We start from the raw sequence: 57,671 nt of genomic DNA on the forward strand, positions 1-57,671 counted from the left end.
TTGGCTCCTCAACCTGTTTTGGCTGCTGCCGATTCTTACGTGAATAGGTATTTACAAGCCAGCGAACCTGTGGCTCTGGAGTTGGACTCTGAGGGACATACTCGCTTGTTTTCGGCTCAGGATTTGTCTGCGGGCAAGGTATTGTTCGAGCAAAATTGCTTGAATTGTCACGTCGGAGGAGCTAATTTGCCAGATCCGACGATATCTCTGTCTTTGGCTGACCTCAAAGGGGCAACGCCTCCCCGCAGCAACATCAATAGTCTGGTGGCGTATCTGAGAGAACCGATGACTTATGACGGTACTGAGGAGACTTTTTGGTGCCGCCAAGTGCCGGAAAGCTGGATGCCACAGGCTGAGATTGAAAATTTAGCGGCTTTTGTAATCCGGGCTGCTCAGAAAGCTCCGGGCTGGGGCGTGGAGAATTTTGAGAGTTGAACTGCCACTGCCAAAAAGTGGTAAATTACTCGGAAGAAGGCGATACGACTGCGCGATCGCGCCTGTTTTAACAGGTAAAATATCTAAAGAATCACCTTTTGCGTGTCCATTAGAGGAGAACTGCGTTGAAAAGACTCTTATCGATCGCCCTGTTAGCGATCGCAATTTTTACCGTCGGCTTTGGCCGCCCTGCTTTGGCAGGAGATGCCGCTAACGGAGCTAAAATCTTTAGCTCGAACTGTGCTGCTTGTCACATCGGTGGCGGCAACGTGGTTATGGCCATGAAAACCTTGAAAAAGGAAGCTCTTGAGAAGTACGGTATGAATTCTCTGGAAGCTATTACCACTCAGGTAGCTAAGGGCAAAAATGCTATGCCTGCTTTCGGCGCCAAGTTGAAGCCCGAACAAATTGAGGATGTAGCAACCTACGTGCTCTCCCAATCTGAGAAAGACTGGAAAGGCTAAACTGCCTCTTTGAAGTCTGGCAGCCTGGGCGGGTTTGATTTAATTTAAAACTTGTCCTCCCGATCGCACCCTCTCTCACCCTTTGGCGAATAAATATCGGTTTGCAGCGATCTTAACCAGTTGGGGAAAGCGCGCCAGAAATCGGATTTTTATTAGCTCAAGGGTGAGGGAGGGTAATTTTATTTTAGATTTTAGATTTTAGATTTTAGATTTTAGATTTTAGATTTTAGATTTTAGATTTTAGATTTTAGATTGCTAAATGCTGACTTTGTATCAACTGTCAAGCACCTTATATTAAGATTTATGTATGGAAGCGAGTCATAAATTGGGGTTGTGTGCTAGGATGTAAACCCTTTACTAGCAAAGCCTTGAAATCCAAATTAAAGTCGATCAGGGATCTGGAATCTACACCTGCCATGAACGTAAAAACATCAGCAAAAGTTAAAACTCAAGTTAAAACTCTCGGAGACGCTGCATCTGAGGCGATTGAGAAATATTTCCGCAAAAGTGTAGCGCACGAGGCTGAAGTTCTCAAAGACAAAGACGCCGAAGAACTTCACCAAATGCGCGTGGGATTGAGACGTTTGCGATCGGCTGTGACTGGTTTTGCTCCGGTTTTAGATTGGCCAAAAGAGGCTTCGGAAGGCAAAATTGGTAAGGTGGGGCGGATTCTGGGAACGCTCAGGGATTTGGATGTGATGCTCGAAAGTCTCCAAAACCGCTATTACCCGAATTTGCCGACTCAAGAACAGAAAGTTTTGGATAAAGCTTTGTTGACTTTGCTCAAACAGCGACACCGGGCTTTAAAAGAGGTGAGGGCGATTTTAGAGCACAAAAGCTACGAATCGCTGAAGCAGTCGATCGAGGATTGGCTGGAAAAACCGAAGTTTCAGGCGATCGAACATTTGCCAATTGCTGAGGTTTTGCCAGATTTACTGTTACCTCAAGTCAGTGAGTTTTTCCTGCATCCGGCTTGGCTGTTGGGCACGGAATATGAGGATGGCGAAGTTAAAGTTGGTGATGATTTGAATGCTGAGGCTGTCGAAGAGAAGTTAGCAGCCGAGGGAACTATTCTGCACGATTTGCGGAAGCAAGCTAAGCGAGTTCGCTATTTGATGAATCTGTTTGGGGATTTTTACAGCGAGACTTACGAAGTTTATGTCGAAGATGTGAAAGCTGTTCAGGAATGTTTGGGCGATATTCAAGACAGTGAAGTTTTAGGCGAGTTTCTGACAGATTTTGTCGATCGCGATCTGAAAAAAGAGTTGCCGAAGTTGGCTGGTTTGTTAGCCGAAAATCGCTATGCAGCTTGGCAAAAATGGCAGGTTTTGCAGCGCAGGTATTTGAATTCGGAAATTCGGCAAGGTTTGCGATCTGCTTTAATTCATCCTGTGGCTGAAGATGCTGCTAACGTGGAAGCGTCGCATTAATTTTAGTGAGTTTGCAGTTGCGCTTGGGCGCAACTGCAAGCAACAGATAAGTAGCTCGTTCTAATTAGGGCTTACTGAAAAAGTCTACACAGCGAATAAGCTCGCGCCACACAGCTTGAAAAATAATAGGTTCATCGCTTATTTCTCAAATTTACCCAGCAGCTTCCCACAAAAGTGCCAGGGTTTTGAACCTCGCTTATGGTATAATTTGCCATTGTTCGCTCAAAAAAAGATTAAAACCCTTCTCAGGCCTGCCTTCTGCTTTTATTCCGCAAGCCATAATGAAACGTAAAACGCTCTAGAGGAGCGTATGGCTACCCCCTGCTCTTAAAATTTTGATTGCCTATGTTAAAATTCTTTGGTGACAGGGAGGGTCCCCCCCTGTCAAGATTTCCGTTGAAAGTAAAAAATTAGTCAGATAAAAAACAATGAGCGGCCAACTTAACAAACCTCTGGAAATATGGATCAATGAAGATTTACTACTTCCTGGTGTACGCTCAGCCCCACTGCTAATGCACCTCAGTCCGCCGGACACTAATCGAGAGTTAGAGTTTTGGAATTTGCTCAGGGATAAATTGCCGGAGCTAGTCAAGATTCACCGATTTACAAACTTGGCAGATGCAGGCAAGATTGTGGTAACTCCACATTTTATTTCAAGTTATTATGGCCTTAAGAAGGAAGCTCAATTACATAAATTTCGGCGCCAAGTATTAAGCTCAAAACGGACTCTCGTCACCTTTGCAAACTGTTTGGAGTGTCAGCCTTATCCAGGAGAAATATTGTTTGCCTCGGCAACTTACCGTGATAAAAAAGAAAAATCAATACCCGCGCCCCCATGGATTTATGACCTGGGAGAGAAGGTAAATATACCAAAACCATCAATTCCTACTGTCGGTTTTGTGGGAAATGTTGAATATCCATCCCGACTAAACTCGCTGATATTACGTTATATCAAATTTTCTGATTCTATGGTTAACTGGATGGCATGCAACCTTTTTGTTAATCGTAATTTGAATTTGGGTCTGCGAAGGTTGATTGCACGATTAGTTAGAAAAAAAATAATTAATGAAGTGCGAAAAGCGAAAAATCTACAAACATCTTTGATAGAAAGAAAGGGAGATTTTTTTAGTCTTCCATTAGAAGAAAGAAACCGCCAAAGAGCCGAGTATATCCAAAATATCGAGAAGAATGCTTATATCTTGGCGATGAGGGGAGACGATAATGGCTGTTACCATCTCGGGGAGGTGATGTCAGCAGGGAGAATTCCGGTTTTCATTGATACCAATAAATCGTTACCGGAGTTGAGAGGCATGAAATGGGAAGATTTTTGCGTTATCGTTCCTTTTTCGGAAGTGCATCGGATTGGAGATTATATCCAAGCTTTTCACGATAAACTTTCGGATGACGATTTTGCTGAGGTTTGCCGCAAATCTCGCGCTGCTTTTGATCAGCTACTCCCTCACAATTTTGTGGGCAGCATTTTGGAAATAATTGCCAAAACTACCAACTAATGAGGTAGAAAAAAGGCTAGAGAATGGCGGCTAAGAATATAGGAGTTAATTTAAATCTCGGAGAAAAATACAGCAGTTATTAATCATTTGTCCGATTTCTCTCCGGTCTAAGTGTTAGAGTTTCCGAGTTATTTGTATTAGCGGTAGTTGATTAGAAGAAAAAGCGCTCGCTTTTTTATTAATAGAAAATCACGACTGCAACCACTTCATCAACTTATTCGTCGCAGTACCAAGAGACTCTCCGACTTGTTTCTTCAACCGCCAGCGCCCAAAGGCTTTTTCGTAATCTTCCCCTTCAGTTTGATAAACATTCCAAGCATTCAGCGACAATCCTAAGCCCCAGGTTAGTAAAATGAAAAGCGACCAAGAAAGCTCGTGCGCTCCTGCTAAATTAAACAAAACTAAGAAACTATTGATAATGCCGTACTTTGTTACATTTTTCTGCAATTTAGCGCGACGGTAAGAGTTAAAAACCTGTTTTTCTTGAAATTCTCCTCTAGTTGCTAACCATTGCTGTTCCGCCGCCACAATATCCTGTTCCGAAATGCCCAATTCCGCTGCAATCTCGAAAAGCTGCACTCTGGATAATTCCCCTTCATCCTGTCGCCGCGCGATCGCAAGCTGTAAAATACCCTGAGCATCCTCTGAACCGTAAATGTGATTTATTTGACTTTCATTTGTCGCCATAACAAGTTTCCTATAATTCCTGACATCCTTTCTATGATAGATATAGGCGCACGTAAACAGCAGGTAGTGACGTTGGCGGATTTCAACACCCGGACATTGGAGTGAGCGAGACTCCTCACTATGGTAGTGGAAATCGAAGAACCGATATATTACCTCAAATTGCAACTAATTAAATTCCCGAACATTGACTAAGTTTGCTATCTCGTTTCAACATAAATTGATAAAATATCCCAAACAAAATCACCGCAATCATTCCCACGACTAAAGAACCTTCACCCTCATGCCAATATTTAAACAAATCTAGGCGATTAGATGCAACTAACAAAGCCATTCCCGCCACTCGAAAAACATTAATAATAAAACCAAAAATGACAGCGACACCTATTACCAAAGCCTTATTTTGTTTAGTAGGAAACATCACCAAACAAACTACAGCTAAACCTAATAAGTAATTCATTGCCTCTATACCAGAACAACCCCCATTTACCAACACCCTTCCTGTCGGTAAAGCAACATAATTACCGTCACGTGTTACATCAAAACCGATATACCACAAAGAATAATAAGCAAATTTAGCAGTAAGCGAGGTAATAAAATCCACTAAAGGTAACGTAATGACACTGGGGATGCCATGAAAAAATAGTATTACCAATTCACGCCAATATAGTTTTAAGTTGCGAAAACCTACCGCAAGTAGGCTCAAACCTAAACCAGACAAAAAAGGTGCAAGTCTTAAAAAAGGAGCGAATTTACTTGAAACCACAGCACTTTGAAATAAAATAAAAGCTATTAATAGCGTTCCTGCTACTCTCGACAATAGGTCACTTTTTATCTCACTCTGTTTGAGAATATCCTGGTTGTCCCAAAGCAGGGAACCCACAGCGAACCAAAAAACTATACTCATCCAAAAATGAGCAATATCGTCCAGTTTCCACAGGAGTGTCATATTCACACTTACTAAAGCTGTGGCGATAATGATGAGCCAAAAAAGTTTTCTCTTGAACATGGTAGATATTAGTTATTAGTTGATTGATGAGAGCCATACTTGGGACAATTTTTGATTGTCAACCGTAGAATAAGGGTTTCCAGTCGATTCGGCAATCGAAGTACCAACGAAAAATGGATGGTTTCAGACTCCGAACTAAAAACAGTCCAGACTCTTGTTAGATCATATCATAAAAATAGTAGGGGAGGTGGACAACTTAGTAGCTTGAACTCCTCCTATGGAAAAGACTCGGATGATTTTAATGGCCGTAAATCTTTGAGATTATGTTAGTAGGCACTCTGGAATTTGATGGATGGTGAAACTCAGATGCAACTGAAATCTTGCACCATTATCAATAACACTTCTATGGGCGGGATCTCCTGCCCAACCCCTACTCCCCACAATAAAATGCAGTTGTTGTGGAACAGGGCGGAAAGCATGTTAAGCGAGAATGGTGCAACAGATGAGATGCAACGCATAGCTCAGCATTAGGACACCTAGTAAAAAGACTGCTACTCGAAATGATTGGTTGGGTGTCTAGCACTTGCTTACTCAGCCGCTGTAAGCAAAGACTAAAAAGGGAGTGAATCAACAATAATTAAAAATAAGTAGCCTCAATGAGGCTGGCATTTCTTGAGAGTAGACACAATTGGCACCGCGCCTGGTGTGACACTGAGGTTCGAGTAAATACGGCTGAGCGAGTTAGAGTTCGAGCAATGATCAATGGTGATTATCTCCTTTTAAAGAATCTCAGTGTCTTTAGATCGGAAATTATTAAGAAACAGCCTTACGGTAGTTCTTAAATACGCTGTCTAGGGGCGACTTGACGTTGAATACAACTACTCTGCGGTGCTGTAATTACGCCACCCATCTAGCGATGATTGGCCCTTGAACTGTGCCGCATCAATTCGGCTCAGTCCGTTGCGGAGATTGCTCGCCCTCTAAGAGATTTCAATGCCTAGTTGATACACTGGATTACCAGGACTCAATTATAGATCTTAATAACAGCCGTAGCGCTACAAATGTGTTTGAGATCGGCTTCCAAGTCCGGGTTTTTCACGGTGGCGCGCTATTAGATAATAAGAAACCTGGTTTCTTGGTGAAACCAGGTTTTTAGGTCTAACATAAAATAATCAGTTTGGCATCAAGCCAGGAGCAAAAAGCAGTGAAAATGATAGCCTATTCAGCTTTTTGAGCCTGAGCGCGTTGCTTTTTGAACATAGCACCAAAACCAACAGCGGCTCCAGCAGCAAGCATTGTTAAGGGTTCAGGAGTAGCTTCAGTGTTGCTAGTGCTGATGGTGCTGATGTAAGAATCGCTTTTACCACCTGGTAAGGCTTGAACGTGCAAACCTAATTTTAAGGCACCGGTATTCAAAGCGGAAACTACGTTAGCATAATTTCCAGTAAAGCTCACTCCGAAAGTTTCGGTACCTTGGACACCCCATTTATTAGCAGCACCAGTATCCCTTGTGAAGGCATAGTCTGTGGTGAAACCATTACCACCTTGAGGCAACTGATCGTTACCAGCACCACCACTAAAAGCTACGGTACCAATGTTACCAACGTTAGCCACGGCATTAGACAGATAGCCATTATCATCAAAGAGAACTTTACTGATAAACATATCAGAGGCAGCAGTATTTCCCGAGTTGGAGATGTTAAAAAGAACTGATGCACCTTGGTCAATTACGTCAAATGTAAAGGTGTTTTGATAGGCATCTCCCGGCGTATCGCCACCAACGATATTACCAAAGCTGAAGGCCGAGGCAGGTGCTGCGGATACTGCACTAAGAGTGGCGACACCGGCAACAGCTAAAATATATTTGACTAAGTTTAATTGGAATTTCATGGTTGACACCGTTATTTGTAAGTTGACTGGAAGTAGGTTTTTTCCCTTCACATATTCAATATAAACGGAAGCACAAGTTAATGCAACTAGGTTTGATAAAGATTCGATGAAGATTGAGAATACGCTGATGGGATTTAGCCTAAATGCCTAAAGTGATGACTTCTAGCTAGCTATTTCCTATGGCTTACATCAAAAAATATGGGTGCTGCCATCCGGATTTTAGTCGTGACTTTTCTCTCTTTTAAAAAGCTATAACTTAGATTCCTAAACAGGGGTGCGACACAGCATAATTACTGATAAAACTATTTTAAAGCTCTAAATTATGCCTTTAAAATTTTTGTTATCCGTTAATGTACGGTATCAAAGTTTAAGTGAGAGCTTGATTACTGGGTAAAAATAGGTAAAAACCGATGGTGACAGTTGAAGCTGCCGAATGTGGCTATAACTCAGGACAAAATCTGGGCTCATATTCCGTGCGTCGATTCTCGCTTTCGGATTCAGCAACAAGCGCCATTTAGACTTATATGTTGCACTATTACCAAGAACCTGCTCTGGGGCCCGTTTCACAAAGAATGAGTTTTCTTGGGGGGAGTAGGGGTTGGGCAGGAGATCCCGCCCAAAACAGGCTTATTGATTATGGTGCAACATTTCAGTTTAGAGAGGAATGGTTTCGGTGGTCGTTATTATCTGTGACGCCGGAAATTTAACCGACTAAAGGGAAGACTCGACTTTCTGGGACATAGTTTTCGGAACACGGTCAGGGCTGTTTCATTCTCAGGAAAACCAGCCTTTTGTACGGGTCGTGCCAAGAATGCCGACCCGACCCATCCAGAATTTGTTAGGCATTTGGTGGGATTGGGGCAGCCACGGGGGGCTGCCCCAACAAGAGAATGAAACAGCCCTGCGTCTACCGTAGAAGTCGCGCTGCTGGTTATCTAAAAATGTTGAGACTAATAATTCTATTTCTGGGTCTGCTTTCGCTAAAAATTGGTTAATATTATTTTTCCGAAAAAGCTCGATTCCAAGATTTAACGGGTGATAAGCAAGTAGAAAGAGTTTACGCAGTAAGGGTTTGAGTAGCTTGTTATCAAAAAAATGTGTGCGTGCGACGATCGCTAATTTTGAGGCTTTCTACAGGGTCGAATGAGGATCGTTCGTGTTCGCTACCATCAAAATAGTCAATAAACTTGTGATAATTACTACTCTCTAGAGGGAGGTTCAAGAGCCTAAACCCTCTAAATATCAAGGTTTTAGCGGGTTTCTCACTCCGTCAATTCCCAGATTCAGTTTGGCACTGTTTGGGGACAGCAGGAGGAACCGTCGCAGTCAGCAAAAATTTTCCCAGCCGTTGATCGAAGGTTCTCCGAGACGATCGACTCATTTGACATCTAAATTATCAGCGATCGTATGAAAACAGGATGATCAGCAACAACTCAGCTAAAACATCTCGCGCTAAACTGCTAGAGAACTGATATCATGTCCGATCGATTAACCATAATATCCCCGTCGGGGCGGGTTTTTGAGATTGTCAATTGATAATGCCGTACTTTGTTACTTTTTTCGGCAATTTGCGACGACGGTAAGAGTTAAAAACGTGTTTTTCTGGAAATTCTCCTCTAGTTGCTAACCATTGCTGTGCCGCCGCCACAATATCCTGTTCGGAAATGCCCAATTCCGCTGCTATCTCGAAAAGGTGCACTCTGGATAATTCCCCTTCATCCTGTCAGCGTGCGATCGCAAGCTGTAAAATACCTTGAGCATCCTCTCAACCGTAAACTAAACTTATTTGAGTTTCAGGAGTTGCCATAACGAGTTTCCGATAATTTCCGAAATTCTTTCTCTCACCGCAGTTAAACCGCAGGTAGGAATAGGTGGCGGATTTCAACACCCTTTCAAGAACAGGCAAGATGCCTGTTCCACAATAAGTAGACTCTTTTGTGGAACAGGCATCTTGCCTGTTCCCGATAAAGGTACAAAATACCCATAACTAACCCAAAGTATACATCCAGCCATCCCTGGCGCAAATCCTCACAATTCCGTCCCAAACTACAGGCGTCGCCTCAAATGACAAACCAGGCTTAAATCTCCCCGATTCTATTACTTTCAAACGGTAAAACTCCCCTTTAGCATTTTTCAAAGCATTCTGATCCCCCGACTTCGCTCGTTCCCAATTCAAATTGAACAAATAAACACCGTTGTATCCCGCACTGATCAGTTTATTGCCATCGGTAAAAATCGGAGTCGAAATTGAAGAACCAATCGCTTTTTTAAATACTATTACCGGAGTATCGTAAGACTGGTTTCGCCAAGGCACAGAACTTTTTTTACCTGTAATCATATCTTGGGAACCGATGTACAAATTGCCATCGATCGCATTTGTGGCAAACAGCGCCGGAAACTCCCCTGAATTGTACTCGTCATTCAACGCCACCGAGCCAATTATCCCGCCTTCCCAGCTAGACAGTCGGCGATTTCCCGTCGGCAAAAACCATTCAACACTGGCATTCGGTTCCTTGTTGGGATTCAGCTTCAGCACTCCACCGTTGCCCTGAATGTATTGTTTTTCAATGGCACAAAACAGTTTTCCTGATTTAGAAATTACAGCACTTCCATCCAAATCTGAACCAGTATAAAAATCCCAAACTATTTTTTTAGTTGCAATGCTAATACCGTAAATATGACCGGAACCAGCAGCTATAAAAATTCTATCTTTTAGCCTCGATGGCGATGATTCCGCTACCAAGTTACCGCCGTGTTTGCTGATATCTGCTGCTGCATAAAGCTGTACTTCCGACAATATATTTGGCTGCTTGATGCCTTGTTTGATTTTTGCCTGGCTTGTGGAACTATCGAGAAAATAGCCGATCGCATTTTCCCCAGCATTGAACAAAACGCCACCGCCGATGTCCAAAGCGCTGCTGTCATTATCTCGGCTGTAGCTGGGCGTTTTCCTGATGTCCAATTTCCAAAGTTCCTTGCCAGTTCTAAAAGATATTGCCCTAAAACTCGGCACGACACTTTTGCCACCACCGCCACTACGGCTGCCTTGCAAAATCACAATTCTGTTTTCGGCGCTCGCTTTTTCATCGATATAAATCGTTGATGAACCTTTGATTATATCATCAAATTTATAGCGCCAAACTTCTTTATTAGTAGCAATATCTATTTTTCGCAAATTGTGGTCATAAGCACCTATAATTAAATAAGTTTTTCCCCCGTCTCTGGTAATAGTCGGCTGTCCTGTCCAACCGGCACCGCTCCAAACTACAGACCGCCTTCCCAGAAAAGTCCGGCCGCTTCCTAGTTGAAATTTGTCGATTAACTTCAAGCTTTTCGGAACACCTCTGCCGTAGAACCGACGCTTGTCATTACCTAAAAATGTTGGGACTAATAATTCTATTTCTGGGTCTGCTTTTGCCAGAGAATTGTTAAGATTAGTTTCTAATAAAACTTGCTCCGACGATGATGCAGTTTGGTACAGTTTGAGAACAGCAGGAGGAACAGCAGCACTCAGCAAAAATTGTCCTAGCTGTTGATTGAAGGTTCTCCGAGATGATAAGCTCATATTATATCGAGATACTCAGCCATAATATTAAAACATAATTATCAGGTACAACTCAACTAAAACATCTCGCGCTAAACTGCTAGAGAAATGACAAGCTTACCCAGCACGACTTAAAGTGGATTTGATTATGGTCAACCGTCTTGCTCAATCCCAAAGCCTTTACCTGCGGAAACACGCCGAAAATCCGATCGACTGGTGGCCTTGGTGCGACGAAGCTTTGGAAGCGGCCCGAAGCGAAAATAAACCGATTTTCCTGTCAATTGGCTACTCTAGCTGCCACTGGTGTACGGTGATGGAAGGGGAAGCATTTTCCGATGGCGCGATCGCCCAATACATGAATTCGCATTTTATACCGATAAAAGTCGATCGCGAAGAACGCCCGGATATCGACAGCATTTATATGCAAACCTTGCAAATGATGACTGGTCAAGGCGGTTGGCCGCTCAACGTTTTTCTCACTCCAGACGAGCGAGTTCCCTTCTACGGAGGCACTTATTTCCCCGTAGAACCGCGCTACGGACGGCCGGGATTTTTAGAAGTTTTGCAAGCAATTCGCCGCTTTTACGACACAGAAAAAGGCAAAGTAGAAGCCTTCAAAGCAGAGATTTTAGGCAACCTCCAACAGACGGCAGCGCTGTCAGGAGTAACCGCCGAATTAAATCGCGAAGTCTTCCAAAAAGGCTTAGAACTCAACACCGGAATTATTGCGGGCAGCAACCCCGGCCCCAGTTTTCCGATGATACCTTATGCTGAGCTAGCACTGCGGGGAACCAGATTTAATTTTGAATCAAAATACGACAGCAAACAAGTCTGCACTCAACGCGGATTAGACTTAGCATTGGGAGGCATTTACGACCACGTAGGAGGCGGATTTCACCGCTATACAGTTGATGCGACTTGGACTGTGCCCCACTTTGAAAAAATGCTCTACGACAACGGTCAAATTGTTGAGTATTTAGCAAATTTGTGGAGCGCGGGAATACAAGAACCCGCTTTTGAAACTGCGATCGCGGGGACAGTAGAATGGTTGAAGCGAGAAATGATTGCGCCAACAGGCTATTTTTATGCTGCACAGGATGCGGACAGCTTTACCACTTCTGAAGAAGTTGAACCGGAAGAAGGAGCATTTTATGTCTGGACTTATGCCGAACTAGAACAACTATTAACTGCTGAGGAATTGGCAGAAATTAAAGCACAGTTTACTGTTAGTCGCAGCGGCAATTTTGAAGGCAAGAATGTATTACAGCGCCGCCATCCAGGAAAACTGAGCGACACGGTAGAAGCGGCTTTGGCTAAACTCTTTCAAGTTCGCTACGGTGGCAATCCCGATACTGTAAAAACCTTTCCGCCAGCCCGCAACAATCAAGAAGCTAAAAACGACAGTTGGTCGGGTAGAATTCCCGCAGTTACTGACACGAAAATGATTGCTGCTTGGAATAGCTTAATGATTTCGGGTTTAGCCCGCGCTGCGGCTGTTTTTGGAAATTTGGAATATCTGGAATTAGCTGTGACAACAGCTAATTTTATTTTAGATAATCAGTGGACGGATGGGCGGTTTCAGCGGTTGAATTATGACGGACAATCTGCTGTAACCGCGCAGTCGGAAGATTATGCTTTGTTTGTGAAAGCTTTGTTGGATTTGCATCAAGCGAGTTTGACTTTAGGCAACGGGGAAGAGGCAAAACAGTTGCCGAATTCTCAGTTTTGGTTGGAGAAAGCTGTGCAGGTGCAAGAAGAGTTTGATGAGTTTTTGTGGAGTGTGGAATTGGGAGGATATTACAATACTGCTAAGGATGCTAGCGGAGATTTGTTGGTGCGGGAACGTAGCTATATAGACAATGCAACTCCGGCGGCGAATGGAATTGCGATCGCCTCTTTGGTTCGTCTCGCACTGCTGGGGCAGAATTTGGAATATCTCGATCGCGCGGAGCAAGGTTTGCAAGCTTTCAGCAGTATTGTACAAGATTCTCCGCAAGCTTGTCCTAGTTTGCTTTCTGCTCTCGATTGGTATCAGCATTCTACCCTAATTCGCACGACTCCCGATCAAATTTCTGGCTTGATTTCCCAGTATTATCCGACTGCTGTCTGTCAGATTGAGGCTGATTTGCCTGAAGGTATTGTCGGGTTAGTTTGCGAATGTTTAACTTGCAAGGAACCTGCGAAAAGTCAAGAGCGACTCTTGGAGGAAATTGTGCAAAGTCAAACGCGAGTTTAGCACCAATACTGTCTATATTATTGAACCGCGAAGACGCCAAGAACGCGAAGGAAGAAGGAGGAAGCTGGAGGAAGAAGTAGATTATCTTCTAGCGGGAAGGAAGTACATCTTCAATCGGCTCCTCAATCTTCTAAAATCTCAACTAAGTTTTCCATTGTCACGTCGCTTGGACTTAGCTTTACTGGTTAGACGGTGCTTGACGACGGTAGCGATAGTTAGATGTCAAAAAATGCAAATACTTTCCGGCGGCACGGCAACTCGAACGCTGTCGCCGACTTGGTGTCGCTGCAAGTCATCTCTGTGCAAGTTTTGTCGGCGAAGGGCGATCGAACTTTTAGCAGTCAACCGCACCGTATAGCGCGTGTCAGTGCCAATATAAATAGCCTCTTCTACTATTCCCGGCCAGGTATTTTCAGCGTCATAATTAGCCGGGTAAATAGCAGCTTTTTCTGGCCGCAACACCAGGGTGACAACTTTCCCAGCGGGCATATCTTCGGCTGTCGCAACTAACACGGGCAACTGCTGGTCAACCAACACGATTATTTGACCGTTTTGCTTTTCTACAACTTGCCCGCTTAAAAAATTGCTATCGCCAATAAAATCAGCAACAAACCGCGTTTTAGGATATTCATAAATATCAACAGGCGTCCCGACTTGTTGCAGTTTTCCTCCATCCATTACTGCAATTCTGTCAGACATAGTTAGCGCTTCTTCTTGATCGTGAGTCACATAAATAAACGTAATTCCCAATTTACGCTGCATTTTTTTTAATTCTAATTGCATCTCTTTACGCAATTTTAAATCCAGCGCTCCTAGGGGTTCATCCAACAGCAAAACAGACGGCTGTTTGACTAATGCTCTTGCTAGCGCTACTCGCTGCTGCTGTCCCCCTGAGAGTTGGCGGGGATAGCGTTTTCCTACCTCGGTTAACTGTACTAATGCTAAGGCTTCAGCAACGCGATCGCGAATTGTTTTCTGAGGCCAATTCTCCATTTCCAACCCAAAAGCGGCATTTTGTGCTACTGTCATGTGCGGAAATAAAGCATAATTTTGAAATACCGTATTTACTGGGCGGTGAAACGGTGGGCGATTTTGCATCGGTTGGCCGTGAATGTAAATTTCGCCCGCTGTGGGAGTTTCAAAACCCGCGATCATTCGCAAGGTTGTAGTTTTGCCGCAGCCGGAAGGGCCGAGTAAAGAAAAGAATTCTCGATCGTAAATTTGCAGGTTGATGTTATCTACAGCTAAAAAATCTTGACTGCGGACACTTTTAAATACTTTGGAAACTTCTAAAACTTCGACAGCGTGCATTGTGTTAGTATGTCTGAGTGATAAAAATCTGAGTTCGAGTTCGGTTAAACTGATATCTTGCACCATTCTCAATTACTGGTTTAGGAACGGGCAAGATGCCCGTTCCACAAGAAATTTATTCTTTGTGGAACAGGCATCTTGCCTGTTTTTGAGAATGGTGCAACTCCAAAACAAGCTAAAAAATTAAGTAAACCAGCCCCGGCAGAAACCTGTTTTATATCTACTTTCCAGCCCCTGCTTTAACTTCCGTCCAAGCTCGATCGTACAATGCAGTTGCTTTGCCGACATCCTGCAATAATTTCATTTTGTCAAACACCTCAGCCGGGGGGTAAATTTGAGGGTTTTTCAAATCGTTCGGGTCGATTAAACCTTGATCGATTGCTGCTTTGTTGGGCAAGCCATAGTGGGTAAAATTAGACACTTTAGCGCCTACTTCTGGCTGCAAAATAAAGTTAATAAATTTCTCCGCTAACTCTTTATGGGGCGCACCTTTGGGAATTGCCATGTTGTCTAAAAAGATAATTGTTCCTTCTTTGGGAATAGCGTAGCGGAGATTAGGATTTTCTTTCATAACTTGGAAAACATCGCCGCTCCATTCCATTGTCAGACTTACTTCTCCTTGATCGAGCAGATTTTGACCAGTATCCGGGACAAAAGCGGCAATGATATTGTTACTTTTAATCAGCAAATCGCGGGCTTTGTTAATTTCTTCGGGGTTGGTTGTATTTGGGTCAAATCCTAAATACATTAAAACTCCTGCAAATGTGTATCTGGCATCGTCTTGCCACGCCACTTTTCCGGTATATTTCGGGTCGAACATCGCCGCCCAACTGTTGATATCCCCCTTGGTGGTTTTCACGTTGTAGCCAATTCCCATCGTTCCCCACTGGTAGGGCAGGGAATATTTATTCCCTGGGTCAAAAGCTTGATTGATAAACTTAGGTTCTAGGTTTTTTTGGTTGGGAATATTGTTTAAATTCAGCGGCTCAATTATATTTTCTGCGATCATGATTTTCACCATGTAATCGGCGGGAAATATTAAGTCGTAACCGGGGTTTCCCTGTTTTAGTTTGGCATAGAGTGCGTCGCTGCTCTCGAAAGTGTCGTATTGAATTTTAACATTATTTTCTTTCTCGAATTGGGCGATCGCTTCTGGGGCGATATAACTTGCATAATTGTAAATGCTGAGGACTTGCTGCTGGTTGCCACCTGTGGGGCTACAGCCGAAAGCCACCGTTGCACTCATCACAAACAAAAGTAGGAAAGTCAGCAGGCGTTTCATAGGTTGTGTTAGTTGCAGATGACAATAATTATGACACAGAAAGCAATTCTTTTAACTTTTCTGAACTTTTAAAGATGATAAAACAAGCAATAAGGAAGCCAACAACATCAAAGTTGAAATGGCATTAATCGCTGGCGTTACTGCAAATTTTATCATGCCGTAAACAAATAGTGGCAGGGTCACTGAACCGACGCCTGTGGTAAAGAATGTCACGACAAAATCGTCCAGCGACAGAGTAAAAGCCAGCAGTGCCGCGCTGAAAATAGCGGGCCAAATTAGAGGGAGAGTGATGCGCCAAAAAGTCCGCCATTCGTTAGCGCCTAAGTCAAAAGCTGCTTGTTCTAATTGAGGATCTAGTTCCGCCAAACGCGCCCTGACAGTAATAGTCACAAAGGAAATATTAAAGACAACATGACCGATAATTACGGTAGGTAAGCCGAGATTGAGGCGAATTCCCGTGAAATTTTCTACGATCCGAAATACTAGGGTAAAGAAAACTAGCAGCGAAATGCCGATCGTAATTTCGGGCATGATAATCGGCAAAAACAGTAAAGCTTCTACTGCTTTGCGCCCGGGGAAATGAAAGCGTTCCAGCGCTAGGGCGATCATTGTACCAAAAACGGTCGCCAGCAAAGTCGAAATAGCTGCAATTAGCAAGCTGTTGTTGAGTGATGTCAAGATTCCGGCGCTGCTACTCGTAGCAATCGTCGTGCCTGCATTGCTAAACAAACTGCGGTACCAGTCAAGGGTAAAGCCACGCCAAACGGCATTGAATCTGGAGGCGTTAAAGGAGTAAATAATTAAGATGAGAATTGGCAAGTAAAGAAAGGCAAATGCTAGTGCAGCTTGTACCCAAAGCCACTTTTTGCCCATCGCACGCACGAGTAAATCTAGTTTTATTTTAGTCATTAGTTAGTAGTCAGTAGTCATTAGTCAGGAGTCAGTAGTCATTAGTCATTAATCATTAGCGCATCTTAACCTAAACGCAGGGTGCAACGATCGTGTATACCTTACCTTATTGAGTTTCGTCAGACACGCGGAAGTAAATTAACACAGGAATCAATATGATTACCGTCAACAGCATAGAAAGCGCCGACCCAAAAGGCCAATCGCGGGCTTTCATAAACTGATTTTGAATCAAATTCCCCACCATAACTGTTTTAGAACCCCCCAATATATCCGGTGTGATGAAAGCGCCCACTGCGGGAACAAAAACTAAAATAGAGCCGGCAACAATGCCGCGACTTGTTAAGGGTAAAAATACGCGCCAAAAAGTGCGGATGTCATTTGCCCCTAAATCGTGAGCGGCTTCTACCAATGAAAAATTGAAGCGTTCTATGCTAGAATATAAAGGCAGAACCATGAAAGGTAAATAGCCGTAAATAAGACCTATCGCCACAGCGAAAGGCGTAAAAAGCAAGTTTAACGGTTCGCTAATAATTTGCAGGCTTTGCAGGGCTGTGTTAACTACTCCTTCGCTACGTAGGAGTATGATCCAGGCGTAGGTTCTAACTAAAAAATTAGTCCAAAATGGAATAATTACCAGCAAAAGCAAAGCATTTCGCCAGCGGGGAGAACGGGTGGCGATGAAAAATGCCAGGGGATAGCCCACTAACAAGCAAGCGGCTGTTGTCAGAAAAGCCAGCCAGAGCGATCGCCCAATGACTCCTAAGAAAAGTCCGCTGAACAAACGCTGGTAGTTGCTGAGAGTAAATATCCAAGTAACACCGCCGTAAGTACCGCGTTCTAAGAAACTGTACAACAGTACAATTAGCACGGGCAAAATGAAGAAAACCATCAGCCATGCGGTAGCGGGAAATAAGAGCAGCAACAGGTTAGTCTGCTGGCGGTTTTTGACACTCATTATTCACTCAAGCGAAATTTAACACATAATTCAACACATTTTATATCAAATCCGCATTTTATGAATTATGTCATCATTAATAAATTATCAAGAGGTACGCAATGTCAGCAGAATCGTCAGCCCCAAAAATAGTCGTCGTCGGTGCAGGATGGGCCGGTTTAGGCGCTACCTATCACCTAGCTCAGCAAGGCTATGACGTAACTTTGTTAGAAGCAGGCCCTTATCCGGGTGGCTTAGTTGCAGGGTGGAAAACCGCCGGCGGGCGTTCCGTAGAAGCTGGGATTCATGGCTTCTGGTATCCCTACCAAAATATCTTTTCCTTGGTCAAGGAATTAGGACTCGCTCCCTTCACATCTTGGACTCGTTCTTGTCAGTATTCACCGGCCGGATTAGAAGTAGAATCGCCGATTTTTCAGGAGGAACCGCTCCTTCCTACACCGTTAGGAACATTTCTTTATACCAGATTTAAAAGGCTGCCATTAGTCGATCGGCTTTCAGCCCTGCCCTTACTCTACGCCGTCCTAGATTTCGACAATTCCGACGAAGCTTGGCGCAGGTACGATCGCGTCACAGCCCGCGAACTATTCAAACAGTTTGGCGTTTCTGCAAGACTGTACCGCGATGCTTTTGAACCGATGTTATTGGTAGGTTTATTTGCACCAGGAGAACAATGTTCTGCCGCCGCAGCTTTGGGAATGCTTTATTATTTCATCTTAGCACATCAACCGGATTTTGATGTAGTTTGGTGTCGCGGAACTGTGGGAGAAAAAATCTTTCGCCCCTGGGTCGATATCCTGGAAAAACTCGGTGCAAAAGTTTTGACAAAGCAGCGAGTTACTGATTTAATAGTTGCCAGCAACAACCAAGCCACAGGCGTTGTTTGCGGCGAAGAAACCTTCGATGCAGATGCAGTTATTTTTGCAGTTGGCGTCACGGGAATGCAAAAAATTATCAGCAGCAGCCCAGCTTTGCAAAGTCGCCAAGAGTTTCGGGACGCGATGAATTTGGGTGCCGTTGACGTGTTAGCTGTTCGCCTGTGGTTTGACCGAAAAATTGACATTCCGCTGCCTTCTAATGCCTGTTTTGGGTTTAGTTCGACTACAGGTTGGACGTTTTTTGATTTGAATGCTTTGCACGACGAATTTCGAGACGAACCGGGAACAGTTGTCGAAGCTGACTTTTATCACGCAAATCAATTAATTCCCCTGAAAGATGAGGAAATTGTTTCCTTAGTTCAGCGGGATTTAGCGACTTGCATTCCGGCTTTTCGGGAGGCAAAAGTAATTGACAGCAGCGCGATTCGGCTGTCGCGGGCGGTGACGCATTTTGCCCCTGGCAGCTATCAGTATTTGTTGCCTGCGGTAACAAGTTATGATAATGTATTCATGAGTGGCGATTGGGTTGTGACCCGTCACGGTTCTTGGTCGCAGGAAAAGGCTTATGTTACTGGTTTGGAGGCGGCAAATTTGGTAATTTCGCGTTGCGGACTTGGGAACAAAGCGACAATTATTCCGGTGGAAGCTGACGAACCGCACATTCAAATCGGGAGAAGGATTAATCAGTTTACTCGCAGTTTGACTAAAACATTCATTCCCGATTTTTGGCTGCCATAATTTTTAGTCATTGGTCATTGGTCATTAGTTAATAGTTAGCGGTAAGGTGCGCCCTACTACTGCTTTCTGTAATAGTATGTCATAGCTCACCATATGGGCTAATGACTACTGACTACTGACTAATGACTATCGCCAATAAGGCCGACCTTTCCAAAAAACTCCCACCGTAACTCCGATTAGTGCAGCTTCCGATACACTTGCTAATAATGGAGGTATGGGTAAGAATGACTTTAACACCAAACCCAAGAATACGCACAAAACTAAAACCCACAAACTACTTCGGTTGAGCAAAAATTGTTGTTGCCAATACTCTAAAAAGTACACTGCTAAAGCTCCCATTCCCACTGCAGCAGCAAAAGGTATCAATATCTCGAGGGAGGAACCGTAGATAAGCGTCACGACGTTGCGGATTGCTCGCGATTGCGTGAAACCCCAGGCTAAAAATAGCTCCACTCCAATCACGATGCAGTTGACGAGGGCGGCAATTTGCAGCATTTCTCGCCAAGGTAAAAGTTTTAAGCGCCGCAGAAAATTACTCACGATCGGCAGATTAGGTAGGTTGCTTTGATTTTATAACAGTTTTGCCCTGGCGATCGACCTTTGAGGCCAGTTTGTAAAGTAAAATAAACATATAGGGCAGTCTCTTGACAAATTAACCCAGAGCATCTGCCTGCTAGTTGTTGGAACCGTGAAAGGAAAAAAGTTATGGTGGAGAACACTGTCGATTGTGCTGTGGCTTGCGTCAATGGCTGCGTTCTGGGCGACAAGTGCCCGAAGCGGGAATACGCAGAAGCAACGTCTAACTTTATTGAAAATACTTCTCTGGATAAAATGCTAGAAATAGCAGAGGAAGCGGTGAGAAGGAAACGGACGGAACCCCCCAAATGGGTAATCCCTGATTTTCCCGAATAGCATTAGCCTCCGAATTAAAAAGCGATCGCCCTTTTGAAAATGGCGATCGCTTTTTGTATTCCCTATGAAATAGCTGCTCCGACTCAATATATTTCCTGGGATAGAAGCTAAAAGCTTAAATAGTAATTATAATATGAATTAATTATAGCCATAGGGAATTACTAAAAACAATTCAATTAAAGCCAAATTCGGACATTTTTAATTTAATTGAGTTCAAAAACAAACAGGAGCAAGTATCGTGGCCCAGCAAAAGAAAAGCAACACAAAAACAACAACAGAACGCGATAATTTGGGCGATTTGCCTCAAGAAATTACCGAATCTTACGGTACTGGCGTCATCGATCAACCGGGATTGACCCAAGACGACATAACAACCCTGCAGGACAGCAGTTCGGAATATTCTTCCACCAGTTCCCAAATCGGCGGCGAGGATGGCGATCCTGCTGCGGAACAAGAAAGTGCCACTGGCGAGCAATCGGTGGGCGGAACCGCGCCTACTCCCGACCTGGATATGGTTGACGAACTCGGAGCTTCTGCAGGCATAGAGATGGCCGATGGCGCTATTTTGAACACAACAAATATGCTTGAACATCGAGATGAAAGTCGCTGGGAATTAGACCCTAGTTCTGCGGAAGATTATCAGGAACGACCGGATTTGTAAGTCTATTTTTTACAAAAAAAATAGGTAGTATAATAGGAGCGGGTTCACCAGTATCCATACTTTATGTGCCAAGTATTTGTAAATCCGCCCCTCCTCACTTTTGCTCTCGCAGCACATATCCAACTCCCCGGACAGTAGGCAGCAGGCGTTTGGAGTTACTTGCTTCTAATTTAATCCGTAACGCACGAATATACACTTCAATAATGTTTGACTCGCCCATAAAATCGTCACCCCAGACTTTTTCTAAGATTCGATCGCGACTAATAACTTGACGGGGATTTCGCAGCATAAAATCTAGCAAATCAAACTCTTGGGCCGTGAGTTCAATTAGTTGATTGCCTCGATAAACTTCACGGGTTAAACCGTTCAACATTAGGTCTTCAAATGGTAAATTATCTGGGTCATCAGCTTGAGTTCGGCGCAGACAGGCTTTCACTCTCGCTAGGAGTTTTTCCATACTGAAAGGCTGAGTAACATATAACCTCAAAGTGATGCAGGCAATTAGTCCCTAACCGCCACTGACATTACCGCCAGCACTTTTCATTTCCCTGAGAACAAGGTAATTGTAATTGCTCCATTGCGTAATTGAGAAAGCTGTACCTCACCCAATAGACAACTGCTATAGCAATCCTTGCAGGAGTCGTAAATTTTTTACCCCACCCCCACCCTCCCCTTATCAAGGGGAGGGAGTAAGAAATTCACCAATGATGCGAGGATTGCTATATATCTTCTGATTTATCAACATTTCCGGTGAGTTAGCTTTCATAAAGCGTGTTTGTAGTCAGGACTTCAATCCTCTCTATGGGGGTGAATAATCACTATTAGTCCTGACTACAAACTTACTGTGCTTAGATCACCGGGTATGATATTATGTATCGCAAAAACCTGGTTGATGAAGCCAACCCTCCTCAAGAACAAGGTAATCTATGGAATTTAAAGATTTTCTGGCTTTGCTGCATCCTATTTTAGCTGTAGCGATTGTTTTTCCTATGCTTGGTGTTGTTCTCAATATGGCGTGGCAAACTATGCAGCGTCGCAAGCAAATTGCGATCGACACCAAGAGCAAAATTCCACCTGTAGTCGGTCCAGAACACGTCAAAGCAGGTCGAATTCTGTCAGGTTCTGTAGTAGGAGTGACCTTGTTGGGTCTAGCCTACCCGATTTTTGAGCATATTTTGAGCAAGGATGTTTGGAGCAAAAACTCGTTTCAGGTCATGTTCATTGTGCTGATGTTTGTGGCAACTGTCGGCTCTTTGGTCATGCTATATCGAGCGACACCCGCTTTATGGCGCGGCATATTTGCGACGCTAACAGGTACTGGCTTGGTGATTCTTGGCACTCAAGATGGCGTTTATCGGCGAACCAATGAATGGTATTGGTCTCACTACTACATTGGCATCGCCGCTGCGCTAATTATGGTTTTTTCCCTTGCCATCATTGAAGACATTTACAAAGACCGCTCAAATCGCTGGCGCACTATCCATGTGATCTTGAACTCGATCGCCGTGCTGCTCTTTCTGGGACAGGGAATGACCGGAACCAGGGATTTATTAGAAATTCCTCTGAACTGGCAGAAACCCTATATTTATAGCTGTGATTTCGCCAATAAGACCTGCCCAAAGCCGTGAGCGATCGCATTACTTCGATATTCAAGTCTAAAATTAGTATAAATTAGAGCAATAAACCCGGTTTCTGAATGTAACAAAGTCCTGGTAATCACAGGAATGAGAACGAGAAACCGAGTTTATGAGGCCCGGATTGCGTCCCTCATAATCAGTCACCAATCTTAATCATTGCGAGCCAAACCCTGAAGACTAACTTGCAAAATCGACAAACCCAAAATTAGCAAAAACAAAACCAGCCCGATCGTACAAGCATAACCAATTTCCAAATCCTTAAAAGCCCGTTCGTAAAGATAATAAACAACAGTCTTAGAACTATTGCGAGGCCCACCCTGAGTCATAATATAAACTTCTTCAAAAACCTTAGTAGCAGAAATCGCCGAAATCACCGCTACCAAAACTAGATACGGCTTCATCAGCGGCACAGTAATATCCCAGTGCTTTCCCAAACCATCAGAACCATCAATAGCAGCCGCCTCATAAAGTTCTGCCGGAATAGCTTGCAGCCCTGCCAAATAAATCACCATGTAATAACCTAATCCTTTCCAGATAGTAACTGCCATAACGCTAAAGATTGCTAACTTCGGATTAGCCAACCAAGAAACAGGAGGTAAACCCAACAATTCCCCCAACTGATTGAGCAGCCCAGTCTCCGCAAACAGCCACTTCCAAGCAATCCCGGCGACAACCATTGAAATCACCGCCGGCGTGTAATATGCGGCTCGAAACCAGTTCATCCCCTTAAGTTTTTGGTTGCACAAAATCGCCATTCCCAACGGTAGAACAACCAATACAGGCACAACGCAGGTGAGATACAGCAGCGTATTCGTCAAAGTTTGCCAAAATGTGCGATCGCCCCACAACCTCTCAAAATTCTTTAAACCCACCCACTGCGGCATTTGAGTTAAATCATATTCGTAGTTGGTAAAACTCAAATAAAAAGCTTGCACCGCCGGCCACAAAACAGTCAAACTCAAAATAAATAAAGCAGGTAGCAAAAACAAATAAGGAGTCAGGTTGCGTCGGGAAAAAGTCACAGACATAAATTAATTATTAGTTATTAGTTATTAGTTATTGGTTATTACTGGTTCCCAGGCTGAGCCTGGGAACCAGTTATTTCTTAGTCTGCGGAGGCAGACTTCGTTTGTGTAGACGCGGTTTCAACCGCCGAGTAATAAGGGGGTAACAAACTAATCAGCCCCTACAAACAATTGTTATTTAACTCCAGAGAACAAAGCCTGCCAGTCTCCCGGAGAACTGCCATTTTCCCCCTCTTTCACCTCAAAAGTAACATTGCAAGCTTGCGGTTGTTCCAAGGCCTGCACACACAATTCTGCAATATCTTCCCGACTGACTTTGCCCCTAATATTGTCTCCTTGCTCAAATATTAAAGCTTTGCCTCCCGGTTCTTCAGTCAAAGCGCAAGGTCTGACAACAGTATAAGGTATGCCGCTCGATCGCACACAATCTTCGCCTTTCAACTTCCAAGTCAAAATCCCTCCCAACATATCATTCATTCTGACGGCAGGCGGTTCTTCTTCCAAGTTAATTCCAGGGCGGCCGGGGCGGGTAACTCCTGCCGAACTCACCATCACAAATCGCGGCCAAGTCTGTCCCCCATAAGCTTTAACAGATTCTAACTCCAGTTGAAAAATACCCGGTGTAAATTTCGGGTTGAGCGCGCCATCATATTCAAACTTGCTCAACATTAACTGAAAAGAAAAAATACTGCTGCCATCAAATTTAGAGCCATCCTTAACAGTTTCCGCGCGGAATACTGGAATTAACTCATCAAAAGGAACGGTGATAGTAATCCAGGTATTGTAAACAGTATCAAACGAATAGCAATAGCCAATTCCATCCCATTTAGCTTCGCTGCGAACAATCAATTTGTAGCGCTTGCCGTCCCCTTTGACGCGCAGGTGGAGGCCGCTAAATCCTGCGAGATTAAGCGGAGGATCGAAGTTGCGGGTACGCACCGAAGCAAAGCCGCCCGAGTTGGCAGTAGAAACATTGCCTGTGAATATAGCTGTATTGTCTGTAAGTACGATCGAACTTTCGCTAGTGCCGCCCATTACGATGTCGTCCAGGGCACCCCAAGTTTCTTTTAAATCTTGGCTGGGTTTTGTGAAGTCAAAAATTGTTTTGTCGCCTGCTTGAATTAGCTGGCGGCGAACAGCTTGGACTAAATTATTAAGGCCTTTGTATTCGACTATTTCGGGAACATCCACAACTTCCGGCATATAAAATTTGATGCCTTGATAGTATTTTTCCCTGGTTGGGGTGTCTCCTTCTACTGGTTGAACTTTGGTGCCGGTGCAGCAGATAACTGCTTCCACACCCTCGGTTACTAGCGGTGTTAGCGTCTCTGGCAGAGTGATATCTCCTTCGACTAATTCGACATTATTGCCTAGAATTTCTGTTGCTCTTTTGGCATCTCTGACGAGGGCTCGCACTCTATATCCCCGCTGTTGTAGCCGCTTGACAACTCGCTTCCCGACGCCGCCGGTGGCACCGGCTACCAGTATCAGTTTGGGTTGGTCTTTTTTAGTTTTGCTGCTGCTTCCAAAGAGTTGTTGCAGCCAGCTAATGCTGCCAATGAAGGGAATGACGCCGAAATAAGCCAAGGTTTTGAGAAACCGGCCGGCATCCCATTGGGCGGTAGTTTTTTCAGTCACAGTCGCTTCCTCTGAATTGGCTCAAATCTACTTAGCTGCTTTTGTATTCTAATCGAATTTTCGATTTTTGAATGGGGTCGATTCTCTACCTTCGCGATAGCTTCGCTAGCGCGGACTTTTTTTCACTTCACAATGGGTTTAGGATGAGTTTGGCTTAAGGGAATCTCAATAATCAACTCGGTTCCCTCTCCGGGGGCAGAAATGCAAGTCAATTTGCCACCGTGTTGTTCTACGGCAATTTCGTGGCTAATGGCCAAACCTATCCCCGCACCTTTGCCCACCTGTTTTGTGGTAAAAAACGGCTCAAAAATTTTCTGGCGAACTGTTTGTGTCATGCCCCAACCGTTGTCTTTGATCCGAACTGCTACGGCTTTTTCTCCCCGACAAATTTCAGTCACAATCCGAATTTGTCCGTACTTAACTGGCTCTTCTTTGTCCCCGCCGTGCGACGATAAATTATTGTTGACAAAAGCATCTTCGAGAGCATCAATTGCATTTGCCAGTACATTCATAAATACTTGGTTGATTTGGACTGCGTAACACTCAACCAAAGGCAAAGAACCATATTCTTTGATGAGATGAATTGCGGGGCGATCGGGCTTCGGTTTTAGTCGGTTGCTCAAAATCAGCAAAGCGCTGTCCAATCCGTCATGAAGGTCAACTGGTTTAATCTCGGCTTCGTCAATTCTCGAAAAGTTTCGCAGCGACTGAACTATCTCGCGGATGCGGTTAGCTCCTACTTTCATTGAACCCACCAACTTTGGTAAGTCTTCCACTATAAACTCTAATTCTACGGCTTCTATTTCTGCCTGAATTTCTGGCGAAGGCGACGGATAGTGCTGCTCGTAAAGCTGCAATAAATTGATGAGTTTTTGAGTGTATTCGTTGGCATAGCTAAGATTTCCGTAGATGAAGTTAATCGGGTTAGTGACTTCATAAGCTACAGCCGCCACCAACTGTCCTAAACTTGACATTCTTTCGCTTTGCACCAATTGAGTTTGCGCCCGCTGAAGCTCGGACATTGCTGTTTTTAAATTAGCTGTTTTTTCGCGTTCTCTGGCGACTGAGGCTTCTAGTGCTGTATTTAATTTTTCGAGTTTTTCGGCTTGGCGCAGCACTATATTAATCATTGCTTTTTTCAGTTCTAATGCAGCGTCTATTTCGCATTGTTTCCAAGGCAATGATTTATACTTCACATTTTCTTGCCACAGAGCGAAGGATTTCCGAGGAGACAGTCGATGACTGCCATCTTCATCTATTTGAACTTTTTTGTTGGGGTTCCCCGCCCAATTTACCGTCTTAATTACTTCCGGCCGAAACCACAAAACGTATATTTTCTGAGTTGGCGATATTGCTATGGCCAAACACCCGCTGGCCGTGTCTTTAAATTCCTCAGCTTCTGGATAGCATTTGGTGAGGGAGTCTGTATAAAAAAATTCTTTATTTAAATGTTGTTGCACCCACTGTGTTAAGTATTTGAGTGCTTCTCCTGGAGGTGTTTGCCCTACTTGATAGCAATTGTCTCCAAATACTATGGCTGCTCCCTGGGCGTTGACTGCTTCTAGCAAATTATGCTGACATTTAACTAAAACTTGTGACAAGTTTTCGGAGGTGGATATGTCTTCAAAAATCTGGGTTTGAATGGATTTCAAGTGTAGTTTATAGTCGTAGTCTTCGTTTCCTTCTTTTGATTGCACTTCTAAGGACATTACTTGCCCGATAAATTCGCAGGCTGCGCGCAATTCATAGTTGAGGTATTTTGGTGTATAGTTGTGGCAAGCAATCAATCCCCACAGTTTTTTGTCTTTGATTAACGAGATTGACATCGAAGCTGCAACGCCCATATTTTGCAAGTATTCTATGTGAATGGGAGAAACGCTTCTTAACACGCTGAAACTGAGGTCTCTGGGCTGGGTGGTAACAGCATTGTTTCCCGAAACAAGGGGGACGGGTTGATAATTAATATCTGGGATTAACCTCAGCCAATTTAACGTATACAGTTGTCTGGCTTGTTTGGGGATATCTGAACTGGGGTAGTTTAATCCTAAGAAAGCACTCAGCATTTCTGCTTTGTCTTCAGCGATCACAGCGCCGTTGCCTTCGTGGTCAAATTGATAGACCATCACTCTATCAAAACCCGATATTTTTCTGACTTCTTCTACAGTTATTTGAGATAATTCTTTGAGATTGGGGGCGCTTTGAATTTTGCTGACAGTGGCTCTCACTGAATGATAAAAACTAAAAACAGAAAGATTTTCTGGGCTTGTGGCTAATTCCAACTCGACCATCAATACTTCTTCTACTCGGTGGAGGATGCAGTCAAATTCTAAATATTTACCTTTGTTTATGACAGAGAGTTTAATGGGATTAACGATTTTTAAGTTTTCATTACACAAACAAAGCTTGAGTTTTTTTAGTTGAACTCGATTGAATAATAAGCTCAAATTTCGACCGATCGCATTTTCCGGATCTAGTCCTAACAAATCTTGGGTATTTTGGCTGACTTGCAGTATTTCTAGTTCTGGTTCTCGTACAACAAGTAGCACTCCGTGTGGCTGAATGTGCCCCGATATATGAATGGGTTCTCTGTCGCAGTTTGTCAAGTCAACTTCTTCGAGTGCGGGAATTGTGATTTGTTGATCCATTTTCTTTGTCTTCCGCTGTAAAATTTCGAGAGGGTTCTATTGATTTGAGATTTGAGAGCAAATTGGCTTTTTCATAATAATCTCATATTGTTCGATCGCCTAACAGCTCGATCCCTTGACGGACACGGAGAATCAATCATCCGATAATTAGCGAATCAAAAATGATTTAGTCTAAAATCAGCCTGCCGTATTTGTTGCTGTTAGACCAGCCTCAGCCTTTTAAAACTTTTACCGACTTGGCTCTTCTATACTATCGCTTCCCGATGTTAATTATCATAGCAATTGTTGCCATTCTTCAAATATGTTTAATAATTTTCCCAAACTTTAATATTTGTGGTAAAATTTGGCCTGCTGGCAAAGGGGGAGAGAAATGCGTCTCCAGAGCGGCCTACTTACGGAAATATTAAGTTAAAGTAAGGGTGACAAGATCTAAAAGTCAAGTCACGCTAAGCTCTTTAAGTATACCCAACAGGCCCGACAATTAGACTGATGATCGACTTCAATACAGTTACCGAGTTTTCTTATACCCACTGCATAGCTATCTGTGCCTTTTTAGTTCCGGCAAACTTGCTGACTACTTTGCAGACAGTGATTTTGACAGGACTAAACCGACCTCGAATACAAATTTGGGCGTCTGTGGTTGTCGCCAGCCTTTGGGCTACAGCAATGATATTTCACGTTTTTAGCTGGTTCGCGATCGGGGTAGTAATGCCTCCGACATACATCTTGTTAGTGATGGGAATCACTTGTCTGACAATCAATGTCTGGGCGATCGCTCATCCTACAAGCATGATGCAATTAACTCGAGTTGCAGTATCAGTTGTTAGGGGAGCTCTTCAGAGGAAGAAGGATTTAGTTATCTAGAAACTAAAAAAAATGGCAGGGGCTAATGTGAAAGGTTTCAGGGAAAATATTGGTTTCTGAAGCAAGTTGTTCTGGTGCAAAATCGTACTTCCGAGGTATGAGTTTTCAGCGGTTATTCCGGTTCCCGATCGCGACAATCTTCTGTTTCCGGGCCGCGGGGATGGATAGTGCAGTTGAGCAGGTAGCCGCCGTCGCTTCTGCCGTAATAGTAGCGGCATCCGGTGCAAATTGCGGGACGTTCGATCGCACGTTGGTAAACCGGATAATCCGCAGTCGCCAGTAGCGAAAAGTCGCGTTGCGTCTGAACAGTCCCGATAAGAGCGCCGGAAAGTTCGACAGCTTGGCGGATGTTTTCGATCCTAGTGTAAGGCGGCAGGTAAATGTCAATACAAAGGCGTATGCCCTGGCTATCCTGCTCGTGGCGTGTAATAGTGCCTCCGAGCAAACCGACGTGCGAAGCAATAGCGGACGAAAATTCGCTCAGGGAGGTGCAGTAACCGGAGAAAACGTGAATATGTTCGTCCGTAGTAGCTCTCACAGTCAGGCGAGTGGGAATTCGCAATCTCAGGTAAGCGTCGAGTTCGTCAAAAACCGGTTCGGCGAGGGAGAGCATTTGGTTTGCGTCTTCGTGGTTGAGCCCAAAACCCTTAGAAACCTTTGACACGAGGGCTGCTAAAATATCAAAAACTTCGGTTAAGAGCGATTGCAGCCTGCTATCAATGGCGATCGGACATTCTCTGAGCAGCTTTAAATAATCCTCCAACCGATGAGCAATTCGCTGAATGCTGCTAAATCCAAGCATAGCTGCTCCCCCTTTAATCGAGTGCGAGGCTCGGATGAGCTGGTGTAATCTTTGGGGAGCGGGCACGGTGTTTTGCAGATATTGCAAGCCTTGTTCGATAATTTGGATCTGTTCTGTGGCTTCTTCGATAAAGTAGCCGATGATCCGCTGTAGTTGTTCTGGCAGCATAATTTTATTCTCCGAAAGGCACGCGAGTATTATTAGTCATTACTCAGACCTTTGATAGTTTTGAATCGATATTTAACTGACGAGTTATTTTGGTTTTTAAGCCCTAATCTGTTTTATTCTGACTCACGGCAACAGTAGTGGCAATGTCGAAAACTGTTAACTCTTAACTGGTGACAGTGATTTTTTTTACTCCGAAGGTAGCGGTTGCTACCCCCAACAGCAGCACCGCAGCACCTGCGAGTACCGCCGGCCCCGGCACTTCCCCAAACAGCAAATAACCCAAAAAACTCGCCGCAACCGGTTCAAACAAGATGGCAAGAGTTACCAGAGTTGGGGAAATCTGTACTACAGCCCAGTTCAAAATGGTGTGGCCGACTAATTGAGGCAAAGCCGCCGTTAACAAAATATAAAAATATACAATGTCGGGGTAATTAGTATAAGTAGTGCCGAAGGCGAAGGGGAGAGGCAGCAGGACGATCGCAGCCACAGTATAGGCGATCGCGATATAGCCACCAATTCCCAGTCCCCGCCGCTGAGCTTCCCGGCCCAGCAGCAAATACAAGCTGACTGCCCAGGAACCAGCCAGAGCCAGGAAATCGCCAAGCAGTTGGCTCCTACCAGCATGGGCTGCGCCCCCGCTTCCGAGAGCGATCGCCATTCCCCCAGCAAGAGCTATAGTAATGCCAGCGATCGACATTTTGCTGAGTTTTTCCCCGAACCAGAAGCGCGACAAAAGCGCTACCCAGACAGGATTAGTGGTGACAAGGGCAGTCGAGGCGGCGATCGAAGTATAAGAAAGTGAGGTAATCCACAGCGCAAAATGCAGGGCGAGACACAAACCCGCAGCAGCAGCATAGCGCCGAGCTCCCGGTTGCAGGGCTTTCCACTGAATTTTCCGCCAAGCAGGAAGCAGAATTAAAGCAGATAAAGTCAGGCGAGAAGCCGCAAGTACCAGACTGAAACCAAAGCCGCCCGCGCCTGCTTTCAAGTTAGCCAGCCGAATTAAGATTGAGGAAGTTGAGACGGCTAAAACCCCGATAATTAACACTAGGGCGATCGACCAATTCGGCGGTTGTTTCGGAAGATTCATTTTGGGGGAATTGGTAATTGGTAATTGCCTAAAGTAAGATTTACATAGCAATTTTCGCACAAATCCTGAACACTTTCTCTTCTCTTCCCTTCTCCTCTCTTCCTTCGCGTCCTTCGCACCTTCGCGGTTCGTTAAAAAAAGCCCGCTCGCAAATCACAAAAAATTGCTATACTCAAGAAATATTAATGTAGAGCGCGCCTAAAATTAGATTACCTCTGTTATAGTTTCAATACCGCCGACAACGATTTCTCCACTTACAATTTATAACTATCTATGGCTCCTACAGTTTTGATTACAGGCGCTTCTCAAGGAAGCGGCAAAGCAACAGCAATTTTATTTGCAAGTAAAGGCTACGATGTAGTGATGGTAGCTCGCCAGCCAGAGAGATTGGCAGCAGCAGCGGTTCAAGTGCAGCGAGAAGGCACTTCCGCTGTAGCTATTCCGGGGGATGTTGGCGACATTCAACAAGTGCGCGCGATCGTCCAAAAAGCCCTAGATACCTGTGGCAGCATCGATGTTGTGGTTAACAATGCTGGCATTTGTCTCACGGGGGCGATCGAGCACACTACCTCCGAAGACTGGCAGCAATTAATGAATACCAATTTTTGGGGCTGCGTTAACACAATTCAAGAAATGTTGCCACATTTTTTGGAACGAAAAACAGGGACAATAGTCAATGTTGGTTCCATTGGTGGCAAAATGCCTTTGCCTCAAATGACTGCTTATTGCGCCAGCAAATATGCCGTAACCGGTTTAACAGAAAGTTTGCGCTTGGAATTGGCGCCTCAAGGTATTCACGTTTGCGCCGTGCATCCTGGCCTGATTAATAGCGATTTTTTAGAAAGAGCTCAATTTCGCGATCGAGACGAACCCGCAGTCGAATTGCGTCGTCAGCAAATGAGCAAAATGCTGAAATCTGAGTGGGCAACTCAGCCAGAAGATATTGCTAAAGCTATCTGGGATGCTGTGAAAAATCAGCGTGCAGAAGTTACCGTCGGCCCTGCTTTTTTGGCATCGGAAGCTTATCGGTTGTTCCCCGGTTTGATGCAGTGGGCAATGGAAAAACGCAACTGAAGAACAGGCAAGATGCCTGTTCTTGAGAGATAATTAATCAATTAGCTGCTTCAAAGCAAAGAACTAGCATTAATAAAACGACCGTTTAAATCGGCTGGGGTCACATTCAACACAGTACCCAACAAAGCATTAGTAAAACCGAATCTAATATTAGTAGCTTCCACACGGCCGTTGCCATCGGGATCGAGACTTTGCCGCGAGATCCCGCCCTTGGCTAACAAACTCGTTCCCCCCGTTATAGTTGCAGGATCGATCAGCAGCAGTCTCGGATCGTTCAAGCTATAACTTACTTCTTCCAAGGAGATATTGCTGCTGGTAAATGCCACACTAATCCCAATCGAATCGCTAGACTTATCAAAATCCACAATTACTGCGTCAGGAACTTCAATTCCAACTACTCTGCTTCCCGCTTGATCGACTCTCAGAACAAGTACATCGCTCCCTGCACCACCTTGGTAAATATCCACATCTCTGTCGCCAATTAAAGTATCATTACCGTCACCGCCCACTAACAAATCAACACCTTGTCCTCCGCGCAGGAAATCATTTCCCGCACCCCCATCAAGGAAATCGCTATTTCTATCTCCTGTCAAGAAATCCTCGCCAATTTCTCCCAAAACATCGTCATCATCTTTACCGCCGTAAATAGAATCATTGCCGACACCGCCTAACAGACTGTCTTTACCATCGTTGCCGAAAATCCGTTCTGCATCTGACGAGCCCGTGACAGTATCATTGCCGCCCAGCATCCAAAGTCCCCCAGGAAAACTAGCCAGTTGTCCTGGTGCAAGTGTAATATTTTCAGAAGAATTGTCTCCTAACAAACGAGAGGTGTCTGAATTATCTGGTGTGAGTACCATATTTGTAAACTTTGTGCGATGTGAGCATGGATATTGTGCAATATTCTACAGTTTAAGCTGTCGCACATTTAAATTGCATATTAGAGGCGGGCGGGACGCCCAACCCCTACTCCCCACAAAAGTTTGATTGTTTTTTGACATACAATTTAAAGGCAGAACAGCTTAATAGGGTGCGCCCGAACACAGTGACTTTCTCACTCGCGATCGAGCAATCCCTGGCGCATCCTACTAGACAGCTCGATCGCTCCATCTTGGCACAAGTCTGATGGAAATACCCTAGATTAAAATAAAAGTTACAATTTGAGCCGATGCCAATTATCTTAGTTGAAGACTTGAGCAAAGTTTATCCAATAGCGATTAAAGAACCGGGACTTAAAGGAACAGTGCGGCACTTTTTTAACCGCACTTACCGCAATATCAAAGCAGTTGAGGGCGTTTCTTTCAGTATTGAACCGGGGGAAGTCGTGGGGTTTCTCGGCGCTAACGGTGCGGGCAAAACTACTACGCTGAAAATGCTGACTGGTTTGATTTATCCGTCTGCGGGTACTGTGAGAGTGTGCGATCGTACTCCTTTCCGTCGCGAAGCCGATTTTCTGCAAAGAATCACCTTAATCATGGGGCAGAAACAGCAGTTAATTTGGGATTTACCAGTGCTTGACTCTCTGCGAATCAATGCCGCTGTCTACGGTATTCCCGATACAGATTATCGGCGGCGAGTCGGAGAATTGACAGAAATGCTGTCACTAGAAGGTAAGTTAAATCAGGCGGTGCGAAAGCTGTCTTTAGGCGAACGCATGAAAGCTGAATTGATGGCCGCACTAATGCACCAGCCAGAGGTATTATTTTTAGATGAACCGACTTTAGGTTTGGATATAAACGCACAGTTTAGCGTCAGGCAATTTCTGCGAGAATATAACGAGCGCTATCAAGCAACAGTGCTGTTGACGAGCCACTACATGGCTGACATTACTGCTTTGTGCAAGCGCGTTTTGTTAATTCATGAAGGTCAATTAGTTTATGATGGCAGTTTGGACGGATTGCTCGACAGGTTTGCACCTTATCGGGAAGTTCAAGTAAAATTAGCTAAGCCGCTGGCAAAAGATAGTGCTTTTGCTTACGGCGAGGTAGAATCTATTGAGGGAAATTCTGTACGGTTTTTAGTCAAAAGGGAGGAGCTGACGGTGAGTGTGGCGAAGATTTTGGCGCAGTTGGAAGTGATAGATTTGACTGTTACTGATCCGCCAATTGAAGAGGTAATCGGTCGCGTTTTCCGCACGGGAAAAGTGTAGAGATTCCCCCCTAGCTCCCTTAAAAAGCAGGGTGGTTTTATTGTCATCCTAGAAATAGGTACGTAGTTGGGCTTTAGCCCTCTTTATATATACGTCTAAAAAGGGCTAAAGCCCAACTACGTACCTTTACTTCTCGTTACCAGGCTCTGCCTGGGAAGGCATATCCGGAGGCTCTGCCTCCCTCTTTTAGTTGGATCGAATATTTTTTTTCTGGCAATTGATATGAAAAAAATCATCAGAATTACTAAAACTTTGTTAGTTACCTACTACGCTTATATGCTCGAATACCGGGCAGAATTGTTTTTGTGGGCGCTGTCGGGAGCTTTGCCGTTTATCTTGATGGGTGTCTGGATGCAGGCGGCAGAAACTGGTCAATTTGGGCTGAATTCGATCGACTTTGCCCGTTATTTTTTAGCGGCTTTCATTGTCAGGCAAACAAATGTAGTTTGGGTGATTTGGGAGTTTGAAAAGGAAGTAGTGCAAGGCCGGCTATCTAATAGATTGTTGCAGCCTCTCGACCCCGTATGGCATCACTTTGCATCTCACGTTTCCGAAAGGTTTGCGAGGCTGCCCTTTGTATGCGGATTAGTGCTGCTGTTTTTTGCACTTTACCCGCAGTCTTTTTGGCTGCCGAGTTTGGGCAGGTTTTTGCTGTTTTTGTTGGTTATCGTCTTGGCTTTTTGCTTGCGGTTCTTGATCCAGTATACCTTTGCGCTGTTTGCTTTTTGGCTGGAAAGGGCAAGTGCGATCGAACAATTCTGGTTTTTAATTTACCTATTTTTATCGGGACTTATCGCACCGCTAGAAGTGTTTCCCGCACCCGTGCGCGAAGTAGTTTTGTGGACGCCTTTTCCTTATTTGATTCATTTTCCGGCTTCAATCTTGATAGGATTGCCCGTAGATGTAGGCCGCGGTTTGTTGGTAATGTGGGGTTGGGGTGCGGTGTTTTTTGTGTGGAACCGCTGGCTTTGGCGGCAGGGTTTGAAGCAGTATTCGGGCATGGGGGCGTGAACTACCCAGAACTGATGCTACGGTATTGCTAATATGCGAGAATAGTTATAAATCAAGTGGGCCTTGAACTCACTTGATTTGTGCGCTTTCATCCCGTCGCTCAACTCGTACCCTTTTGGCGCAGGACTTCCGGCTTGTTAATTAAATAATAATTAAAAATTAGAAAAGTGTAGGGTGCGTCATAGTAAAATACTAATCCTTTTGTCCAAAAGACTTAGGTGAGCCACTCTATTTAGCTCGATCGCACACATCATGCAAAAATGCAATCGGGAGTATTCGACAATTGCATAAACATCAATTTTTTGTATATATAAGTACAAAAATTTACAATAAAGTCTTATATTAATAAACCCAACGACTGATAAACGGGATAAAAGAGATTCTAATGACAGCCCAAAAAAACCTCATTGTAATCGGCAATGGCATGGTAGGTCACAAGTTCCTAGAGTTAATGGTCAGCTCGGATGCTGCCAAAAACTGGAATTTAATTACTTTTTGTGAAGAACCGCGCGTTGCTTACGATCGCGTAAACCTCAGCGGATTTTTCTCTGGCAAAACAGCGGGAGATTTATCTTTAGTTGCACCCGGATTTTACCAAGAAAACGGCATCCAAATTTACATCGGCGACAAAGCAGTCGCCATTAACCGGGAACACAAAATAGTCTCTTCAGCCAACGGTTTAGAAGTTCCCTACGACAAAATTGTTCTCGCGACCGGTTCCTATCCATTTGTGCCATCAATTAAAGGCAAAGACGCTACAGGAACTTTTGTTTACCGGACAATTGACGACCTGGAAGCGATGTCAGATTACGCTAAAAATTGCCAAACTGGTGTAGTAATTGGCGGCGGCTTGTTAGGTCTAGAATGTGCAAACGCGCTCCAAAATATGGGTCTAAAAACTCACGTAGTTGAGTTTGCATCGCGGCTGATGCCCGTGCAAGTTGACGAGATTGGCGGTGCAATTCTCCGCAGCAAAATAGAAGAGTTGGGGGTTTCGGTTCATACCAGCAAATCTACCACAGAAATTGTTAGCGAAGATGGCAAAGTTACTAAAATGCTGTTTGCTGACGGTTCGGAATTGGCAACAGATATGATTGTCTTTTCTGCTGGCATTCGCCCCCGCGACGAAATTGCCAGAAGTTGCGGTATAGAAGTAGGAGAACGCGGTGGCATTGTGATTAATGATAGCTGCCAAACCTCCGATCCTGACATTTATGCGATCGGAGAATGCGCCCTGTATCAAAATCGCATCTACGGCTTAGTTGCGCCTGGGTATACAATGGCAAGCGTAGCAGCAGATATTTTGAGCCGTGCAGCGGATGACGGGCAAGATGCCCGCCCCACAAGCACTTTTACAGGTGCGGATATGTCTACTAAACTCAAATTATTGGGGGTGGATGTCGCTAGTTTTGGAGATCCTTTTCCCAAGTCGGCCGATGCTAAAGAAATTGTTGTTGCTGACACATTCCAAGGCATTTACAAAAAATTAGTTTTAAATCAAGATGGCAGCCGAATTTTAGGCGGAATTCTCGTAGGAGATGCTTCGGCTTACGGCACTTTGCTGCAATTCATGCAAAATGAAATTGCTCTGCCGCCGCATCCCGAAGATTTGTTAATGCCACCGCGAGAAGGCGGATCATCGGCGGGTTTTGGAGTAGACAGTTTGCCGGATTCTGCTCAAATTTGTTCTTGCAATAATGTTACCAAAGGGCAGATTTGTGAAGCGATTCGCGATCGCAATTTAACCGATGTTGCCAGCGTCAAGAAATGCACTCAAGCTGGTACGGGCTGCGGCGGGTGCGTGCCTTTGGTGACGGATATCTTCAAGGCGGAGATGAAGAAAGCTGGGTTTGCAGTCAAAAATAATCTCTGCGAACATTTTGAATATTCTCGTCAAGAATTGTACCATTTAGTGCGTTCTCAAGAGATTAAAACCTTTGAGGAGTTGATTGAAAGACACGGCAAAGGTAAGGGGTGTGAAATTTGCAAGCCTGCTGTTGGTTCGATGCTGGCTTCTACTTGGAATGACCATATTTTAGAGAAGTCTCACGTCGGTTTGCAAGATACGAACGATTACTTTTTGGCAAACATTCAGCGCGATGGTACTTATTCGGTGGTGCCGCGAATACCGGGGGGAGAAATTACTCCCGATAAGTTGATTGTTTTGGGTGAAGTTGCCAGAGATTTTGGGCTTTATACTAAGATTACTGGCGGGCAACGGATTGATTTGTTTGGAGCTCGCGTGGATCAATTGCCGCATATTTGGCGTCGGTTGATTGATGCGGGATTTGAGTCGGGACACGCTTACGGTAAGGCTCTGCGTACTGTAAAATCTTGTGTTGGTAGCACTTGGTGCCGCTTTGGGGTGCAGGATTCAACGAGTTTGGCGATCGAGGTTGAATTGCGGTATCGTGGTTTGCGATCGCCCCACAAGCTCAAATCTGCTGTCTCTGGTTGCACTCGCGAATGCGCGGAAGCTCAAAGCAAGGATTTTGGGATAATTGCTACTGAGAATGGTTGGAATTTGTATGTGTGCGGCAACGGGGGAATTAAGCCACAGCACGCGGTTTTGCTGGCGACGGATATCGATAAGGAAACGCTGATTAAGTATATCGATCGATTCTTGGTTTTCTACATCCGCACGGCCGACAGATTGGAACGCACTGCTACTTGGTTGAACAAACTTGAGGGCGGGATTGAATACTTGAAACAGGTAATAATTGAGGATTCTCTGGGCATTTGTGCTGAATTAGAAGCGCAGATGGAACATTTAGTGAATACTTATCAATGTGAGTGGAAAACGACGATTGAAGACCCACAAAAGGTGCAGCGGTTCCAGCATTTTGTGAATTCCGATTTGCCCGATCCGAGTATTGTTCGTGTTGCAGAACGGGGACAAACACGGCCTCCTTACGAACATGAAAAATCTTTGGTTGGAGTATCGGAATAATCGATCCCCCCTAGCCCCCCTTAATAAGGGGGGGACAAGAGTATTAATCTCGTTCCCAGGCTCTGCCGGGGAATGAATTCCGGGAGGCTCTGCCTCCTTCCGCGAGGCATCCTAGAACCGTGAGGCATAGCCTCAAAACCTACGTTCTCAGGCAGAGCCAAGGAACTAGATTGAAGTAAACTAACAGGAAAAGAAAATGGTTCAATCATTATCGGTTTCCGATACAGTAACAACTTGGGTAGATGTGTGTTCTCTCGATGCGATCGCCCCTTATACTGGAGTTTGCGCTTTAGTAGCAGGCGAACAAGTGGCCATTTTCCGAGTGGGAAACGGGGATGAAGTTTATGCGCTTAGCAATTACGACCCGTTTAGCAAAGCTTTTGTTTTGGCGCGGGGAATTGTGGGCGATCGCAACGGCACTCTCAAAGTTGCTTCTCCCATTTACAAACAAAACTTTAGCCTTACTACCGGGCAATGTCTGGACGATGAAACGGTAAAAATTCCGACTTTTACGGTTCGGGTTGCTGCCGATCGCGTCCAAGTAGCTGTTAGCTAGATTCAGCGGCTTAATTGTTCGATCGCCATCCGCCACCACCTAACATTCCTGTGGGTGCTGGCGGATTTTGCATTGGGACGCTCCAGAGTCAGTATTTTTCGTATAAAATAGAGTCGATTGGCTCCATACTCCAGGCTCGGTCAAAAAAATCTAAACTAATACCGGAGCTGATGCGAGGATTGTCAATGCAAACAAACTTCAGGGGCAGGGTATCGGTATGTTGTTAAAAAAACTTGTTTCCGAAAATAATCCCCAGACTGTAGCAGAGTTAATCCATGCCCAACTCAAAATCGGTCAACTGACTTGGGGCGAACTCAACGCACAAATTTTCGGCCAGCACTGGCGGGACGCATCTTTGCACGAAGTCCTCAGAGAAATTGCAGCCAAGCTCGACAAAGAAACAGCGAGCGAAATTATAGAATATCTCACAGATCAAAACGGTCAACCAGAAAAATTTATTAATTTGTTTTTAGCAGCGCAATGCCTGTTAAAAGTTAAAAATGATGTTAATAAAAAAACAGAAAAAAAACTGTTAAACGCTTTAAAAAAGTTATCGCAATACGGTACGGGTTTCCTGATTCTTTATCAAAGCGCTCAAGAATTGCAGGAAACTTATCAAATTCGCAATCGATCGATCGCGGCGATCGCCCAAACTTGGAAAAACGACCCGCAAACCCTGCCTTGGCTGAAAATACTCGCTCACTCCAGCGACTGTGGCGAAGTCCGGGCCACAGCAGTCGAAGCAATAGCGCGTGGTTGGCCAGAGCAGCCAGAAATTTACCTGATGCTCAAAAACCTCGCCAAATCCGATGGAAGCTGGGCAGTGCGATCGACCTGTGTGCGAGAAATGGCTTGTGGTTGGTCAGACACGAGCGATACCTTGCCGCTGCTGACTGCCTTGGCTCAGTTTGATCAAAGTCCCGCAGTTCGCACCGCAGCACTCGAACAGTTAGCCTCTAATTGGCCCGATCGCACAGATACCTTGCTGCTGCTGAGAAACGCCGCCGAATCCGACGAAAATTTGGGAGTGCGAGTCGCAGCGTGGCAAGAAATAGCCAGACGTTGGCACAGCCTTTTAGGCACGGCCTCCCTGCTCAAAAACCTTGCCCAGACAGGAAGTTCTATCCTGCGAACCGTAGCGGTGCGGGAGTTGGCAGCGGGCTGGCCTGCTGCAGCCGACGTTTGCCTCTTGCTGAAAACCCTAGCCGAATCCGACAGCAGCAAAGAAGTGCGGACAGCAGCCTTAGAAGAATTGGCCTCGCACTGGCCCGACGAACCAGACATTTACCCGCTGCTGAAAACTAAAGCCGAGTCAGACGCGAGTTCGAGCGTCCGGCGCGCAGCAGTGCAAGCAATTGCCTCTGGCTGGCCCGCGAACCCCGAAACTCTGACTTTTTTGAAAAATATAGCATTGGGCGATAGCGACGCCGACCTGCGCGAAATAGCCCTAAAACAGATAGCCGCAGGTTGGCCCGACCACCCAGAAACCCTGCCCCTGCTGCAAAAAATAGCTGATTCCGAGGATTACTGGACTGTGCGGCAAGTAGTAGTGGAAGCTGTCGCCGCACTGGGGTCAGCCAGTCTGGAAGTCTTTGCTTGGTTGCAAAATCTCGCCGAGTCAGACAGACACCTCAACGTCCGAGAAACTGCCGTGGAACAGATCGCAAAACGCTGGTCTTACCGGGGCGAGACGCTGCCTTTCCTCAAAAGCCGGGTAGAGTGTGAGCATGATTCTCACCTGCTGAGCGTGCTGGTACGGGCGATCGTGCGGGGGTGGCCCGACGACCCGGAAACCTTGCCGTGGCTGAAAATTGAGCTCGATTCTGGGGAAGCGCTGGTGCGGCAAGCGGCGGTGCTTGAAATCGCTTACAACTGGCCAGACAACCCTGAAACTTGGATGCTGCTGGAGGCTAAAGCAGAGGGCGATGAGAGTCCCGCTGTCAGGCAAATGGCTTTGCAAAAGTTAGCGCGCGGGTGGACAAATCAGTCTCAAACTTTCGAGTGGCTGAAAATTAGAGCTCAAAAAGATGAAGATTCGCAGGTGCGGGCGATCGCCCTGGTAGAGTTAATGCGGGGATGGAAAGACGAGCCGGGAATGTTTGAGTTTTTGCGCGATCGAACTTTGAGCGATCCTGAAAATCAAAACGGTTCTTTTCCTTACAATCCCAGATTTACAGCACTCGAAGCGATTATCGAACATTATCCCGAAAATCCGGGAGTTGTGCCTTTGTTGCGATCGCTTGCAGTTTCCGACGCAGAAGAGCAAGTGCGGGCCTTAGCGGGTCGCCGGCTACGCAGCCAAGAGTGGTAAGTAGAAACAATCCTTTAGACACCTCGGAAAATTAATCATGCCTGCTCTTATTTCTGGAGTTTGAGGAAGCTCCAACTTTAGATGTTTAGGCATAACTTGTCTTCATTGCACTCTTAACATTCTTTCTGTATATCATTCCGGCGCAGCCGGAAGAGATATTAACAGTTAACACTGGGACTAACTCAAACGAGTGACACTCAAATGAGTGACACTCGAAAAAGTGACTGTGCATCCACAAATCCCACCAGTTATACCTGAAATATCAAACACCAAAACTTAAATGTTGAAAGGAACCACCTTATGTACACCGAAGAAAGAAGCTTGAACAATGAAACTATGGCTCTCGTCGCCGATACTACTTCTCAATCAACTCTGGCATTTGCTGAAACCACTGGAGTAAACAAACCCACATTACAAATGGGTTCAACAGGTCAAGCTGTCAAGGAACTACAACAGCTTCTATATCATTGGGGTTATTATTTCGGGCCGATTGACGGTATTTTCGGCGTCCAAGTTCAAAACGCGGTCAAAGGCTATCAACACCGCGTCTTTTTAAAAGAAGATGGGATTGTCGGCCCTATCACTTGGGAAGCACTATACTCTGGTGCACCTGTGAATATGCCGGTAGTCATGAAGGGCAGTTCTGGTAATGCTGTTAAAATTGTTCAGAATGTCTTGAAAATCAATGGATACTATTTCGGATTCATTGACGGATTCTTCGGGCCGATGACAGATGTAGCCGTGCGACAATTGCAACTGAGCAAGGCTTTACCGCAAGATGGAATTGTCGGCTACAGAACTTGGCACGCCCTCAGCAAGTTACCCCACTAATGACGGGTTGGATTCATATCTATTCCGGTTGCATAAGCGAAATAATTGTTGACTGTTGACTGTTTAGTCCGGAACCAAAAACTGAATGATTGAGTGTTAACTGTTGACTCGATTTTATTATTCCGATGCAACCGGAAACCATATGATGACGTTGGCTGTTGGTATTTTGATGCTGTATGAGTTAGTTTCAGTTTTGTTGACCATTTAAGCAATATCTAAAGGAGTACGTGTGATGGGTACTAAATTCAAGAGAAGAATTCTCTCAATTGATGGTGGTGGTATTCGGGGTATTATTCCTGCGATCGTTCTCAACTACATTGAAGAGCGCACAGGAAAACGCATAGCAACAATGTTTGATTTTATTGCAGGCACTTCAACAGGAGGAATTTTAGCACTGGGTTTAACTAGAAAGAACTCAGACTCTAGCATCAATCTTGAGCCAGAGTATACCGCTGGCGAACTTGTAAATTTCTATCGCAAATATGGACAAAAGATTTTTAATGAGTATGTTCCACTGGATTTTGATGATTTGCTACAACCCAAGCACAACCCAAAAGGTAGGCAACAAGTTTTAAAGGAGCTTTTAGGTGAAGCTAAGGTTGAAGAGGCATTACGAGAAATTTTCATACCGAGCTATGATATAGAACTCAGAGCACCAATTTTTTTTACAAGCAATCGGGACGCAGAGGAAATCGAAAGTTTTCATAGTCGCAAAGTATGTAGCGGATTCAAAATGTGGGAGGCAGCAATGGCAACTTCTGCAGCACCGACATTCTTTCCACCCTACCAACTCGAAACGGGACATAATACCGATGAGGGATATTACGCTTTGGTAGACGGCGGAATCTTGGCAAATAATCCTGCTTCACTTGCAATGATGGAGGCGATGATTTCTTACAAGAAAAAGACTGGTGAAGAATTACACCGTAAGGATACTCTTGTTGTTTCCTTGGGTACTGGCTCCCTCACTAAGAAATATAAGTATAAAGACGCAAAAAATTGGGGACAAATCAAATGGGCTCTTCCGTTACTTAACGTTTTTCTAGATGGTCAAAGCGAATCTGTTGCGTATCAGCTCAATCAGCTAATGGTGACTAAAGGAGACAAAGAAAATAACAGAAACTACTATCGTTTTCAACTTCAATTGAGTAGCGAGAATAGTCACGATCAAATCGACAACGCAAGTCCCAGTAATATTGATTACCTAGAGAACCGAGGTGAAAAACTGATTGAACACAGTAAGAAAGATTTGGATGAGTTGTGTAAGCTTTTGAAGGAGGAAACTGAACTATATTCTAATCAACCGGACAGTTAAATCGAGATCCGGTTGGAGGATTTTTAATGGGGGTAAGATTTTGTGTGTATTCATTCCCAAAAAAGGACGCTCGCAAACTGCACTGCTTCCCCCATTACCGAACACCGATCGCAATCCGAAGCTGTTTTCTCCCACGTGAGCAACTGTTCCCGAAAAACTTGGTATTGCTTGCGCCGCTGCACGATGCTTGCAGTTTCCGACACCGACAAGCAAGTGCGGGTATTAGCCGATCTCCGGCTGCAAGTGTTAACAATTAACTGTTAATCATTGATTAAAAGGGCGATCGCATACCGCACCGCTTCCCCCATCATTGAACAACGAACGCGATCGGAAGCCGTTTTCTCCCACCTGAGCAACTGTTCCCGAAAAGCCGGGTCTTGCTTGGCCCGCTGCACGATCGCCTGACTAATGACTTTCTTTTGAATCTGCTCTGTCGGGATACCTTGCTGCTTCAAATAATCCAACAGCCGCTGCACGCTTTCGGCGAATTTATCCGGCGTCTGAGACATCAAAATAAACGAAATTTGGCGCACCATTCGCTGGTAGATTTCCTGTCTTCTGAGCAATATTTCTTTGTGACTCGGCTCCGCCGCCGCACTGTTACTAGGAATAGCCAAGTCTAGCAAACCCAAAATTTCAGCGTCCTTGGCTAAAACCTTTTCCAACATATTTGGATAAAGCTCCAAAATACGATCGCCCAAAATCTTGCCGTTCACCAAACGGTTCGCGCTCAGCCTCAGTAAACTTTGTTCTCCCGCAGACTCAAAAAATTGAACGTGCAACTTAAGTTCGCGGCTCTCCAACTCCACTCGACGCATCGTAAAAACCAAAGCCTCCCAATTAGGAGATTCCGCAAAACACACCTTCACAATAGAACTGTCCTCTTGATGCTGCCGCCCCAATTCCCCAGACTCAAAATCGCGATCAACAGGAAAGCGATTTGCCGCAACTTTCGCAGTATAATCAAACTGAGTAAAAATATAGTTGCAGTCAACTCTCGACAGATCGACATCTTGAACTTGCCAATTTTGAATGCAGCAACCCGTAAGTTGGGCCCCCTCCAAATTCGTCCGAATCAAACGGCACTCAATCAAACAAGCTTCTCTTAAATCCGCCTCACCCAACATCGCATCCATCAAATAAGCGCCACTCAAATCAGCTTTCCGCAAATCTGCACTGCGTAAATTAGCTTCGCTCAAATCCGCCCGCAGCAAATACACTCCTTGCAGGTTAGCTCGCAGCAAAAGTGCCTTCTTAAAACTCGCTTTCAATAAATAAGAACCCGCCAGATTAGCTCGACTCAAATCAGCGTTATCCAGCACCGCCTCAGTCAAATCCGCCCCCGCCAGCACAGCTCGGTGCAAGTCAGCGCCTGTCAGATTTGCCGATCGCATTTGAGCGCCATTCAAGTCAGATTCAATCAAATTTACACCGATTAAAATTGCCGATCGCAAATTCGCTTCCACCAAATGCGCTTCCCGCAAATTAGCGCCCGTTAAATTAGCACCAACAAGACTGGCGCGGTTGAGATTGGCCTCCATCAATTCCGCCGCCATCAACTTCGCACCGTCGAGTTTAGCCCCGGCAAAATTAATTTGGTCAGATTTAACTCCTTGAAGATTAGCACCGCCCAAATCCGCTTCCGGGAACGCGGCCCAATTGAGCTCTGCGACTTCCAAACAAGCAAGGCGCAAATCCGCTTTAGCAAGATTTGCCCCGCTCAAATTTGCCCCGCTCAAATTCGCCCCGCTCAAATTCGCACTGCGGAGATCCGAGCGGCGCAAACAAGCCCCTATCAACTTGGCATTGCTCAAAAAAGACCAGCTCAAATTAGCACCGGTCAAGTTAGCACCAGTGAGGTCTATTTCTCGCAGGTTAACACCGCTTAAACTAGCGCCGCTGAGGTCAATGTGACCAAAGTTGCGCTCTCCCTGTTGATAGCGCTGTAAAAATTCTTGTGTTTGCATTCCGCAGGTTTGGGGGCTGGCAATTTAGCTGTTTTAGGACGCGCGGTTCAATAACTTTAACTCTAAGGTGTGCACGGAACACGATCGGGCTAGGCATGGGGAAACTACCTCTACTACTTACTGGCAGAACTCACGTCCTCCGGGTGATCCGTACCCCCTTTACCCTTATAGATAGCAGCTCAAAGGATTTGTTACGTAAGTTCTCTTTCTACTACCAGCTTGACAGACTTTTGTAACTTCAAGTAGCAGAGTTGATATCTGATACGCTGCCCCGTCGGAGAGTGTTTTTACCTAAAGCGCTGCAATTCTTGCTGCAAGTAGTTTCCCCATTTAGTCGCTAGAGGAATTTCTGTAAAAGGAACCTGCACCGCAGCAGCATCTTTCAACAAAAATTCGAGGGCGATTGGACTTCCCGAACTCGGCGGCGACTCTAAATCAACTGCCTGAGAGTTGACTAACAACCGCAGCGACTGCACGTCTTTTAAAGAAAAAGTTTGCAAATTCACAGGCCCGCTGCGAGTAGGTTTTCCCCAAGTTAAACTGTCTTCTTGCTGACCGAGTACAGCATAAATATCGTACTTGGCTTTAGCGAATTGTTCGGCCCAGACGCGATACGCTTCCAGCTTTTGATACTCGTTCCATCCAGCCCAAGCTAGAGAAATAAAAATTGCCAGCAGCGGCAGCCACATTAAACCTCTTTCCATGCAATACCCTTGTTGAAAATAGTCCAGGTTCTGTTTCTCATCTTCTCTCATGATACAATTAATTGAACTCCTCAAACTTGCTCTGCAATTTAAACTACAAATTAGAGCAATTTTTGTTCGAGCAACAGCCACCCCCGAAAACTACCAAACGCCCGCGTGCGAGATATCCACAAGCCGCAGCAAGGAAAACTGGCGCTGGCGGTGAAAATTGGGTTATTGTGGTGAACACGCCTTCCCTAAACGGACGATCGGCAATGAAAAAGTTTTTCCTTCTGTGCTTATTTTTAATCGGGCTCGGCTGGGCGATTTCTAATTTCCCAGGACTTGCTACTCAAGGCACTTACGACTCGATTGTGCTGGATTTCCGCGAAGATTTGGGTGCTGCTGAGATTGCGAAAGAAGTAAATGCGATCGCCCAACAGTACCAAGTGGCACCGCGACTCAACAGCGAATTCTCAGCGGCCGACAATGTATATGTAGTTAAGGGCGATCGCACTTTGCTAAACGCCCTGAGAAAATCGAATTTGGCTAAAGATACCGAATACATTGAACCGAACTTTGTCTACAGCGCTTTCGAGATTCCCAACGACCCCATGTATACCAAGCAGTGGAATCTCCGCAGCATCAACGTAGAATCTGCGTGGAACGAAACCAAAGGCAGCGGCACAACAGTAGCGATAATTGACACGGGTATTACTCCAGTCGCTGACTTAAAAGAAACCAAATTTGTACCGGGCTACGACTTTGTAAACGATCGCGCCGAAGCCTACGACGACAACGGCCACGGTACTCACGTCGCAGGTACTGTCGCCCAATCAACTAACAACAATTACGGCGTCGCAGGCATTGCCTACGAAGCAGCTTTAATGCCACTGAAAGTCTTAAGCGGCAGCGGTGGCGGCACGGTTTCTGACATCGCCGAAGCGATTAAATTTGCTGCTGACAACGGCGCAGATGTCATCAACATGAGTCTCGGCGGCGGTGGCGAAAGTCAGTTAATGTCCGAGGCGATCGACTACGCCCACTCTAAAGGCGTTGTGATCATCGCAGCCGCCGGCAACTCCGGCGACAGTTCCGCTTCCTATCCCGCCCGCTATCCCCACGTCATCGGCGTTTCCGCCCTCGGCCCCGACGACGAAAAAGCCTCTTATTCCAATTTCGGCGCAGGGGTTGATATTGCAGCCCCCGGCGGTTCTGAAATGGGCAAGATCCTGCAAAGTACGATCGACCCGGAAACCGGCGCAGAAGTCTTTGAAGGCTACCAAGGTACTAGCATGGCTTCTCCCCACGTTGCAGCCGTTGCAGCCCTTGTCAAGGCTTCCGGCATCACAGAACCAGACGAAATTCGCAGCGTACTCTTGCAGTCCTCGCGAACTGTCACTGAAGATCCGTTAAACCATTTTGGTTCAGGACACCTAGACGCAGCCGCAGCAGTTCAGCTAGCCCAGCGCGGACAAATCAACTTCCGCGATTTCTTCCGCTGGCTGCGCGATAACGGCTATCTCAACCCCCGCTTTTGGATTGACGGCGGTGCAGTGGCCCTGTTGCCTAAAATTGCAATGGTGCTGGGTTCTTACCTGCTGGCTTTCTTTATGCGGAATTATTTTCCGTTCCAGTGGACTTGGGGCTTTTCCGGCGGCTTGATGGCTGGTAGTTCTGGGTTCTTTTTCCTGCGAAACTTGTTTGTATTTGACTTGCCGCAGTGGCCGCTGCGGGTGATGGGCAGTTCTATTCCCGAACTCGGCGGTGCAATTAATGGCAGCAGTATGCTGAATCCATTTTTTGCTAGCGTTTTGATTCCTGGGATTTTGATTGCTTTACTGTTGGGACATCAACAGTGGAAGTGGATCGCGATCGCAATTTCGATCGGTTTTGCCAGCAGTTTAGCGGTGAATGCTTTTGTGTCTCCCACAGTCTGGGGATTGGGCACAGGTTTGGTATCACAAACATTTTTGATTGTCAATGCTTTACTGTGTTTCGGACTGGCGCGTTTAGCAATTAAAACAGAGGTGCGATCGGCATGAGTATTACTGTCAAGGGTGTAATTGAACGCAAAGGATTTGGCCCGGGCACTTGGGCTTTGGTGGGCGAAGATGGGGAAACTTACGAACTTAAGGATGCTGCTTCTGAGTTGAAAAAAGCTGGTTTGAAAGTCAGCGTTAAAGGTGAAGTCCGCAAGGATGTGATGACTTTTGCTATGATCGGCCCGGTTCTTGAAGTGCAGTCTTTTGAGGTGTTGTAGGTCGATCGACTAATCCAGCTTTCGAGCAAAAAAAACCCCGGCCAAAATTGGCTGGGGTTTATTAATCAGGGTGCATCTACTAATTTAATCTCCCGCCTCATATCACCTCTTTCAGGACACTTTGGCAGAATTTCCTATAATTTGTGGTGAGGGCGTGTGATCGCAAAAAAAAAACCGGCCAAAATTGGTCGGGAGTTAATTAATCAGGGTGCATCTACTAATTTAGTCTCCGGTTCGAGGTGTACCTGTTCCGGACAGTTTGGCAGAATTTTGGAGAATGTGTGGCTAAGGGTGCGATCGACAAAAAAAACCCGGCCAAAATTGGTCGGGAGTTAATTAATCAGGGTGCATCTACCAATTAAGCTTCCTGAGAATTCCAGCGCAATCCGGACACTTACCACTAAAAACTCAAAACTATTTTCGGTGAACCAGAGTTGCACTAGCTTGGTCTGTCGGAACTAGCAAGACTTCGCTAATATTGACGTGGGGCGATCGCGTCGCGCAAAAATACACCACATCCGCTACATCGTCAGCAGTCAGTGGTGTTAATCCTTGATAGACATTTTTGGCTTTTTCTGAATCGCCGTGAAACCGGACATTGCTAAATTCTGTTTCCACCAAACCCGGCTCTATTTCCGTCACCCGCACTGGTGTTCCCAAAAGGTCTTGTTTCAACCCTTCAGAAATAGCTCTCACTGCTGCTTTGGAAGCGCAATAAACATTGCCTTTCGGATAAGCTTGGCGGCCTGCTATTGAGCCGATATTCACTACATGGCCCCGTTCTCGGCTTACCATTCCCGGCACGATCGCGCGAGTCATGTAAAGCAAGCCTTTAACATTGGTATCAATCATTTCTTCCCAATCTTGGAAGTTGCCTTCGTGTAGTTTGTCTAAACCACGGCTCAATCCCGCATTATTAATCAGAATATCGATGTTTTTCCAGGCATCGGGAAGCGCAGCTATCGCCGCTTCGACTTGCGGGCGATCGCGCACGTCCAATTCTACCAAATAAATCTCGTTCGCCGACGCAATCGATTTTGTTTCTACAAGTTCGTTTGCCAGTCGATCGAGCTTTTCAAGACGGCGGGCTGCTAAAATTAGTTTGGCTCCACCTTGGGCGAATATCTTGGCACAGGCTGCTCCGATACCGCTACTCGCACCTGTAATGAAAACAATTTGATTTTGGATAGAAATCATTTTTAATAAGAAACAAGATGTATTAAGCGCAGAGGTCGCAGAGGACGCAGAGAGAAGAGGGAAGAGGGAAAAACTTAGTTTTTAGTTGGCATCAAATCAAGTTTGATCACTTAACCATAATTTATGTAAGGGCTGGTTTACCTGATTCTCTCATTTGTATTAGAGATTTTAATGAACCTGCCACTACATAAATTACCTACATAATCCATAACACCTACTTTTATTACTTGACAACCCGCAATCGCACACTAACCGTTGCAATTCCGCCTTGTCGCATCAAAACTGCTGAAACCCACCGATTTTCGGGCGTAGCCGGAGCTTTACCTACTTTAAAAATCCCCCCGGAATTTAGCAACTCCAGCTCGACTTCTGAGGAATTAAAAAAGGTTTTTTCGGTAATGGGTTCCTCCAAAACACTCCCTATTAAAATATCATCCCCGATCGGCTCTCGCACAATGGCATCAAAATGGTACTCTTCGCCCACCTTAACTTGATCCGGAAAATTCACTTGAATTGTGGGAGGATTTTGGCCAGAACTAAGCTGAGTTTGTTCTGCTAAAATCTCTTGACTAACTATTTTTTCACCTTCAAAGCGCTGCTGGGAACGGATGGTAGCTTTGAGACTTAATTCTCTGCCATCCTTTTTTTGAGTGCCGGCAATTGTAGTTATGGTTTCTGCAATAATCGCGCTACCTTCGGTTTTCCAAGATTTGATCTCGGTGCGGTAATTTAAACTCGGATATCGATCCCAGAGTTGGGTGAGGGCTTTTTCCATGATGCGGCTGTTTAAGCCATCAGAATGAGTGAAATTCGGGCTGTAAAATGCCATGACTGCTTTGACATCGCGCCGGTTGGCCGCTGCGTCAATTTCTGTTAGCACTTTTGTGAGTGCGGCAGGCGCATTTGCAGGGGTTTGGGCGATCGTTTGGGGAGTCGCCGCGATCGCACCGATCGCTCTTACTGCACTCGGATGCAGTACGCCAACACTTACCACTGTTAAACATAACAACATTTGAGCGATCGACTGCCCGCAGTTAAAGCCAAAAACGATCGCCCGATCGGCTTTTTCTTCCCGACGGCTGGAAAAATACTGAGATACACTTGGCACTAAATTCAAAAAATTACGCATTAGGTGATAATTTGGTTATCTGTCAGGAGTCGTGGCACAGGCAACTGTTCGCCTGCAACGAAAACTGACAACGGAAGGACGGACACGGCACAATCTAATTTTAGATTGCTGATTGAAAATTGGCTGAAACTGCCGGAATAATAAGCATAATAATCTAAAACCTCAAATATAAAATCGATTGACCTGTGGAACTTGTACTTGTAAAAGAAACAAAAACCTTGACAAAAGCCCCCCTCCGGTTGTTGGTTGCAGCTAGTGGCACTGGTGGACATTTATTTCCCGCGATCGCCACCGCTAGTCAGTTGAACGACTGTCAGATCGAATGGCTAGGAGTCCCAGACCGCATGGAAACCGAGTTAGTTTCATCCCTTTACCCCCTCCACACGATCGCCGTTGAAGGCTTGCAGCAGCGATTTGGACTCGGTACAGTGCGAATTTTGGGTGGACTCGCCGGCTCGATCCTTCAGGTGCGGAAGTTGCTCAAAGCGGGAAATTTTCAGGGAGTCTTTACTACGGGCGGTTACATCGCAGCACCGGCAATTCTGGCGGCCCGCTCTTTGGGTTTGCCGGTGATTCTCCATGAATCTAATGCAATTCCGGGGAAGGTGACACGCTGGTTTAGTCCTTTGTGCACTGCTGTGGCGATCGGATTTGAAGCAGCAGCCCAGCATTTACCCCGCGCCAAAACGGTGGTTGCTGGTACACCGGTGCGATCGCAATTCCTCGCCCCCCAACCTCTAAGTTTGCCAATTCCTGACAGTGTACCTGTAATTTTAGTCATGGGCGGCTCTCAAGGTGCTGTCGCAGTCAATAAGTTAGTGCGCGAGTGTGCTCCGGCTTGGTTTGAGGCAGGTGCTTGGGTAGTTCACCTCACCGGAAATAATGACCCGGATGCTGAGAGTTTGAAACATGAGCAATATTTGTCAATGCCATTTTACGACAATGTGGCGAGTTTGTTGCAGCGAGCAAATTTAGCAATTAGTCGATCGGGCGCGAGTGCTCTAACAGAATTAGCAGTGACGGCGGTACCTTCTATTTTAATTCCTTTTCCTCACGCCGCTGACGACCACCAAAGATTTAATGCGGAAGTATTTGCTAAAGCCGGCGCCGCCGTGGTATTCCGTCAAAGCGAACTGACAGCAGATGTGTTGCAAAGCAAAGTGTTGTATTTGTTAAGAGATTCCGAATATTTGGCAAAAATGTCTCAAGCTGCTGCTCAATTAGCCGTGAGAGACAGTACCGAACGTTTGGCAAATTTGGTCAGGCAATTGGTGGTGAGGTGATAGTTTTTAGGAGTTTTAACCGCAGATGAAGGCAGATTAACGCCGATGAACGCAGATGATGACTGATGTTTTACACGATATGGGAGCGGATGAATTTAACTACTGATTCTAATCCTTCTTTAGTCTTCAAGTTAGTAAACACAAAAGGCTTCTCCCCGCGCATCTTTTTAGCGTCCCGTTCCATCACGCCCAAATCTGCTCCCACAAAAGGGGCGAGGTCTATTTTATTAATTACTAATAAATCTGATTTAGTAATTCCTGGGCCGCCTTTGCGCGGAATTTTATCACCCGCAGCGACATCGATTACGTAAATTGTTAAATCTACTAACTCCGGGCTAAAAGTTGCCGCCAAGTTATCGCCGCCGCTTTCGACAAATACTAAATCTAAATCAGTGAATTTTTGTTCTAACTCTTCTATAGCTACTAAGTTTATCGAAGCATCTTCGCGGATTGCTGTGTGGGGACAGCCTCCCGTTTCTACGCCCAAAATTCGATCGCTCTCTAAAGCTTGACTCCGAACCAAAAACTGGGCATCTTCCTGAGTATAGATATCATTAGTAACAACCGCAATCTGGTATTGCTGTCGCAGCGCCTTGCACAAAGCATCAAGTAAAGCAGTTTTCCCTGAACCAACCGGCCCAGCAATTCCTACACGAAAAGCACCCATAGCGATTTTAGATTTTAGATTTTAGATTTTCTGATTTTCAACTCCGAAACAACCGAGTGTACTGAGTTTCGTGCGCCATGCTAGCCAGTCCTAATCCCCAACTGCAACTGCCAAGCTCATCATCTTCTAATTTTAAAACTTCTTGGGTCGTACAGCTAATTTGAGACTGCAAATCTAACAGTAACTGTTGACCGGCTGTTTGACCGAGGGGAATCAGTTTCACGCCCGCACTTGCCAAATTGGCAGCCCAACTGTACAAATATCCTAACACGGCCGCTTCCTCTTCAATCTGCCAGTTGGCGGCCGCAATGCCAAAGCCGATCGCAAAATTGCACTGATTGCCGCCAGATTCCACGAATTCTTTTACAATTGTTGTTAATCCAGAAGAAACAGGCGATCGCAACTCCAACAGCAACCTCAGCAAAGTCCGCCCCATTTGCCAACTTTGCAAGCGCAACTCTTCTGTTTCCTTAGTAGCAGTCGCCCAAGCATTCCAGTAATTCAAAGCGGTCAAATCCCCAATCTGGGCCGCCCTCAAAGCCCGTACCACCACACCGGCTTCTACCCGAACAGCCCCGAATTGCAGCGAATTTTCTAACCAATTTCTCAAAGTAATCTCGCTGTCGATCGCACCGGTTTCTACCAGACTTTCGATTCCCTCAGAATAACTATAAGCTCCCACAGGTGCAAAAGCTAGCTGCAACAAACATAAAAGTTGATTGTTCACTGTTGACTGTTGACTGTTGACTGTTGACTGTTGACTTCTTGAATGACCGAAACCAATTTGGTCATAAGCCGTCGGATTCATCGGTAGCAGTAAATCTAAAATCTAAAATCTAAAATCTAAAATCTAATGGTTGTGCCCGTAAGCGCCCATTTCTGGCTGAAACGGCACAATTTCCTCTGTTACTTCCAAACCCATTTTTTCTAGCATTCCCTGCAACACAGAGTCGGGAGAAAGCCTTAAATAATTATCGGCAATTTCTAAAGCTACGTGACGGTTTCCTAAATGATAAGCCGCCCGCATCAGTCGCAGCGGACTCGATGCCCGCGCTGTCAGCACCGGTTCGGGTTTTGCACTTACCAGTACCAAACAGCTACCGTCTTCCGACTGCAATAAATCTCGATCGCGCAATACGGTACCTCTGGGCAAACTCAGGTGCAGCTTTTCCCCCGTCTCCGTCTCGAATCGGTGGCGACTGCGAGTGCGATCGTCCGCCGTCATTGGTACAGTAAAGCTGACAATAGCATTGGGATTTGCAGGTAAATGTTTTGTGAATGTTAGCATTTTTCTATTCTATTCCTCAGAGCAATTCACTTGACATCTAGTTTTTGAGGAATATATTTTTTATAGCCGAAGGAACAAGGAAGAATGAAGTTGTAATTTTCACTTCAGGTTTCAGCAATTAAAAACTTCTTAATCGTCTTGGCAATCACTATATCTCCTTGCCATTTACAGCAAGTTGAAAAATATTCATCTCTCTGAACCGCTCCCGTTATGGCTTTCTTACCAAATTTTTGTTATTTTTTCAAGCACTTGATCACAGACGATCGCCCTTTTTTCTAAAATATTTGCATACCGTCTAGTAACTCGAACAATTGAAATCTCCAATATATTGTTGGGGGGAGTAGGGGTTAGGCCTCATGCCTGCCCAAAACCTGCTTTTATGGAGAAGTCTAATAGAACGGGAGAGGCAGAAAGACTCAAACCCTCAAGCTTATTGATTGCCCGCTTGTTGCAGTCGCAGCAGCTCGGCTTGAATTCGCTGTTTGACTGCCGGATTCGCTTGCTGGAGCAAAGTGAGCTGGTTGAAGCGACTAACTGTCAAACCATTGGTTTCGATAACTTTTTTAGCTTGTTGGCAGTAATTCACTGCGATGCCGCGAACACCTCCAGACAGCCTATTAATTTCCTGAGTTTCGTTGCACACTACTCTGGGAACCGAGCCCCCAGCCATTCCTTTAATTTCGTTATAAGCTTCCACCCGTCTAGGTTCTATTGCCAACACAGCACGAGCGTAGCTAGTAATTTCTTCGCTGCTAATTTCTTGAGCTTGGGCTGCAGATCCGAAAACGAGGTTTGGGGATTGTCCATACAAACCGGGCGCCCACCCGCTAGCTAAAGCTGCTGCAGAAAAGATGCCAAGCAACAGCGATTGTCGCAGCATCCGGTTTATGCCAAATTTAGAGGTGTTTAGTGAGGTGTTCATGGTCGTCGGTGATTGATTGCGTGTAGATAAAAATGACACAGCGCTTGGAGGCTCAATCTTTTTGAATAATATGGTGGGTAAAAAGTTCCTGCCGTTGGTGACTATTTTGAATTCCAGCAGGATGGTTGGGGAGTTGCTACGACGATCGACTTTTTAGCAAATTCGATAATTTCATTCATTCTAACATCTGTGGGAAGTTGACAAAATTCAAACTTTAGATGGTAATTTTAATTACAGAGCCTTACTGAATTGCCTCTCCCAATAATTCTCAAAGCGCAAATATTAAATAATTCTAAAAGTTCTTGACAAATTACTCGCATTATTTAGTCTACGCGCGAGCGATGCTATTCCGAATGCGTGTGCCTTCGGTGAAGGGTCGGGAATCACCTGCAAGGCAAGGTCAAATTTAGCCATAATCGCACTCATCAATTCCCGCGATGATTTATTTAATGTTAAGCGATGGTGCATTTGTCGATCGAGAAAATCCCCGGCTGGTTTGGCTGCTGACGGAGGCAGAGCCAGAACCAAAAATCACGTTTTACTACCGGAAGATAGAGGCCGCAGCAGGGAACTAGACATTAAAATCTTGTTATTAAAATGCGCGCTCTCTGTTGTCGGCAGTCAACGGGCAGACCTTCGATTCCAGTTCTCGCTTCCTCCAGTTTGGGGCTGTGAAAACTTGTCTGGGAGTTACCCAGAAACCTGCTTTTTCTACGAAATAAAATCGTTACAGCCACCAGTAAGAGCAGACAAACCCGGAAAGCTGGAATTTTTGTGCCTCAGTTTTCTTGTCATCTCGATCGCAGATAGCGACTTTTGGCAAGCATTATCGCAGCAATTTAACAATTATTAATTACCCATTGCCCATGAAAAGTCAAAAAGAAATTTGGCGAGTTATTCTCGCAGTAGCTATGAGTATTGTAGGCGTGCTGCACTTTGCAGTACCCGCACCTTTTATCAGAATCGTGCCGCCCCAGCTTCCTTACCCAGAAGCCTTGGTTTATATCAGCGGTTTTTTCGAGATTTTGGGCGGCATTGGGCTGTTAGTTCCTCCTGTCAGCAGGGCGGCGGCATGGGGATTAATTGCCTTGTTTATTGCCGTGTTTCCAGCTAATATCAATCAAGCCGTCAACAACATTCCGATAGAAGGGATTCCCCACAACCAATTACTGTATTGGTTGAGGCTGCCTTTTCAAGCTGTCTTCATTGCTTGGGCCTGGGTTTATACCCAACCAGACGAAGGTAAACCCCGCGCTTCTATAGTTCCAGATAGAACAGAAAACGCCCAATGAAGCAGTTCGACTACTCTTTGGATTTTAAGAACATCGACTTTCGACAGCACCCCGAACTTTATCGGGTAGGGAAAGGAGAACAGGGAGTGCTGTTGGTGGAACCCTACAAAGGAGAAATTCTGCCTTTCTGGAGATTTAAGACTCCTGAAATTGCCAGGGAGTCCAGCAGCAAAATTTACTCCTTGTTTTTAGAGTATCTCGATCGCGAAGATTTTGTTGGGGCCGACATGGCTCGCAAGTTCTTGCAAATGGGGTATACTCGATCGCGTCGCTACGCCAACCACAAAAGCGGTCGAAAATACCAGCAAAACCCTCAGAAGCTGAAGTCTGTTGCAGAGCAAACCGCAGCTCGAAAAGATATTTTGCCGTTAGAAGCAGATCCGGTGAAAGCAGAATCCGCGGCTATTTTTCAAGAGAAATGGATGCTGGCCAAAATCAACGAGAAATATCTCGAGCTTTTAGCCAGACACCGCCAGATGTACGAATCTTATTTAGTCAACCCTGAGGATTGACATACATTTACAAAAACTCAGGACTTACACTTTAGCCTTGTCGGCAGCAGTGTAGTTGTGCTTGCCTATCTGGGCCGCACCTATTGGCGTGGCCCTACTATTTACTCGTCATCTTCTTCTGTTTGCCACTGTCGCCAAATTTCAAAGGCATTAAAGCCCCTGTATTGCAGGTAATTCAAGACTTTGCCCTTGGTTTTCGGATCTGCTTTACCCCAAGTATCGATCTTGTATTTCCGCATGACTTTGGCTTTTAATTCGGCCAGTTTTTCTGCTTCGGAGTCCTGATTTTCGGCAATTTCTTCTTCCCAGACTTGCTCGAACAAATCGTTGGTAATTCCTTTTTGCAGGCACTTGCGCTTGATGGCCGACTTCCCGTATTTGCCTGCTGCAGAGGCGATCGAGTTTGCCACCAAGCGAGTGTCAGACTGATAGCCGCGGTCTTGAATTTGCGCGATCGCCTCCAATATTTCCTCATTGCCAAAACCTTTCTCTTGCCCCTTTTTGCGAAGTTCAGAGGCACTGTAGTCTTTGCGGGACAAGAGAAAATAGAAATAGTCAAGACAGCTCATCAGTTCAATCGAAGGGTGGCGCGCAAATACTCGTGTAGCGAATGCCAAATCCAGTCGCCTTGCCATCGGCTGACTGCATCGCGATCGCCTCTATTCTTCTGTATCCTCCTCTTCATCATCCACTTCCACATCCGGTCTGTCCACATCGATCTGAATCAAGCGAATGTGCTTGTATCCGAGCTTAATTTCAAACTCGTCTCCCGGCTTTAATCCCATTTCTTGGGTATAATTTGCCCCGATCACGATCGAGCCATTCTTGTGAACGCTAGCTCGATAACTCGCTTCTCGCCCGCGTCCGTCTGCTTTCGACTTCTCTAGCTCAATGCCCTTAGCAGCTAACACTGCATCGTAAAACTCAGCCAGATTAATCCGGGTTTCTCCACTTTTGCTGACCGTGAAGTAGCCGCAAAGCTTTGCAAGTTCTCTGCGCGGCAAATCACTGCCTTTGATTTTTTGAAGCAGACCTTTTCCTGTTAAGGGTGCTGTAGCTGTTTCTGCCATTGACCGTACCTCGCTTATTGGACTTTACTTATATCAATTACAACACATTAGATTAACTTTGTTTCACTGTCAATACTAATAATTCTCAATATTTAAGATTCTGGATAAATTTCTGCGGTCTCAAGACCGGGGGTGCAAGTAAGGATGCTCGAAGGGCGATCAATTTGCTGCTTGTGGCCCAAATGCTTGCGTAAGCCTCTCTTGCGATCGCGCGGGAAATTATTGTCGCAAATTAAATGCTTTACTTTTTTACACTAAAGTCTGTTCCCTGCATTCACCAATCCCTGATCGAGTCTGTGGTCAAGGTAAAAACAAGACAGCCATGAATCGAAATACCTAGAGCGTGGCCGCTGCAAATCTGCCGAAAGCATTTACCGGCCGGGGTTAACTTTTACCTCAACAAGGGGAGACAGCACTTGTTCTCGATGCCCCTGCCAGCTACTTGCAAAACCAGTTTACAAAAAGAATCCAACTGTAGGCAAGCTCCAAACCCTTATGGAATAAGTCATTCCCAATTCTTCAATCTAAAATCTAAAATCTAAAATC

Annotated in this window: 52 protein-coding genes (1 of these 52 only partly in view); 24 read left to right on the forward strand and 28 right to left on the reverse strand. The window is 45.3% G+C overall.

Annotation, left to right across the window (positions count from 1 at the left end):
• The 4 genes from psbV2 to QUA74_RS07670 all read left to right on the forward strand — a co-directional run.
• On the forward strand, positions 1-435 hold the 3' portion of the coding sequence (gene psbV2 / locus QUA74_RS07655) for a photosystem II cytochrome PsbV2 (RefSeq protein ID WP_333326677.1). 66 nt of this gene lie to the left of the window's left edge; only the last 435 of its 501 coding nucleotides appear in the window; the start codon falls outside the window, past its left edge; its stop codon occupies positions 433-435.
• A 125-nt stretch (positions 436-560) separates the two neighbouring features.
• A complete protein-coding gene (gene petJ / locus QUA74_RS07660) occupies positions 561-899 on the forward strand; it encodes a cytochrome c6 PetJ (RefSeq protein WP_333326679.1) in 339 nt (112 codons plus the stop codon).
• A 416-nt stretch (positions 900-1,315) separates the two neighbouring features.
• The gene (locus QUA74_RS07665) at positions 1,316-2,329 is read left to right on the forward strand and encodes a CHAD domain-containing protein (RefSeq protein WP_333326681.1); all 1,014 of its coding nucleotides are present in this window, start codon (positions 1,316-1,318) and stop codon (positions 2,327-2,329) included.
• A 428-nt stretch (positions 2,330-2,757) separates the two neighbouring features.
• Positions 2,758-3,840: a hypothetical protein gene (locus QUA74_RS07670; RefSeq protein WP_333326683.1), complete on the forward strand. Its 1,083-nt coding sequence runs from the start codon at positions 2,758-2,760 to the stop codon at positions 3,838-3,840.
• A gap of 189 nt (positions 3,841-4,029) precedes the next feature.
• Here QUA74_RS07670 and QUA74_RS07675 read toward each other — a convergent pair whose 3' ends face one another.
• From QUA74_RS07675 to QUA74_RS07695, 5 genes are all read right to left on the reverse strand, one after another.
• Positions 4,030-4,527, reverse strand: coding sequence for a 2TM domain-containing protein (locus QUA74_RS07675; protein WP_333326685.1), 498 nt, complete (start codon positions 4,525-4,527; stop codon positions 4,030-4,032).
• Positions 4,528-4,696: 169 nt separating this feature from the next.
• Complete coding sequence (crtA, locus tag QUA74_RS07680; protein WP_333326686.1) at positions 4,697-5,533, reverse strand: cyanoexosortase A; 837 nt, start codon at positions 5,531-5,533, stop codon at positions 4,697-4,699.
• A 1,158-nt stretch (positions 5,534-6,691) separates the two neighbouring features.
• Complete coding sequence (locus QUA74_RS07685; RefSeq protein ID WP_333326688.1) at positions 6,692-7,363, reverse strand: PEP-CTERM sorting domain-containing protein; 672 nt, start codon at positions 7,361-7,363, stop codon at positions 6,692-6,694.
• Positions 7,364-8,891: 1,528 nt separating this feature from the next.
• Positions 8,892-9,062, reverse strand: a complete 171-nt coding sequence (locus QUA74_RS07690) for a hypothetical protein (protein ID WP_333326690.1) — start codon at positions 9,060-9,062, stop codon at positions 8,892-8,894.
• Positions 9,063-9,350: 288 nt separating this feature from the next.
• On the reverse strand, positions 9,351-10,928 hold the full coding sequence (locus tag QUA74_RS07695) for an outer membrane protein assembly factor BamB family protein (RefSeq protein WP_333326692.1): 1,578 nt from the start codon (positions 10,926-10,928) through the stop codon (positions 9,351-9,353).
• A 127-nt stretch (positions 10,929-11,055) separates the two neighbouring features.
• Here QUA74_RS07695 and QUA74_RS07700 point away from each other — a divergent pair, with 127 nt between their 5' ends.
• Positions 11,056-13,143: a thioredoxin domain-containing protein gene (locus QUA74_RS07700; protein ID WP_333326694.1), complete on the forward strand. Its 2,088-nt coding sequence runs from the start codon at positions 11,056-11,058 to the stop codon at positions 13,141-13,143.
• 222 nt (positions 13,144-13,365) lie between these two features.
• Here QUA74_RS07700 and QUA74_RS07705 read toward each other — a convergent pair whose 3' ends face one another.
• The 4 genes from QUA74_RS07705 to QUA74_RS07720 form a co-directional block, all read right to left on the reverse strand.
• Entirely contained in the window at positions 13,366-14,454 is a 1,089-nt protein-coding gene (locus QUA74_RS07705) for an ABC transporter ATP-binding protein (protein ID WP_333326838.1), read from the reverse strand.
• 220 nt (positions 14,455-14,674) lie between these two features.
• Positions 14,675-15,736, reverse strand: coding sequence for a spermidine/putrescine ABC transporter substrate-binding protein (locus QUA74_RS07710; protein ID WP_333326696.1), 1,062 nt, complete (start codon positions 15,734-15,736; stop codon positions 14,675-14,677).
• A gap of 51 nt (positions 15,737-15,787) precedes the next feature.
• Entirely contained in the window at positions 15,788-16,645 is an 858-nt protein-coding gene (locus QUA74_RS07715) for an ABC transporter permease (protein ID WP_333326698.1), read from the reverse strand.
• A 106-nt stretch (positions 16,646-16,751) separates the two neighbouring features.
• Positions 16,752-17,600: an ABC transporter permease gene (locus QUA74_RS07720; RefSeq protein ID WP_333326700.1), complete on the reverse strand. Its 849-nt coding sequence runs from the start codon at positions 17,598-17,600 to the stop codon at positions 16,752-16,754.
• A 101-nt stretch (positions 17,601-17,701) separates the two neighbouring features.
• On the opposite strand from QUA74_RS07720, the gene QUA74_RS07725 reads away from it, so the two are divergent.
• Positions 17,702-19,213 (forward strand): FAD-dependent oxidoreductase, encoded by a 1,512-nt coding sequence (locus tag QUA74_RS07725; protein WP_333326702.1) that lies wholly within the window; start codon positions 17,702-17,704, stop codon positions 19,211-19,213.
• A 126-nt stretch (positions 19,214-19,339) separates the two neighbouring features.
• On the opposite strand, the gene QUA74_RS07730 is transcribed toward QUA74_RS07725, so the two are convergent.
• Positions 19,340-19,753 (reverse strand): peptide chain release factor 1, encoded by a 414-nt coding sequence (locus tag QUA74_RS07730; RefSeq protein WP_333326704.1) that lies wholly within the window; start codon positions 19,751-19,753, stop codon positions 19,340-19,342.
• A 165-nt stretch (positions 19,754-19,918) separates the two neighbouring features.
• Between QUA74_RS07730 and QUA74_RS07735 the strand changes: the two genes are divergently transcribed.
• Together QUA74_RS07735 and QUA74_RS07740 are read left to right on the forward strand one after the other, a co-directional pair.
• Entirely contained in the window at positions 19,919-20,125 is a 207-nt protein-coding gene (locus tag QUA74_RS07735) for a hypothetical protein (RefSeq protein WP_006634408.1), read from the forward strand.
• A gap of 238 nt (positions 20,126-20,363) precedes the next feature.
• Positions 20,364-20,786: a DUF6335 family protein gene (locus tag QUA74_RS07740; protein WP_333326706.1), complete on the forward strand. Its 423-nt coding sequence runs from the start codon at positions 20,364-20,366 to the stop codon at positions 20,784-20,786.
• A gap of 94 nt (positions 20,787-20,880) precedes the next feature.
• Here QUA74_RS07740 and QUA74_RS07745 read toward each other — a convergent pair whose 3' ends face one another.
• Positions 20,881-21,243 carry a response regulator transcription factor gene (locus QUA74_RS07745; RefSeq protein WP_333326708.1) on the reverse strand — a complete coding sequence of 121 codons (363 nt, stop codon included), beginning with the start codon at positions 21,241-21,243 and terminating at the stop codon, positions 20,881-20,883.
• A 469-nt stretch (positions 21,244-21,712) separates the two neighbouring features.
• Here QUA74_RS07745 and QUA74_RS07750 point away from each other — a divergent pair, with 469 nt between their 5' ends.
• Positions 21,713-22,414 carry a DUF4079 domain-containing protein gene (locus tag QUA74_RS07750; RefSeq protein ID WP_333326710.1) on the forward strand — a complete coding sequence of 234 codons (702 nt, stop codon included), beginning with the start codon at positions 21,713-21,715 and terminating at the stop codon, positions 22,412-22,414.
• Between the two features lie 158 nt (positions 22,415-22,572).
• Here QUA74_RS07750 and QUA74_RS07755 read toward each other — a convergent pair whose 3' ends face one another.
• The 3 genes from QUA74_RS07755 to QUA74_RS07765 all read right to left on the reverse strand — a co-directional run bounded on the left by QUA74_RS07755 (position 22,573) and on the right by QUA74_RS07765 (position 27,731).
• Positions 22,573-23,451, reverse strand: a complete 879-nt coding sequence (locus tag QUA74_RS07755; RefSeq protein WP_333326712.1) for a sugar ABC transporter permease — start codon at positions 23,449-23,451, stop codon at positions 22,573-22,575.
• Positions 23,452-23,622: 171 nt separating this feature from the next.
• A complete protein-coding gene (locus QUA74_RS07760; RefSeq protein ID WP_333326713.1) occupies positions 23,623-25,086 on the reverse strand; it encodes a CIA30 family protein in 1,464 nt (487 codons plus the stop codon).
• 122 nt (positions 25,087-25,208) lie between these two features.
• Entirely contained in the window at positions 25,209-27,731 is a 2,523-nt protein-coding gene (locus QUA74_RS07765) for an ATP-binding protein (protein ID WP_333326715.1), read from the reverse strand.
• A gap of 489 nt (positions 27,732-28,220) precedes the next feature.
• On the opposite strand from QUA74_RS07765, the gene QUA74_RS07770 reads away from it, so the two are divergent.
• Positions 28,221-28,595, forward strand: coding sequence for a hypothetical protein (locus QUA74_RS07770; RefSeq protein WP_333326717.1), 375 nt, complete (start codon positions 28,221-28,223; stop codon positions 28,593-28,595).
• Positions 28,596-28,707: 112 nt separating this feature from the next.
• Here QUA74_RS07770 and QUA74_RS07775 read toward each other — a convergent pair whose 3' ends face one another.
• Together QUA74_RS07775 and QUA74_RS07780 are read right to left on the reverse strand one after the other, a co-directional pair.
• Complete coding sequence (locus QUA74_RS07775; protein ID WP_333326719.1) at positions 28,708-29,565, reverse strand: Hpt domain-containing protein; 858 nt, start codon at positions 29,563-29,565, stop codon at positions 28,708-28,710.
• 163 nt (positions 29,566-29,728) lie between these two features.
• Complete coding sequence (locus QUA74_RS07780) at positions 29,729-30,655, reverse strand: DMT family transporter (protein ID WP_333326721.1); 927 nt, start codon at positions 30,653-30,655, stop codon at positions 29,729-29,731.
• Between the two features lie 273 nt (positions 30,656-30,928).
• Here QUA74_RS07780 and QUA74_RS07785 point away from each other — a divergent pair, with 273 nt between their 5' ends.
• Positions 30,929-31,729, forward strand: a complete 801-nt coding sequence (locus QUA74_RS07785) for an SDR family oxidoreductase (RefSeq protein WP_333326723.1) — start codon at positions 30,929-30,931, stop codon at positions 31,727-31,729.
• A 50-nt stretch (positions 31,730-31,779) separates the two neighbouring features.
• On the opposite strand, the gene QUA74_RS07790 is transcribed toward QUA74_RS07785, so the two are convergent.
• Entirely contained in the window at positions 31,780-32,589 is an 810-nt protein-coding gene (locus tag QUA74_RS07790; protein WP_333326725.1) for a calcium-binding protein, read from the reverse strand.
• A 308-nt stretch (positions 32,590-32,897) separates the two neighbouring features.
• Between QUA74_RS07790 and QUA74_RS07795 the strand changes: the two genes are divergently transcribed.
• The 7 genes from QUA74_RS07795 (at position 32,898) to QUA74_RS07825 (ending at position 42,852) form a co-directional block, all read left to right on the forward strand.
• Entirely contained in the window at positions 32,898-33,878 is a 981-nt protein-coding gene (locus tag QUA74_RS07795) for an ATP-binding cassette domain-containing protein (protein ID WP_333326727.1), read from the forward strand.
• Positions 33,879-34,100: 222 nt separating this feature from the next.
• On the forward strand, positions 34,101-34,889 hold the full coding sequence (locus QUA74_RS07800) for an ABC-2 family transporter protein (protein WP_333326729.1): 789 nt from the start codon (positions 34,101-34,103) through the stop codon (positions 34,887-34,889).
• A gap of 385 nt (positions 34,890-35,274) precedes the next feature.
• The gene (gene nirB / locus QUA74_RS07805; RefSeq protein ID WP_333326731.1) at positions 35,275-37,839 is read left to right on the forward strand and encodes a nitrite reductase large subunit NirB; all 2,565 of its coding nucleotides are present in this window, start codon (positions 35,275-35,277) and stop codon (positions 37,837-37,839) included.
• Positions 37,840-38,035: 196 nt separating this feature from the next.
• Positions 38,036-38,395, forward strand: a complete 360-nt coding sequence (nirD, locus tag QUA74_RS07810; protein WP_333326733.1) for a nitrite reductase small subunit NirD — start codon at positions 38,036-38,038, stop codon at positions 38,393-38,395.
• 217 nt (positions 38,396-38,612) lie between these two features.
• A complete protein-coding gene (locus QUA74_RS07815) occupies positions 38,613-40,706 on the forward strand; it encodes a HEAT repeat domain-containing protein (RefSeq protein ID WP_333326735.1) in 2,094 nt (697 codons plus the stop codon).
• 300 nt (positions 40,707-41,006) lie between these two features.
• Positions 41,007-41,537: a peptidoglycan-binding protein gene (locus QUA74_RS07820; RefSeq protein ID WP_333326737.1), complete on the forward strand. Its 531-nt coding sequence runs from the start codon at positions 41,007-41,009 to the stop codon at positions 41,535-41,537.
• Between the two features lie 232 nt (positions 41,538-41,769).
• Positions 41,770-42,852 carry a patatin-like phospholipase family protein gene (locus QUA74_RS07825; RefSeq protein ID WP_333326739.1) on the forward strand — a complete coding sequence of 361 codons (1,083 nt, stop codon included), beginning with the start codon at positions 41,770-41,772 and terminating at the stop codon, positions 42,850-42,852.
• 50 nt (positions 42,853-42,902) lie between these two features.
• Here QUA74_RS07825 and QUA74_RS07830 read toward each other — a convergent pair whose 3' ends face one another.
• The 3 genes from QUA74_RS07830 to QUA74_RS07840 form a co-directional block, all read right to left on the reverse strand.
• Entirely contained in the window at positions 42,903-43,055 is a 153-nt protein-coding gene (locus tag QUA74_RS07830; protein WP_333326741.1) for a hypothetical protein, read from the reverse strand.
• Between the two features lie 57 nt (positions 43,056-43,112).
• The gene (locus QUA74_RS07835) at positions 43,113-44,819 is read right to left on the reverse strand and encodes a pentapeptide repeat-containing protein (protein WP_333326743.1); all 1,707 of its coding nucleotides are present in this window, start codon (positions 44,817-44,819) and stop codon (positions 43,113-43,115) included.
• 287 nt (positions 44,820-45,106) lie between these two features.
• The gene (locus tag QUA74_RS07840; RefSeq protein WP_333326745.1) at positions 45,107-45,523 is read right to left on the reverse strand and encodes a hypothetical protein; all 417 of its coding nucleotides are present in this window, start codon (positions 45,521-45,523) and stop codon (positions 45,107-45,109) included.
• Between the two features lie 254 nt (positions 45,524-45,777).
• On the opposite strand from QUA74_RS07840, the gene QUA74_RS07845 reads away from it, so the two are divergent.
• Together QUA74_RS07845 and QUA74_RS07850 are read left to right on the forward strand one after the other, a co-directional pair.
• Entirely contained in the window at positions 45,778-47,547 is a 1,770-nt protein-coding gene (locus tag QUA74_RS07845; RefSeq protein WP_333326840.1) for a S8 family peptidase, read from the forward strand.
• Positions 47,544-47,765, forward strand: coding sequence for a hypothetical protein (locus tag QUA74_RS07850; protein WP_333326746.1), 222 nt, complete (start codon positions 47,544-47,546; stop codon positions 47,763-47,765). The genes QUA74_RS07845 and QUA74_RS07850 overlap by 4 nt, the downstream gene beginning before the upstream one ends.
• Positions 47,766-48,179: 414 nt before the next feature.
• Here the strand turns inward: QUA74_RS07850 and QUA74_RS07855 are convergent, their stop codons facing one another.
• Both QUA74_RS07855 and QUA74_RS07860 read right to left on the reverse strand, forming a co-directional pair.
• Positions 48,180-48,962 (reverse strand): SDR family oxidoreductase, encoded by a 783-nt coding sequence (locus QUA74_RS07855; protein WP_333326748.1) that lies wholly within the window; start codon positions 48,960-48,962, stop codon positions 48,180-48,182.
• A gap of 223 nt (positions 48,963-49,185) precedes the next feature.
• Positions 49,186-50,091, reverse strand: coding sequence for a nuclear transport factor 2 family protein (locus tag QUA74_RS07860; RefSeq protein WP_333326750.1), 906 nt, complete (start codon positions 50,089-50,091; stop codon positions 49,186-49,188).
• Positions 50,092-50,276: 185 nt separating this feature from the next.
• On the opposite strand from QUA74_RS07860, the gene murG reads away from it, so the two are divergent.
• On the forward strand, positions 50,277-51,374 hold the full coding sequence (murG, locus tag QUA74_RS07865; protein WP_445302131.1) for an undecaprenyldiphospho-muramoylpentapeptide beta-N-acetylglucosaminyltransferase: 1,098 nt from the start codon (positions 50,277-50,279) through the stop codon (positions 51,372-51,374).
• Positions 51,375-51,444: 70 nt separating this feature from the next.
• Here the strand turns inward: murG and ureG are convergent, their stop codons facing one another.
• The 4 genes from ureG to QUA74_RS07885 all read right to left on the reverse strand — a co-directional run bounded on the left by ureG (position 51,445) and on the right by QUA74_RS07885 (position 54,251).
• The gene (ureG, locus tag QUA74_RS07870) at positions 51,445-52,041 is read right to left on the reverse strand and encodes an urease accessory protein UreG (RefSeq protein WP_333326752.1); all 597 of its coding nucleotides are present in this window, start codon (positions 52,039-52,041) and stop codon (positions 51,445-51,447) included.
• Positions 52,042-52,078: 37 nt separating this feature from the next.
• Positions 52,079-52,768: an urease accessory protein UreF gene (locus QUA74_RS07875; RefSeq protein WP_333326845.1), complete on the reverse strand. Its 690-nt coding sequence runs from the start codon at positions 52,766-52,768 to the stop codon at positions 52,079-52,081.
• Positions 52,769-52,891: 123 nt separating this feature from the next.
• Entirely contained in the window at positions 52,892-53,329 is a 438-nt protein-coding gene (gene ureE, locus QUA74_RS07880; RefSeq protein ID WP_333326753.1) for an urease accessory protein UreE, read from the reverse strand.
• Between the two features lie 430 nt (positions 53,330-53,759).
• A complete protein-coding gene (locus tag QUA74_RS07885) occupies positions 53,760-54,251 on the reverse strand; it encodes a DUF4168 domain-containing protein (RefSeq protein ID WP_333326755.1) in 492 nt (163 codons plus the stop codon).
• Between the two features lie 437 nt (positions 54,252-54,688).
• Here QUA74_RS07885 and QUA74_RS07890 point away from each other — a divergent pair, with 437 nt between their 5' ends.
• The 3 genes from QUA74_RS07890 to QUA74_RS07900 all read left to right on the forward strand — a co-directional run bounded on the left by QUA74_RS07890 (position 54,689) and on the right by QUA74_RS07900 (position 56,055).
• On the forward strand, positions 54,689-54,826 hold the full coding sequence (locus tag QUA74_RS07890) for a hypothetical protein (protein WP_333326757.1): 138 nt from the start codon (positions 54,689-54,691) through the stop codon (positions 54,824-54,826).
• A gap of 291 nt (positions 54,827-55,117) precedes the next feature.
• The gene (locus tag QUA74_RS07895) at positions 55,118-55,543 is read left to right on the forward strand and encodes a DoxX family protein (protein ID WP_333326759.1); all 426 of its coding nucleotides are present in this window, start codon (positions 55,118-55,120) and stop codon (positions 55,541-55,543) included.
• Positions 55,540-56,055, forward strand: a complete 516-nt coding sequence (locus QUA74_RS07900; RefSeq protein WP_333326761.1) for a DUF4385 domain-containing protein — start codon at positions 55,540-55,542, stop codon at positions 56,053-56,055. Before QUA74_RS07895 ends, QUA74_RS07900 begins: the two co-directional genes overlap by 4 nt.
• A gap of 101 nt (positions 56,056-56,156) precedes the next feature.
• On the opposite strand, the gene QUA74_RS07905 is transcribed toward QUA74_RS07900, so the two are convergent.
• The gene (locus QUA74_RS07905; protein WP_006634375.1) at positions 56,157-56,624 is read right to left on the reverse strand and encodes a regulatory protein RecX; all 468 of its coding nucleotides are present in this window, start codon (positions 56,622-56,624) and stop codon (positions 56,157-56,159) included.
• Positions 56,625-56,714: 90 nt separating this feature from the next.
• Positions 56,715-57,125 carry an AbrB family transcriptional regulator gene (locus QUA74_RS07910; RefSeq protein WP_293126913.1) on the reverse strand — a complete coding sequence of 137 codons (411 nt, stop codon included), beginning with the start codon at positions 57,123-57,125 and terminating at the stop codon, positions 56,715-56,717.
• Positions 57,126-57,671 lie beyond the last annotated feature (546 nt).

It is taken from the genome of Microcoleus sp. LAD1_D3 (assembly GCF_036702135.1).
In the GTDB taxonomy this organism is placed as follows: domain Bacteria; phylum Cyanobacteriota; class Cyanobacteriia; order Cyanobacteriales; family Microcoleaceae; genus Microcoleus.

What these genes read in the sequence shown, in the direction of transcription:
- QUA74_RS07665 (WP_333326681.1), top strand. Translation starts at nt 1,316, where the DNA reads ATGAACGTAAAAACATCAGCAAAAGTTAAAACTCAAGTTAAAACTCTC.
- QUA74_RS07670 (WP_333326683.1), top strand. Translation starts at nt 2,758, where the DNA reads ATGAGCGGCCAACTTAACAAACCTCTGGAAATATGGATCAATGAAGAT.
- QUA74_RS07675 (WP_333326685.1), bottom strand. Translation starts at nt 4,527, where the DNA reads ATGGCGACAAATGAAAGTCAAATAAATCACATTTACGGTTCAGAGGAT.
- crtA (WP_333326686.1), bottom strand. Translation starts at nt 5,533, where the DNA reads ATGTTCAAGAGAAAACTTTTTTGGCTCATCATTATCGCCACAGCTTTA.
- QUA74_RS07685 (WP_333326688.1), bottom strand. Translation starts at nt 7,363, where the DNA reads ATGAAATTCCAATTAAACTTAGTCAAATATATTTTAGCTGTTGCCGGT.
- QUA74_RS07695 (WP_333326692.1), bottom strand. Translation starts at nt 10,928, where the DNA reads ATGAGCTTATCATCTCGGAGAACCTTCAATCAACAGCTAGGACAATTT.
- QUA74_RS07700 (WP_333326694.1), top strand. Translation starts at nt 11,056, where the DNA reads ATGGTCAACCGTCTTGCTCAATCCCAAAGCCTTTACCTGCGGAAACAC.
- QUA74_RS07705 (WP_333326838.1), bottom strand. Translation starts at nt 14,454, where the DNA reads ATGCACGCTGTCGAAGTTTTAGAAGTTTCCAAAGTATTTAAAAGTGTC.
- QUA74_RS07710 (WP_333326696.1), bottom strand. Translation starts at nt 15,736, where the DNA reads ATGAAACGCCTGCTGACTTTCCTACTTTTGTTTGTGATGAGTGCAACG.
- QUA74_RS07715 (WP_333326698.1), bottom strand. Translation starts at nt 16,645, where the DNA reads ATGACTAAAATAAAACTAGATTTACTCGTGCGTGCGATGGGCAAAAAG.
- QUA74_RS07720 (WP_333326700.1), bottom strand. Translation starts at nt 17,600, where the DNA reads ATGAGTGTCAAAAACCGCCAGCAGACTAACCTGTTGCTGCTCTTATTT.
- QUA74_RS07725 (WP_333326702.1), top strand. Translation starts at nt 17,702, where the DNA reads ATGTCAGCAGAATCGTCAGCCCCAAAAATAGTCGTCGTCGGTGCAGGA.
- QUA74_RS07735 (WP_006634408.1), top strand. Translation starts at nt 19,919, where the DNA reads ATGGTGGAGAACACTGTCGATTGTGCTGTGGCTTGCGTCAATGGCTGC.
- QUA74_RS07745 (WP_333326708.1), bottom strand. Translation starts at nt 21,243, where the DNA reads ATGGAAAAACTCCTAGCGAGAGTGAAAGCCTGTCTGCGCCGAACTCAA.
- QUA74_RS07750 (WP_333326710.1), top strand. Translation starts at nt 21,713, where the DNA reads ATGGAATTTAAAGATTTTCTGGCTTTGCTGCATCCTATTTTAGCTGTA.
- QUA74_RS07755 (WP_333326712.1), bottom strand. Translation starts at nt 23,451, where the DNA reads ATGTCTGTGACTTTTTCCCGACGCAACCTGACTCCTTATTTGTTTTTG.
- QUA74_RS07765 (WP_333326715.1), bottom strand. Translation starts at nt 27,731, where the DNA reads ATGGATCAACAAATCACAATTCCCGCACTCGAAGAAGTTGACTTGACA.
- QUA74_RS07770 (WP_333326717.1), top strand. Translation starts at nt 28,221, where the DNA reads ATGATCGACTTCAATACAGTTACCGAGTTTTCTTATACCCACTGCATA.
- QUA74_RS07775 (WP_333326719.1), bottom strand. Translation starts at nt 29,565, where the DNA reads ATGCTGCCAGAACAACTACAGCGGATCATCGGCTACTTTATCGAAGAA.
- QUA74_RS07780 (WP_333326721.1), bottom strand. Translation starts at nt 30,655, where the DNA reads ATGAATCTTCCGAAACAACCGCCGAATTGGTCGATCGCCCTAGTGTTA.
- QUA74_RS07785 (WP_333326723.1), top strand. Translation starts at nt 30,929, where the DNA reads ATGGCTCCTACAGTTTTGATTACAGGCGCTTCTCAAGGAAGCGGCAAA.
- QUA74_RS07790 (WP_333326725.1), bottom strand. Translation starts at nt 32,589, where the DNA reads ATGGTACTCACACCAGATAATTCAGACACCTCTCGTTTGTTAGGAGAC.
- QUA74_RS07795 (WP_333326727.1), top strand. Translation starts at nt 32,898, where the DNA reads ATGCCAATTATCTTAGTTGAAGACTTGAGCAAAGTTTATCCAATAGCG.
- QUA74_RS07800 (WP_333326729.1), top strand. Translation starts at nt 34,101, where the DNA reads ATGAAAAAAATCATCAGAATTACTAAAACTTTGTTAGTTACCTACTAC.
- nirB (WP_333326731.1), top strand. Translation starts at nt 35,275, where the DNA reads ATGACAGCCCAAAAAAACCTCATTGTAATCGGCAATGGCATGGTAGGT.
- nirD (WP_333326733.1), top strand. Translation starts at nt 38,036, where the DNA reads ATGGTTCAATCATTATCGGTTTCCGATACAGTAACAACTTGGGTAGAT.
- QUA74_RS07815 (WP_333326735.1), top strand. Translation starts at nt 38,613, where the DNA reads ATGTTGTTAAAAAAACTTGTTTCCGAAAATAATCCCCAGACTGTAGCA.
- QUA74_RS07820 (WP_333326737.1), top strand. Translation starts at nt 41,007, where the DNA reads ATGTACACCGAAGAAAGAAGCTTGAACAATGAAACTATGGCTCTCGTC.
- QUA74_RS07825 (WP_333326739.1), top strand. Translation starts at nt 41,770, where the DNA reads ATGGGTACTAAATTCAAGAGAAGAATTCTCTCAATTGATGGTGGTGGT.
- QUA74_RS07835 (WP_333326743.1), bottom strand. Translation starts at nt 44,819, where the DNA reads ATGCAAACACAAGAATTTTTACAGCGCTATCAACAGGGAGAGCGCAAC.
- QUA74_RS07840 (WP_333326745.1), bottom strand. Translation starts at nt 45,523, where the DNA reads ATGGAAAGAGGTTTAATGTGGCTGCCGCTGCTGGCAATTTTTATTTCT.
- QUA74_RS07845 (WP_333326840.1), top strand. Translation starts at nt 45,778, where the DNA reads ATGAAAAAGTTTTTCCTTCTGTGCTTATTTTTAATCGGGCTCGGCTGG.
- QUA74_RS07850 (WP_333326746.1), top strand. Translation starts at nt 47,544, where the DNA reads ATGAGTATTACTGTCAAGGGTGTAATTGAACGCAAAGGATTTGGCCCG.
- QUA74_RS07855 (WP_333326748.1), bottom strand. Translation starts at nt 48,962, where the DNA reads ATGATTTCTATCCAAAATCAAATTGTTTTCATTACAGGTGCGAGTAGC.
- QUA74_RS07860 (WP_333326750.1), bottom strand. Translation starts at nt 50,091, where the DNA reads ATGCGTAATTTTTTGAATTTAGTGCCAAGTGTATCTCAGTATTTTTCC.
- ureG (WP_333326752.1), bottom strand. Translation starts at nt 52,041, where the DNA reads ATGGGTGCTTTTCGTGTAGGAATTGCTGGGCCGGTTGGTTCAGGGAAA.
- ureE (WP_333326753.1), bottom strand. Translation starts at nt 53,329, where the DNA reads ATGCTAACATTCACAAAACATTTACCTGCAAATCCCAATGCTATTGTC.
- QUA74_RS07885 (WP_333326755.1), bottom strand. Translation starts at nt 54,251, where the DNA reads ATGAACACCTCACTAAACACCTCTAAATTTGGCATAAACCGGATGCTG.
- QUA74_RS07890 (WP_333326757.1), top strand. Translation starts at nt 54,689, where the DNA reads ATGATTTATTTAATGTTAAGCGATGGTGCATTTGTCGATCGAGAAAAT.
- QUA74_RS07895 (WP_333326759.1), top strand. Translation starts at nt 55,118, where the DNA reads ATGAAAAGTCAAAAAGAAATTTGGCGAGTTATTCTCGCAGTAGCTATG.
- QUA74_RS07900 (WP_333326761.1), top strand. Translation starts at nt 55,540, where the DNA reads ATGAAGCAGTTCGACTACTCTTTGGATTTTAAGAACATCGACTTTCGA.
- QUA74_RS07905 (WP_006634375.1), bottom strand. Translation starts at nt 56,624, where the DNA reads ATGAGCTGTCTTGACTATTTCTATTTTCTCTTGTCCCGCAAAGACTAC.
- QUA74_RS07910 (WP_293126913.1), bottom strand. Translation starts at nt 57,125, where the DNA reads ATGGCAGAAACAGCTACAGCACCCTTAACAGGAAAAGGTCTGCTTCAA.